Raw genomic sequence first — 56,576 nt, 5'->3', positions numbered from 1 at the left:
GAAGCGATCGTGCAGAAGGCACAGCGCTCGCGCATCGTCATCGTCTCGCCGTCGCTACTGATGCTGTCGATCCAGGTCATCCAGGCAGTGCTGAAGGACCAGCGTATGCGCGAGCAGGCGCATGTGATCCAGGGGGAAGTCGCGCATCTGATGGACGATCTCTCCCGCCTCGACGAACGGGTGCGAAAGCTGCAGGGGCATTTCGCCATGGCGCAGAAGGATGTCGATATGATCGTCACCTCCGCCGACAAGCTGGCGCGGCGTGGCGAGCGGATAGAGGCGCTGGAATTCGAGACCGTCGTCGAGCCGGCAAAGCCCGCCGCCGAGGACCGGCCGAAACCTATCGACAATCGCACCGGTCAACTCAAGCTAAGGGTGGTTGACGAGGACTGACCGCTTCGGGCAGTGTCGCGCCAAATCAGCGCATGATCCGCAAAACAGGCATAGTTGCCGTGACGGGATCATGATCGACCAGCAAGCAGGGCAGGACATCCCATGATCACCATTTTCGGCTCCATCAACATGGACCTCATCGCCACCACCGACCGCCTGCCGAAGCCGGGCGAGACGGTGGCCGGCAACGGCTTTTCCACCGCCGCCGGCGGCAAAGGCGCCAACCAGGCGCTGGCCGCGCGCCGCGCCGGTTCGACCGTGCGCCTGACCGGTGCCGTCGGCAATGATGGTTTCGCCGAGCCCGCCCTTGCCCTCCTCGACGCTGCCGGCACCGATCTTTCCACGGTGGCTCATGTTTCCGAACCGACCGGCACGGCGCTGATCCTGGTCGGCGGTGACGGCGAGAACATGATTGCTGTCGTCCCCGGCGCCAACGGCACGAAGACGGCCGAAGACGCAACCGCCGTCGTCGATGCGCTGAGTGCTAGCGATACGCTGATGCTGCAATTCGAAATCCCGGTTGCGGCCGTCGAAACGGCGCTGACTGCCGCCAAGGCCAAGGGCGTGCGCACGGTTCTCAACCTTGCGCCGCTCATTCCCGAAGCAGCGCGCCTCGGGCGTCTCGCCGACATCGTCATCGCCAACGAAACCGAATTCGAGCTGCTCGCCGGCCAGGACAATATGTCGGCCAGCGATCGCGAGGCGGCGCTTATCCGCCTGCATGCCGAGACTGGGCAGACGCTGATCGTCACGCTTGGCGGCGACGGCGTCATCGCCATCCGCAATGGCGAGCTTTCGCGCGCCAAGGGCCTCGTCATCGAGCCGGTCGATACCGTCGGCGCCGGCGACACCTTCTGCGGCTATTTCGCCGCCAGCCTCGACCAGGGTCTGGATTTCCACGCGAGCTTGCGCCGCGCCGCCGTCGCCGGTTCGCTTGCCTGCCTGAAGCCCGGCGCCCAGCCTGCCATTCCGGTTGCAAGCGACGTCGTCGCGCGTCTTTGAGACCCACCGTGCTCGAGTATCCCGTTTGCAGGCGAAATCGCCTGCAAACGGGATATTTCAGCAAAGCAAGTTAATTAAATTTTTCCGCTTCGCCATCATCCTCCTCTCGTCTGCCGTGTATCAACGTCTCGCGGCGGCAGGCATTTTCCCGGCGGCCCCATGACAGGGCCATCCTGTGCCGACCTTGCATTCGGATAATGTGCATCCGACGCATCGCTCTCGAGGAAATGATGTCCATCTTTCGTATGAAGTCGCTTGCGGCCAAGCTCATCCTGGTCACCGGGCTGGCGATTGCGCTTGTCCTGTTCGTCTCGAATTTCCTGCTGATTTCCCAGACACGCGATCGCGTCCAGACGCTGACGATGGACCAGGCCAATAGCGAGGCCAAATCCATCTCCAACGAGATCGCCGCCAATGTCGGCGAACTCGCCAGCGCCGCCCGCTCGATGGCCGCCGTGATCGGCCGTGGTCACGAGGGCCATACCTTCGACCGCAAAGGCATCATCAATATCCTCAAGGCCAATGTCGAACAGAACGCCTTCGCCTTCGGCAGCTGGTTCTGCGAGCAGCTCGGCACGTTCGACGGCAAGACGACGGAGCTTGCCGGCAACAAGGATCAAGGCGTCAACGACAAGGGCGCGTTTACACCCTATTGGTCAAAGACCAAGGATGGCGGCATCCAGTACTCCACCTTCGACAACGACTACACCGCCGCATGGTGGAAGCTCGCCGCCGACAGCGGCAAGGGCGCGATCACCCCGCCCTATATGGCCGAGGGCACCGAGGTTCCCACAACCATGAGCTCGATCGCCTATCCGGTCATGTCCGGCGGCAAGATGATCGGCGTTTCCGGTGTCGATATCTCGCTCGCCTCGCTGTCCACCAAGCTGCAGAACCTGCATCCCTTCGGTTCCGGCCGCGTGCTGCTGGTTTCGCAGGATAACAAATGGCTGGTGGCGCCGAGCAAAGAACTGCTGATGAAGGACTACAAGGGCGACGGCGCCGACGTCATCAAGGCCGCGCTGACATCCTCGACGGCAGGCCTGTTGAAAAACCTCGCCGATGGCAGTGGAGAGGCATTCGACCGCGTGGTCTATCCTTTCGCTGTGCCCGGCCTCAACGCCACCTGGGTCGTTCTTGTCGATGTGCCGCATAGCGCGATCGAAGCACCCGTGCGTGATCAGACCTACATGATGATCATTGGCGGCATCCTGGTGCTCGCCGCCGTCATGCTGGCCCTCTATGCCGCCGTCCGCCGCTTCGTGCAGAAGCCGCTCAGCGGATTGGTTGCCAGCGTCAACAGCCTCAGCGCCGGTAACTATGGCGAACCTGTCACGGGCCAGACCGGAACCGACGAGATCGGCTCGGTCGCCAAGGCGCTTGAAGGCTTTCGCTTTGGGCTTGCCGATGCGAAGCGATTGGAAACAGAGGCCGACGACCAGCGCCGCGCCGCGGAAGGCGAGCGTTATCGCTCGGAGACGGAACGCGGCGAAACCGTCGCGCTGCAGCGGCGCATCGTCACCATTCTCGGCCAGAGCCTGGCAGAGCTTTCCAAGGGCAATCTCGGCCATCGCATCGCCGAGGAATTCCCCGGCGAATATGCCAGCCTGAAGCAGGATTTCAACGAGGCCCTCGCAAGCCTCGAAGAGACCGTGCACACCATGAACCTCAGCGTCGGCAATATTGGTAACGGCACCGGTGAAATCAGCAACAGCGCCTCCGATCTTGCCCGCCGCACGGAGCAGCAGGCGGCGAGCCTGGAACAGACCGCGGCCGCGCTCAACCAGCTGACCGCCCAGGTCAACTCCAGCGCCGAGAACGCACGCACGGCGGCAAGCAGCGTCAACGCAGCATCGGAGGATGCAGGACGCTCCGGCGAGATCGTGCAGAAGGCGATCGCCTCCATGCAGGGCATTGAGCAGTCGTCGCAGGAGGTCTCCCGCATCATCAGCGTCATCGACGAGATCGCCTTCCAGACCAATCTGCTGGCTCTCAACGCCGGCGTCGAAGCCGCTCGCGCCGGCGAGGCAGGCAGGGGCTTTGCTGTCGTGGCGCAGGAGGTGCGTGAGCTGGCGCAGAGATCCGCCAACGCCGCCAAGGAAATCAAGACCCTGATCAACACCTCGGCCGGTCAGGTGAAGGAAGGTGTCGATCTTGTCGGCCATACCGGCAATGCGCTGCACAAGATTGCCGAGCAGGTGATGGAGATCAACAGCCTTATCCGGCAGATCTCGGCTTCGGCCAGCGAGCAGGCAATCGGGTTGAAGGAAATCAACGCCGCGGTCAACCAGATGGACCAGGTGACGCAGCAGAACGCGGCGATGGTGGAGGAAACCACGGCCGCCAGCGTGGCGCTGAACGACGAAGCCCAGACGCTGAGAGCGCTTGTCGCCCGCTTCCGCACGTCGCATGGCGGCCAGGACAATGCCTCGGCGCTGCGTGCCGCCGCCCAGCAGATGCGTACGCCCGCGCAAGCTCACCGGACCTCGCCTGCCGCTGCTCCAACTCGCAAAGCGCGACCGCAGACCCAAGGTGCCAACGCATTGGCACGGGACGATTGGGAAGAGTTCTGAGCCGGCTCATGAGAAATGCAAAAGGCCGCCGATTCATCCCGGCGGCCTTTTGCATTTAATTGGTTCGCGCAAATGATCAGATGCGCGCGAAACGTTCCGTCAGCAGCGCGAAGAAGCCGTCGGCATCGACATCCCGCATGACCTTGGCATTATGCTTGCGGTCGGTCACATGCCACCAATCGACAACGGTCATGCCGACGGTCAGTTCCGAGGTGATTTCGATCTCGACATTGCAGTCGCGACCCTTGAATAGCTCCGGCTTCAACAGATAGGCAACAACGGTTGGATCGTGCAGTGGGCCGCCGTCGGAACCGTATTTCTCGATGTCGAAGCGCTCGAAGAATTCCAGCATCTCGACCATGGCCTTAGCCGGCGCCGAACCGATCGCGGCGATGCGCGCGACGCGATCCTTGCGGGTGAGCAGCTGATGGGTCACATCGAGCGGCATCATGACGATCGGCACGCCGGAGCGGAAGACGACATCGGCGGCTTCCGGATCGACATAGATGTTGAATTCGGCGGCCGGCGTGATGTTGCCGCCCTCGAAGAAGCCGCCGCCCATCATCACCAGTTCGCGAACGCGACCGACGATATCCGGAGCCTTTTGGAAGGCGAGCGCGATATTGGTGAGCGGACCGAGCGTGCAGAGTGTGACGGCGCCCTGCGGTTCGCTGCGCAGCGTCTCGATGATGAAGTCGACGGCATGGCCCGGCTGCAACGCCATGGTCGGTTCGGGCAGTTCAGGACCGTCGAGGCCGGTCTTGCCGTGCACATGCTCGGCGGTGACCAGCTTACGCTTGATCGGCGCATCGGCACCGGCAAAGACCTTGACGTCGCGGCGATTGCAGAGCTCGCAAACGATGCGGGCATTGCGGCTCGTCAGCGCCAGCGGCACGTTGCCGGCAACTGTCGTGATGCCGAGCACCTCGAGTTCCTCGCGGCTTCCGAAGGCAAGCAAGATCGCCGCGGCATCGTCCTGGCCGGGATCGGTATCGATGATGATTTTTCTGGGCTCGGTCATATCTGTGGCTTCCCTCCGGTGCAGATCGGCATGACTTGATGCGAGCCCGCCGGAGCTTTGTCAAGCAGCCACAAGGGCGAGAAGACGACGAACGTTTCTCCAGCGAAACTGATTTCGCAGCTGCGAAGCCGGACCGTCTTGCACTCCCCTCCCCATGCCCCCATATTAGCGACTGCCGGGTGCTGACGATCAGGTCCGGAAAGGTCGCTTGCTACCCAAGGACTTGACGATGAGCCGGACGACGCCTTTTGCCAGCCCTCTTCTTCTGGGCTTCGATACCATGGAAAAGACGCTGGAGCGGATTTCCAAGGCCAGCGATGGTTACCCCCCCTACAATATCGAACGCATGCGCCCCGATCGTATTTCGGGCGAGCCCGAACGCCTGCGTATCACGCTTGCGGTTGCCGGCTTCTCCGAAGACGAGCTCGACATCACCACGGAAGAAAATCAGCTTCTCATCCGCGGTCGGCAGGTGGAGCAGGAAGAACGCGATTATCTCTATCGCGGTATTGCGGCCCGCCAATTCCAGCGCGTCTTCGTTTTGGCCGACGGCATGCAGGTGCTTGGCGCCGTTTTGAAGAACGGACTGCTCTCCGTCGACCTCATTCGGCCGGAGCCGGCGCGTATGGTAAAGAAAATTAACATTTCGGTCTCACAGTAGGACAACGGCTGATTGCCGTTGGTCCCTCATACTGGAGGTACGAACATGCTTATGAGAGAAGCCACTGCCCGCCTGACCCAATCCGAACTTGCCCATCTGGGCAGCGGTGAGGTTGCCTATATCCGGAAAATTCGCTCCGAAGAAGTATCCCGCTGCTTCCCGGAAGCGCCTTCCGATATCGATCCCGATGTCGACCTCTGGGCGCTCTTCGGCGCCGACGGCACGCCGATTCTTCTGACCGACAACCGGTCCAGCACCTTTTACAAGGCAGCCGAGGACGAGTTGAAGACGGTCAGCCTACATTAAGTGCCGGCAAGACGAGGCGGCGAAACCTAAATCGCCGCAACTTTCGCAGCTTCGATGCGCGCAGCCCGGCAGGGCTGCGGCAGGCCCGATGCGATACGGGAAGCCTTAGCCTGCATGTCTGGGGCCTGAATGTCTGGAGATCAATCTCCGGCGACCCCGAAACGGCCGCTCAAACCTTCTTGAATGTCAGATAGGCGGAAGACCGCCCCTCGCGCCGGGCTTTCGCCTCATAGCGTGTGCTCGGCCAGCCCTCATAGGGTGTCAGCCAGTCGGCGGCATTCTGCGCCGTCCACTCAAAGCCGCCATGGGCGTGGCAATGCTGCAGCGTCCAATTGACATAGGTATCGATGTCAGAAGCGAAGCAGAAGCGCGCACCGGGCTTCAGAACGCGGTGGAAGCGTTCGAGGTTGACCTGCGAGACGAAGCGGCGCTTCCAGTGTTTCTTCTTCGGCCAGGGATCAGGATAGAGCAGATCGATCTGGTCGAGGCAGGCGTCCGGCAGCCAGTCCAGCAGTTGCGTCGCGTCGTCGTTATAGACGCGGATATTGCGCGCACCGGTCTCATCGATGCTGGCAAGCAGCTTCTGCATGGAATTGACGAAAGGCTCGACGCCGATGAAGCCGGTCGTCGACTGCTCGAGCGCCCTGTGGATCAGGTGCTCACCGCCACCGAAACCGATTTCCAGGCGCAAACGCTCGGTCGGCACCGGAAACAGGTCATTCAGCGGCAGAGGCGCCGGCGTGGAAAGATCAACGAGATACCGCGGCAGCAGCGTTTCAAGCTTTTCGGCTTGCTGGCCGCGCAAGGCTTTACCCTTGCGCCGGCCAAAGAATGCTTCCGTCGCCCGCGACCGGCGCTCCGTATCGATCATGCAGCTTCCTGGATCTTCACGGATTCCTTCAGCGCCTTGACGAGGTCCGTGCGCTCCCAGGAGAACGAGCCGTCACGGCCCGCCTTGCGGCCAAAATGGCCGTAGGCCGAGGTCTTGGCGTAGATCGGCTTGTTGAGGTCGAGGTGGCGGCGAATACCGGTCGGCGAAAGATCCATGTTCTTGCGGATCGCTTCTTCGACCTGATCCTCGGTAACGCCGTTGCCGGTGCCGTGCAGATCGACATAGATCGACAGCGGCTGGGCAACGCCGATGGCGTAGGAAAGCTGGATCGTGCAACGATCGGCAAGGCTGGCGGCAACGACGTTCTTAGCGAGGTAGCGCGCGGCATAGGCGGCGGAACGGTCGACCTTGGTCGTGTCCTTGCCGGAGAAGGCACCGCCGCCATGCGGAGCTGCGCCGCCGTAGGTGTCGACGATGATCTTGCGGCCGGTCAGGCCGGCATCACCGTCCGGACCACCGATGACGAACTTGCCGGTCGGGTTGATGTACCACTTGCAATCATGCGCGATCTTCAGCTCGCCGAGCGCTTCGCGGATATAGGGTTCGACGACGGCGCGAACCTTCTTCGAATCCCAGCTTTCGTCGAGATGCTGGGTGGACAGCACGATCGAAGTTGCCTCGAACGGCTTGCCGTCGACGTAGCGGACGGTCACCTGGCTCTTGGCGTCCGGGCCGAGCTTGGCAACGTCGCCGTCGCCCTTCTTGCGGGCGGTCGCGAGCAGTTGCAGGATCTTGTGCGAATAATAGATCGGCGCCGGCATGAGATCAGGCGTTTCGCGGCAGGCATAACCGAACATAATGCCCTGGTCGCCGGCACCCTCGTCGCCCTGCTGGTCGGAAGCGCTGTCAACGCCCTGGGCGATGTCGGCGGACTGCGAATGCAGGAGCACGTCGATGCGTGCCTTCTTCCAGTGGAAGCCGTCCTGCTCGTAGCCGATATCCTTGATGGCGCGGCGAGCGGCGGCCTTGAACTTCGAGGGATTGATGACGTCGTTGCCGTCCTTGTCCTTCTTCATCAGGCTCGGCGGCAGGCGAACTTCGCCAGCGATGACGACACGGTTGGTGGTGGCAAGGGTCTCGCAGGCAATGCGTACACCCCAGGGGTTGATGCCGGTCTTTGCAGCTTCGCGGTAGACCAGATCGACGATTTCATCGGAGATACGGTCACAAACTTTATCCGGGTGACCTTCGGCAACTGACTCGCTGGTAAACAGATAATTCGCGCGCATGCGGGATTCCCCTCAAAGAACAAATCTCCTCTTTTGATATTCGTGTCGCGGCCGAAAAACAAGCCACAGAAGGACATAAATATATCTTTATATCCCGGTGGACGTGATAAATTTTTGCGCCAAACACGCAAAAGGCGGCCAAAATGGCCGCCTTTCGACATTGCTACCATGGCGCTGCGTCGAAACGACTACTCCGCGTCGGCCTCGGCCGCGAGAGCTTTAACGAGTTCGACGACCTTGCGGCGAACCTTGCCGTCGGAAATCTTCACGAAGGCGCGGTTCAGCTGCAAGCCTTCGGAGGACGACAGGAAATCAACAACATAGTTGGAGCTGGAGGCCTCGGCCAAACCGCCGGCGGTCGTCGTGTGATCGCCCGGAGCATCCTCGAAGAAGAAGGAAACAGGAACGTTAAGAATGCTGGAAATATTCTGAAGGCGGCTGGCGCCAACGCGGTTGGTGCCCTTCTCGTATTTCTGGATCTGCTGGAATGTAATTCCGAGGCTCTCGCCGAGCTTTTCCTGGCTCATGCCCAGCATCGTGCGGCGGAGGCGAATGCGGCTACCGACATGAATGTCGATCGGGTTAGGCTTCTTTTTATTCTCAATCATCTCATTACCCTAACATAGGTTGAATACAGGTCCTGTCACCCGGTGCCCTTAACCGCCCCTATTAACGCCACGTTGCAGCCGACGCCCACCCGGCTTCTGATCTACGTGCAAAACGGCGTTCGGCAAGCACTATGCAATTTTAGGGTTTTTTGGTCAATTCACCCTTGAAATAAAACCCATGCGTGAAATCACAGCGATCATACCGACTATCCCGATGATCAACCAGAAATAGGTTTTCCTTACGCTATCGTCGATGCGCGATACGGTTGCACCACTCAAAGTGGAGTCGACGAACCCTTGCTCATTAAAATCAATTCCAGAAATCAAACGTCCGTGAGCGTCGACATAGGCTGAAACACCGGTGTTCGCGCTCCGAATCAGCGGCAGCCCCTGCTCGACCGCCCTCACCCGCGCCTGTAGGAAGTGCTGGTAAGGACCGGGCGTATCCCCGAACCAGGCATCGTTCGTGACGTTGAGAATGGCATCCGCCTGCCGGATTTCCGGCGTCATCTCATTCGGAAAAATGATCTCATAGCAGATCAGCGGGTAGAGTTTGATGCCATCGGGCAGCGTCAGCAACTGCCGGCTCGCGGCCGCCGAAAAACCGCCGGGCAACTCGACGACATTCTCGATGCCGAGATAGCCGAGGATATTTTCGAAGGGCACATATTCGCCGAAAGGAACGAGATGGGTCTTGTCGGAGGCACCGATGATCTGGCCGCGCCCGTCGATGACATAGACGGAATTGTAATAGCGCGGCTCGACGCCCGGTCCCATATCCTCGACCCGAACCGCGCCGGTGATCAGGATCTGATCGTCGTCCAGCTGGTCGGCAATGCGGGTGAGCGCATCCTGATTATCGGTCAGAATGAAAGGGATGGCAGTTTCCGGCCAGACGATGATATCGGGCCGCTTGCCGCCATTCACAGGCGGCTGAACCGAGAGCGAAAGATGCTTGTCGAAGATGGCGTTGCGGTCGGCGGCCGTATCCATCTTGGCTTCCTGGTCGATCGCCGGTTGCACGATACGCACTACCGGAGCCGCCTTGCCGGCCGCCGGCGGCAGCGCCGGCAGGTTGAGCGCATAATAGCCGTAAGCGAAATGCGCGGCGGCGATGAGCACCGCTAACCCGATCCCCGGCACTCGGCCCTGGCGTGTTCCCAGCAAGGCCGGGGCGGCGAAAACGAAGACGGCAAGCACGGTGACGCCGAGCACACCGATCACATGCGCCGATTGCATCATCAGCGGTATGGGCATGGCGCCATAACCGATGGCATTCCAGGGAAAGCCGGTAAAAAGGAAGCTGCGCAGCCATTCCAGCAGGCCAAAACCGAAGGCGAGTGCGGCAATACGCCCCATGCCGTCGGACCAGAGCAGGCGGGCAAGCACCGCCGCTACACCGTAAAAAATCGCCAGAAAAGCAGGCAGGCCGAGGATCGCCAACGGCAATGCCCAGGCGAATTGATCGGCATCGATCAGCAGCGCGTGGCCGAGCCACCAGAGACCGGCGACGAAATAGCCGAAGCCGAACAGCCAGCCGGTGGTAAAAGCCGGCCAAAGACGGCCAAGAAAACCGCTGTCAGGGCCAGCCGCGGCACCGTCCAACAACCAGACGAGCAATGTGAAGGACACGAACATCGCCGCGAAGAAGCCGAAGGGCGGCAGCGCCAGAACACCGATGGCTCCGGCGAGAATGGCAAGCAGCGCGCGTTTGAAACCCCAGACGAGGATCACCTTGCCCGAAAGCCGTTCCATGCGCGCGCTCCGTCAAACTGCGAATCAATTGGCCGCAGTCTTTCAAAAAAGCAGCGATTTGTCCTGTTGAAGCACTGTTCTATTGGCTGGCAGCGTTCCGTTCGGCCGAAGATCCCTCGGAAATCGTATCCGGCGACGGCAGATCGCGGTCGAGCCCGCCTCCCTCACCATCCGCCTTGGTCGGACGACGACGCGCGGCATGACGCTTGCGGGTGATGCGAACCTTTTTGATGCGGCGCGGATCGGCATCGAGAATATGGAACTCGAAGCCCGGCAGCGCCTGGACGACCTCGCCACGCACCGGGATGCGGCCAAGCGCAGAGAAGATCAATCCGCCCAGCGTATCCACCTCGTCTACCTGCTCGCTGATATCGAAATCGGAGCCGATCGCCGCGGCGATCTCCTCCAGCTCGACACGGGCATCGGCGACGAAGACGTCTTCGGAGACACGCTTGAACATCACCTCGTCGTCGTCATGTTCATCGTCGATGTCGCCGACAACCATTTCGACGATGTCTTCATGCGATGCGAGACCGTCGGTGCCGCCATATTCGTCGATGACCAGCGCCATCTGCGTGCGGTTGACCTGCATGCGGCGGAGAAGATCCGAGGCAAGCATCGAGGGCGGCACGAACAGGATCTTCCTGATGATGCCGGCTTCGGCCAACGTCTTCTGGAGATCGACGCGAGAAAGGTCGAAATTCGGCTTGGCCGAGCGCGCCGGCTTTTCGGCCGGGGTCGCTGCCGATGCGGCCGCCGCCTTGCCATTGCCGGCGCGGCGCTTGTTGCGCGCCTGCTTGGCGACATAGGAGAGCAGATCGCGGATATGCACCATGCCACGCGGGTCATCCAGCGTTTCGGCATAGACCGGCATGCGCGAGCGGCCGCTCTCCTCGAAGAGGATCATCAGCTCGCCGATGGTGATGTTCTGGTCGACCGCCTCGATATCGGCGCGTGGCACCATGACGTCCTCGACCCGCACTTCGCGGAAGCGGAGGATGTTGTGCAGCATCGCCCGCTCGTCCGGCGAAAAGGCGTCGTCATCGGTGGCCCCGGCGATCAACGCGTCAGCGAGATCCTCGCGCAGTCGTGCTGACCCTTGAGCCGGACGTAGAATGCGCGCTGCGCGTGCCCAGAAGGAAGATTGCGATCGCTTGCCGTTGCTACTACTGCCTGCCTCATCGGAGGAGGCGGTGTCGGCGCCGTCTTTGGCCTCAGAGGCCGGTCTTGTCGTAAAGTCGCTCATTGTTCCTGATCAGACAGGGTTCAAGTCAAATGGGGTCCTGCCCCGCATAGGGATCAGATAGGCCAAGACCAGCCAAAATGCGAGTCTCCAGCCCCTCCATTCTTTCGGCTTCGCTATTATTCATATGGTCGTAGCCGAAGAGATGCAAGAAACCATGCACCATCAAATGGGTGAGATGGTCGTCAAAACTCTTTTCCAGCTCGACCGCCTCGCGCTCCACCGTCTCCCTGGCGATGATGATATCGCCGAGCATCGGGCCGGGCTTGCCGCCGGGGACCAGCGGAAAAGCGGGGAAAGACAAGACGTTGGTCGCCTTGTCCTGTTCCCGCCATTCCGCATTGATCTCGCGGATCGCGGCATCGTCGGTGAAGACGAGTGACACTTCCAGCGCCGTTTTCGGAAAAGGCTGCTTCTCATTTTTTTTGAGATAGGCGGCGGCCACGCCAAGAACGCGCTCAGCCAAAGCCTGCAAAACGTCTTCGGAGGGCCAATCGCCCTCCTCGACGCTGATCTGTATATCGAGTTCGGCCATCAGATCTGCGGATCGGCCTCACCGCCACCGCCCACAGCAGGAACGGCATAAGTCGCATCATAGGCCCGGACGATGCGCGCCACCAGCGGATGACGGACGACGTCGACGTCCTTGAAGCGGACGATGGTGATGCCCTCGACGCCGGTCAGCAGATCCAGGGCCTCCACCAGGCCGGACTTGATGCCGCGCGGCAAGTCGACCTGGCTCGGGTCGCCGGTGATGATCATGCGCCCGTTGTCGCCTAGACGGGTCAGAAACATCTTCATCTGCATCGCCGTAGTGTTCTGCGCCTCGTCGAGGATGACGACAGCATTGGCGAGCGTGCGGCCGCGCATGAAGGCGAGCGGCGCGATTTCGATGACGCCGGCGGTAATGGCACGTTCGACCTTGTCGGCCGGCATCATGTCATAGAGCGCGTCATAGAGCGGACGGAGATAGGGGTCGACCTTTTCCTTCATGTCGCCGGGCAAGAAGCCGAGGCGCTCACCAGCTTCGACGGCCGGGCGGGACAGGATGATCTTCTCGACGGCACCGCGCTCCAGAAGCTGGCAGGCGTGGGCGACGGCGAGATAGGTCTTGCCGGTGCCGGCCGGGCCGACGCCGAAGACCATCTCGGAACGCTCCAGCGCCCGCATATAGGCATCCTGTGTCGGCGTGCGCGCGATGATCGTCTTCTTGCGCGTCGAAATCTGCGCCATCGTCAACTTGGCTTTTTTCTCCATGGTCGGCAACGTCAGTTGGTCGTCGGCGGCAACCGCCATACGGATTGCCCCTTCCACGTCGGAGCGCTCCACATTCCCACCTTTCTGCAGCTTGTCATAGAGATAATCGAGGGTGCGGCGCGCCTGGTTGGTGGCCGAGACATCGCCGGTAATGACGACGGAGTTGCCGCGGGCGCGGGCATCGATGCCGAGACGCTCCTCGAGCAGCTTCAGATTCTGATCGAACTGTCCGAAAAGTTCGCTGGCGAACCGATTATTCTCGAACGTCAGGATGAAGTGATTGGCGTCGCTCGCGATGCGGGGCTGGCGCGATGATGAAGAAACCAATTCCTGTCCGTTCAAGCGGTGTGGCTCCTTGTGCCGTCCGAAACCTAGAGCAACTCAGCAAAAAGGCTGTTGGTGCTGGTCCCGGTGATTCGTACGTTTATAATGTCACCGATTTGCGATGCTTTTGCATCAATATTCACAGACTGAAGCCAGGGAGAGCGACCTATCAACTGTCCCGGCATGCGGCCAGGCTTTTCCAGGAGCACATCGACCACTTTGCCGACACAGGCATCGGCGAAAGCGTGTTGCTGCTTCAATAGCAACGCCTGCAACCGTTCAAGCCGTTCCGCCTTGATCTCTTCCGGCACCTGGTCCTTCAGCTCCGCACCGGGCGTGCCCGGGCGCGTCGAATATTTGAACGAGAAGGCTTGCGCATAGTTCACCTCCTCCACCAGACGGAGTGTATCCGCAAAATCCTGTTCTGTCTCCCCCGGGAAACCGACGATGAAATCACCGGAAAGGGCTATATCCGGCCGTGCAGCGCGGATTTTCTCGATGAGAGCAAAGTATTCGGCTGCCGTATGCCGACGGTTCATCGCCTTCAGAATACGGTTAGATCCAGACTGGACCGGCAGGTGCAGATAGGGCATCAGCGTACGCAGGTCACGATGCGCCGATATCAGCCGGTCGTCCATATCGCGGGGGTGGCTGGTGGTGTAGCGCAGCCGGGCAAGACCCGGAATTTCCGACAGCCGGTAAAGCAGATCGCCGAGGCTCCAGGCCTCGCCCTTCGGTCCTGCGCCATGCCAGGCATTGACATTCTGGCCGAGCAGCGTGATTTCGCGCACTCCGCCATCCACAAGTTTTTCAGCCTCTTCGACGATCTGGGCGACAGAACGGGAGACTTCGGAGCCGCGCGTATAGGGCACAACGCAAAAAGTACAGAATTTGTCGCAGCCTTCCTGCACAGTCAGGAACGCGGTAACGCCGCGAGCGCGGATTTTCGACCGCTCCGGCGTCGGCAGATGTTCGAACTTATCCTCGAGCGCATATTCCGTGTCGACGACGCGCTGGCCTTCCTTGGCGCGGCGCAACGCGTCCGGCAGGCGGTGATAGGTCTGCGGGCCGATGACGACATCGACGGCGGGCGCACGACGGAGGATTTCCTCGCCTTCGGCCTGGGCGACGCAACCGGTGACGCCGATCATCATCTCGCGGCCATCGGCAGCCTTGCGCTTCTTCATATCGCGCAGGCGACCGAGTGCGGAATAGACCTTCTCGGCGGCCTTCTCGCGGATATGACAGGTGTTCAGCAGGACCAGATCGGCCTCTTCCATGTCCTCGGTCGGCTCATAGCCATCGCGGGCGAGCGCATCGCTCATCCGCGTCGAGTCATAGACGTTCATCTGACAGCCGTAGGTCTTGATGAAAACCTTGCGGCTGTTGGAGCCATCGCGGATGCCGAGCTGCAGGGCGGTCGGCTCCGGGGCGTCGAGAGTTAAGCTGTCCTTGGTCATGGCCGCTATGTAGTGGCTTTTGCTCGCCGAGAAAATCAAAAAGTTGGAATCGCCCGGATATCAGGCAATCTCGCGGCCAAGCAGCCGGCTTGCGAGCATATTGCGGATGCGCCGCGCGACGGTAGCGCTGACATCCTTGCGCTTCGTGTCGGCGCGATACTCCACGGCCTCGCCGAAGCAGACATCGACATCGATGGCGCCGCAGGCGACGATGTCCTTCAGGTGCGGCACCAGCTCGATGTCACCTGGCCAGGCAGCGATCGGACGATAGTAGCGGCCCATGGCGATGCCGTGAATGCGGGTATAGGCGACCGCCACCGGCTGGACATGCACGACCGCATCCGGCGTTTTCGGCAGGGCGGCGGCGGCCGCGCCAAACAGCGAGGATTTGACCTCCAGCAGACGGTTGCCATCCGATGTCGTGCCTTCGGGAAACAGCACCATGATCTCGCCATTGGCCATGCGCTCGGCGATCTCGTTGACCTGATCGCCGGTCTTGCGCTTCTGCTCGCGCTCGATGAAGACGCTCTTCTGCCATTGCGCGAACTGACCGAAGATCGGCCAGTCCCGCACTTCCGACTTGGCGATGAAGGCGACGTCGGCAACGGAGGACAGCACGAGGATATCCAGCCAGGACGAATGGTTGGCGGCCAGCATCAGGGGTCGGCGGCTTTCCGGCTGTCCGACGACATGGATGCGAACGCCGAGCCAATAGCAGACGATGCGGTGCCAGTAGCGCGGCAGATATCGCCTGAGCTTCCAGTCAAAGCGCAGGCAGAGGATCTGCAGCGGCAGCATGACGAGACTGACGGCAAAGATGACGATGACGGCACAGCCGACGCGCAGCCAGGTCACCAAATCATTCGCTCCGGCACGACAGTCATCACCTCAGCGTTCGTCCTTCTTCAGCGGGATACCATAGAGCTCCAGCCGATGGTCGACGAGCTTGAAACCATGTTCGCGGGCAATGCGCTCCTGCAGCGCCTCGATCTCCGGCGAGTGGAATTCGATCACCTCGCCGCTCTTCAGATCGATCAGGTGATCATGATGCTCTTCCGGCACGGTCTCGTAACGCGAGCGGCCGTCGCGGAAATCATGACGGGCCAGAAGGCCGGCATCCTCGAAAAGCTTCACCGTGCGATAAACCGTCGAAATCGAGATCTTCGCATCCACCTTGACGGAGCGGCGATACAGCTCCTCGACATCGGGATGATCCTCGGAACTTTCGATGATGCGGGCGATGACCTTGCGCTGCTCCGTCATACGCATGCCGCGCTCGGCGCAAAGCTCCTCCAGAGATTTTACGGGATCGATCATCAAATACGGTCTTCGGTCACTTCGTCTATGACAACGGACTAGCGAAGAACGCGCCGCATGACAAGCGCCGTCGATTTCGCACCGTTTTCATCGACATAATAGGCCTTGCGCTCTCCGACCGTCTCGAAACCGAGCTTACGGTAGAGCCCGATGGCCGGCTGATTGACGCCATCGACCTCGAGAAACATGGTTTCGCCGCCGCGATTGCGCGCCTCGCGCAGCGCCGCCTGCATCAGCCGCCAGCCAAGGCCGGTGCGGCCAAGCTTGGCGCTGACGGCAATCGTCAGGATTTCGGCCTCGCCCGCGACATGCCGCGCCAGCACGAAGCCCGGAAGCGGCTTTTTCAGAATGGCGTTGGTCTGCCGGGCAACGAAGCCGAAGGTCGTGTCCTGCGACAGCAGATCCTCGAACTCGGTATCGCCCCAAACCCGCGCGAAGCGCTCGCCATGCAGGGCGGCGACTTCAATGCAATCCCGCAGCTGCATTGGGACGATTTCATATTCGGCTTTCAAGGTCAGATAGGATTCGAGCATGTCTATAGCCTGGCGACAGCGTATCCGGCCTGCGGTCTGGCATCGGGTCCGCGAAGATAAAGCGGTTTCGGCTTGTCGCTGACGAGTTTGGCAGCGCCCAGCCGGGCAACGACGGCAATCGGAAATGCGTCGGGCCGCTCTGCGGGCGGCGCATCGCTGAGCCGGGCGACGGCCGTGCCGGTGACGATGCCGTCGAAGGCGCCGGCGATTGCCCGCGCTTCATCGATCGTCACGGCACGGGCTTCGTCCAGCGGGCAGCCATCGGCGCCAAAGGACTGGAGATAAATCTCCTCGCGCTTGGCATCGATGGCGGCCAGAACCGATTGACCCGGACTCTGCTCCCGCGCGCTAGCGGCCATGACCTCAAGGGTCGTGATGCCGATGGCGGGAATGTTGAGGGAGAGTGCGAAACCGCGAGCGGCGGCGACGCCGATGCGGATGCCGGTGAAAGAGCCGGGGCCGACGGTCACGACGATGCGTTCGACCCCTGAGAGCGCTATCTCGGCTTTCGCCAGCGCCGCGTCGACAACATTCATCAAATGCTCAGCATGCCCCCGCCCGATCGTCTCCGTGACCTCCCCCATCACAGAATCACTGCCGCTATCATACACCGCGGCAGCGCAATCTACACCTGCCGTGTCGAGCGCCAGTACAATCATGTTTATTTTTCCGAAATGCGAAGATTTAGACGGCTTCGACTTCCTGAACTTCCGGAACGAAATGGCGCAGCAGATTCTGGATGCCATGCTTCAACGTCGCCGTGGACGACGGGCAACCGGCGCAAGATCCCTTCATGTTGAGGTAGACCTTGCCGTCGCGGAAACCGCGGAAGGTGATGTCGCCGCCATCCTGGGCAACCGCCGGACGAACGCGGGTCTCCAGCAATTCCTTGATGGTCAGCACGATCGTCGCGTCGCCCTCATCGAAGAACTCGCCGCTGGCGTCCTGCGCTTCGGAGAGAACCGATGCTGCGCCCATGACCGGCTTGCCGGACATGAAATGCTCCATGATCGAGCCGAGGATGGCGGGCTTCAGATGCTGCCATTCCTGATCGTCCTTGGAAACGGAGATGAAATCGTAGCCGAAATAGACACCGCTGACGCCGGGGATATCGAACAGGCGAGCGGCAAGCGGCGAGACTTCCGCTTCGTCGGCGCTGCGGAATTCGGCCGTGCCGCTTTCCATCACCACCTTGCCCGGCAGGAACTTCAGGGTCGCGGGGTTCGGCGTCGCTTCGGTCTGAATGAACATCTTGATCTCCATGCGGCGGGCTGAAAGCCCTGCGCCGACTTTAGAATATTTCAAAAGAAGATAGGCTTTTTGGCCGCTCTAATCAAGAGACCAGGCCTCAAGAATTAGCCCTTGCCAACTCAGCTTAGAGCGTCGATTTCCTCATTCGTCAACGTATCCGGCAGCACCGTCACGGGGATCGGAAAGGCAGCGGCACGCCCTGCGATCGAAGATACCAGCGGCCCCGGCCCCTCCTTGGCCGAACCTGCGGCCAGAACAAGAAGTGCGATATCCCGATCTTCCTCGATCATCGCATTGATCTGCTCGGCGGCCGACCCTTCGCGAATGACGATCTCCGGGTCGATGCCGATATTCTCGCGCACGATCTGCGCCGCCTTCGCCGTCGTCGCCTCGGCCTCCTCGCGCGCCTCCGCCCGCATGATCTCCTCGACACCCAGCCATTGCTGGAAATCGCCCTCGGGGATCACATAGAGAAGCACAAGGCCGCCATTGGAATTCTTGGCCCGCCGGCCGGCATAATGGACGGCGCGCTGGCATTCAGGCGTGCCGTCGATGACCGCCATGAACTTGCGGCGGTGACCTTCGAGCCGTGAGAGACGTTTTGATACCATGCGACGACTCTGCCACCTGAAGGCGGCGTTTTGCAAGCCCCCGTTTTGCACGGGGGCTGCCTTCATGGAATGGTTAGTAGATGAAGCCGACGATGTCGCGGACCTGGTTCATCGTCACCTCGGCGCGGGCGCGGGCGCGGGCACCGCCGTCGCGCAGGACGGCATCGATGTGACCGGGATCAGCCATCAGGCGGCGCATCTCGCCGGTGATCGGCGAGAGCACTTGCACGGCGAGATCAACCAGAGCCGGCTTGAAGACGGAGAACTGCTGGCCGCCGAATTCCGAGAGCACATCCGCCTTCGACGTGTCAGCGAGAGCGGCATAGATGCCGACGAGATTGTCGGCTTCCGGACGTCCGGCAAGACCGGCGATCTCGCTCGGCAAACCGTCCGGATCGGTCTTGGCCTTGCGGATCTTCTTCGAGATGTTTTCCTCGTCGTCGAGCAGGTTGATGCGCGACAGGTCAGAGGCATCCGACTTCGACATCTTCTTGGTGCCGTCGCGCAAGGACATGACGCGCGGCGCCGGGCCGTCGATCAGCGGCTCGACCATCGGGAAATAGGCATGCACCGGCTCGTCGCCGACCGTGATGTCGATGCCGTAGCCCGAGCGGCGGATATGTTCCATGAAGTCCAGATTGAACTTCATGGCGATATCGCGGGTCAATTCCAGATGCTGCTTCTGGTCGTCACCAACCGGCACATGCGTGGCCCGATAAAGCAGAATATCGGCGGCCATTAGGCTCGGATAGGCGTAGAGGCCAAGGGAGGCCTGCTCGCGGTCCTTGCCGGCCTTGTCCTTGAACTGCGTCATGCGGTTCATCCAGCCGATGCGGGCGACGCAATTGAAGATCCAGGCGAGTTCGGCATGCTGCGGCACAGTCGACTGATTGAAGACGATATGCTTTTCCGGATCAATGCCGGCGGCAAGGAAGGCGGCGGTAATCGACCGCGTCTGACTCCGCATGTCCTCATGCACGAGCTGGGCGGTGAGCGCATGCATGTCGACGACGCAATACATGCAGTCGTTGTTTTCCTGCAGCGCCACGAACTTGCGGATCGCGCCGAGATAATTGCCAAGATGGAGATTGCCGGTCGGCTGGACGCCGGAGAATACGAGCGGCTTGAATTCGGTCATGTCGTCCTCGAAAGGCTTGTGGAGGGCCTGGGCGAGCGGCGCTCGACCCTTGGTGTTCGGCGGGCTTATGCACGGCGGACAGGCGGGGATCAAGAGGATATGTGGCGGGAGTTCAGGAAGAATGCTGGATCAGATCCCAGGTGTTGCCGTAGGGATCGGCAAAGACCGCGACGGTGCCGTAGACCTCATGGCGCGGCTCCTCCAGAAAACGGACGCCTTTTGCGACCATCGCCGCGTGATCGCGGGCAAAATCATCGGTCTTGAGGAAGAAGCCGACACGGCCGCCGGCCTGATTACCGATAGCGGCCCTCTGCCCGTCGTCAGCGGCTTGTGCGAGCAACAACGCCGCACCCTCACCGCCCTTTGGCTTCACCACGATCCAACGCTTGCCTTCGGGCTGCGGTTCGTCCTGTAGGCAGTCGAAGCCGAGGCAATCGCAGTAAAAGGTTTTGGCACGATCGTAGTCATCGACGACGAGGGTAATCAGGAAGAGGGATTGGGGCATGCATGAGCTCCGCGTTTGGCAAATCGTCCCCTCCTCCCGCGTGGAGGGAGAGGGCTAGGAAGAGGAGTTATCAAAAAGGAGGATTATGTGGCAAATGCCCGCCCACGGCGCTTCATAAGTCTAAGCGGGCATACCCGCAATAGAAGGCCTTACTAATAGAAGTCCGACCTGATTACCCAGCCGCTTGGTGTTTGAAATAGATATATCGACCCTGAATCCCCCACATAGAAGCGCCCTTTGTCGGTACTGTCTATTTGAAGGTAGAACTCTGCATCCTCAGGCCAGTTTTCACCTTGAATCCAGGTTGGCCAGCCACCAAGCTTCACAGGGCATGTTCTCTGGTATTTGTTGGTTTCTGTTGCATATTGGCTTTCGAAGAACCATTCCGATTGATTGGATCGCGCGACGCCGTCCGGAATTTTGAAGGCGATATCGTCCCAGCTTGGCTGCTCCAGTGCGGTTGCACGCCACAGAACCGGAAACGTCGGAAGATCGGCGCTTTCCCGGTAACCAGGACCGATAGGCACCAAGCCCGCAGTGCTAGGATAGGTTCGAACGGCAAAGCCTTTACCGTTCTCGGCGTCATCCAATGGGATATCCTCCAAGTCCATCCATATAGTCAGGAGAGCCAGCTTCGACAAAGCAGGCGGTATTTCCGGAAGTTCATCCACCCTGATTTGAACAAGGGGATGCATCAGCCGCCCCGACTTTTCACAGACAGGTACCACCTCGCCCTCTTTGCCGAGAAAGTTCCCTCCCCACCAACTTGCAGCACGATTGTCCTTTTGAGGCTTCTCACCGCCGATTTCACCAAAAACAGCAAGCCTGACCATCTGTTGCAGTGTGTGAAGTGCGGATTGCATCTCCAGATCAGTTGGCGAACCTTCCACCGACGGAACATACGTTTCGTCTCGACGCCCACGAATGCCGACAACTGACCTCAGCCATCCCAGTACACCCATGCTGCCCCTCCATCCTGCGGTGAACTGATCAAAGCGGGGATTTTTGCCGTTGTCGCAATCTCACTCCATTCGATCGCTCCAACCCACCTTCTCCCCGCCCCTTCGGCAAGCTCAGGAGCGGGGCGAAGAGGCCTGATTACTCCCCGTTCACCACTTCCGCATCCGGTGCTGGCGCCCGCGGCTTACGTTTCACATTGCGGCGGATCATGCCGATGTCGGCGCCGCCGATCAGGAAGGCGACGGCAAAGTAGACCAGCATGGAGATGCCGATCAACAGGCCGAGCGTGCCGACCTTGGTCAACAGCGACGCGCCGGTGGCAAGATAAGGCTCCCACCGATGCTGGAGATAGACGACCATGGCCGTCATGACGCCGGCGGAGACGAGCAGCAGCGCGGCACGGCGGGCGAGCGCCCATTCCCAGGTCAGATGTCCCCGACGCAACAGTGTCGTGAAGAGCAGCACCGTGCTGATCCAGCCGGCCGTCGCTTCGGCCACGGCGATGCCGGGCGCACCCATGTAAGGGAAGAGGCTGAGCGCGATCGCGCAGTTGGTGGCAACCGCAACACCAGAGAAGCGCATCGGGGTCTTGGTATCCTCGCGCGCATAGAAGCCGGGCTGCAACGCTTTGATCAGGACGAAGGCCGGCAAGCCCAGGCCGTAGATTGCCAGGATCGAGCCAACGATCAGGGTGTTTTCCTGATGGAAGGCACGGCGTTCGTAGAGAACGCGAATGATGTCATCCGAGAGCACCCAGAGCGCCATGGCGGCCGGCAAGGTCAGGAACAGCACGAACTCGATCGAGCGGTTCTGCAGATTGCCGGCCTCTTTCAGATGGCCTGACTTCAAAGAACGCGCCAGCTCCGGCAACAGCACGACACCGACGGCGACGCCGACAACGCCGAGCGGCAACTGATAGATGCGGTCGGCATATTGCAGGGCGGCAATCGCACCTTCGCGGCTGGAGGCGATCGCCTGGCCGATCATCTGGTTGATCTGGGTGATGCCGCCGGTGACGGCAGCGGGAATAGCGAGGATCAGCAGCCGCTTCACATTCGGCGTGAAGTGCGGCCAGCGGAAGCCGATGTTGATGCCGGCATAGCGCACGCCGATATAGACGACGAGCAATTGCAGGATACCGGCGGCGAGCACGCCCCAGGACAGATACCAGGCCGTCTCCAGCGGCACGGCGCCGAAATAGAGCGAATAGAACAGCGCTCCGATCATCACCACATTGAGGAAGATGGGCGCCACAGCGGCGGCGAAGAAATGATGCAGCGAATTCAGCATGCCGCTCATCATCGCCGTCAGCGACATGCACATGAGATAGGGGAACATCACCGCCGCCAGGCGCACCGTGATCGAGAACTTCTCCGGATCGTCGGCAAAGCCCGGCGCGATGATCCAGCGCACGATCAGCGGCATGCACAGTTCCATGACGACGGTGATCAGGAACAGCACGGAGAAGAGGACGCCGAAGACCTCCTCGGAAAAGCGCTTGGCGCCTTCGATACCGTTCGCCTCGATCTCCTTGGCAAACAGCGGCACGAAGGCGGCGTTGAAGGCGCCCTCGGCGAAAAGACGGCGGAACAGGTTCGGAAAGCGGAAGGCGGCGTAGAACACGTCGGCCATCGGCCCCGTACCGAGGGCGGCGGCCATCAGCGTTTCGCGGGCGAAACCGAAGATGCGGCTGCCGAGCGTCGCGCCACCGACGGTGATGAATTTCTTGACGAGGCTCATACGGCAGAACCGGCTTTCTTTTCGGTATTGGGCTTTTCGCTATTGAGCGATCGCGTGGAGGCAGGCGCGATCATGCCGGACGGCATGCGCTCGCGCATCTCATCCTCCTCACCCGCCATCACCGGCTTCAGGCGCGCAGTGATATTGGCTCGCTTGTTTTCGTTGGAGATCTTCTGTCCGACCAGATCGGTCACGTAGAAACTATCGATGACCTTCTCGCCGAAGGTGGTGATCCGCGCCGAGTGGATGTCGAGCGACAGATCCGAAAGAACTGAAGTGATTTCCGACAGAAGACCGGTGCGGTCGAGGCATTCGACCTCGATGACGGTGAACTTGTTGGACAGGCTGTTGGAGATCGTCACCGATGGCGGGATGACGAAAGCCTTGTTCTTGCGGCGGTTTTTGGTGCGGGTGGCGATGACTTCCGGCAGGCGCTTGCGGCCGGCGAGCACGTCCTCGATCATCCTGCCGATGGTGCCGGCCCGGCGCAACTCGTCCGCATCGTCGGTGAATTCACGGCTGACATGGATGGTATCGAGCGCGCGGCCGTCCGCCGTCGTGAAGATCTGCGCGTCGACGATGTTGGCGCCAGCAGCGGCGCAGGCGCCGGCGATGACGGTCAGCAGGCGCGGATGGTCGGGCGACAGCACGGTGATTTCGGTGATGGCGTGGAAACTGTCGGTTCGCACCATCGTCGCCAGCACCTGGCCCGATTTATCGGTCTGGCGGATGAACCGCGTGTGGCGGATCTGGTCTTCCAGCGGCACGGACAGGAGATAGGGCTGGTAGTGCAGCTTGACATAGGCCTTGCGGGCCTTCTGACCCCAATCATCCAACGCCGCTTCGAGCGCCTTGGCGGCGGCTTCCGCCCGCTCCTTGCGCGATACTTCCGAGAAACCGCCGGCCAGCAGCAGCTCGGTCTCGTAATAGAGCGTGCGCAGCAACTGCCCCTTCCAGCCGTTCCAGACGCCGGGGCCGACGGCACGGATGTCGCAGACCGTCAGGATCAGCAGCATCTTCAACCGGTCGAGCGACTGCACCCGGTCAGCGAAATCGATGATGGTCTTGCGGTCGGTCAGGTCGCGGGTCTGCGCGACCATCGACATGGTCAGATGTTCCGCGATCAGCCAGACGACCAGCTCGGTCTGCTTCGGCGACAGGCCGAAGCGCGGGCAGAGCTTGCGCGCCACCTTGGCGCCAGCTTCGGAGTGATCCTCCTCGCGGCCCTTGGCAATGTCATGCAGCAGCACGGCGACATAGAGCGCGTCGCGGTCCTCGATGCCAGGCATCAGCTTGTTGACGAGCGGATGAATGTCCTCGGCCTTGCCCTTGTCGATCTCCGACAGCACCTCGACGGCGCGGATCAGATGCTCATCGACCGTATAGTGATGATACATATTGAACTGCATCATCGAGACGATCTTGCCGAATTCCAGAATGAAGCGGCCAAGCACGCCGGCCTCGTTCATGCGGCGCAGGATCAGCGCCGGATCGCGCTTCGAGGTCAGGATCGCAAGGAACAGGCGGTTCGCTTCCTCGTTCTCGCGCAGATCATTGTCGATCAGACCCAGCGAGCGGGTGACGCGCTTCAGCGCGTCGGGATGGAATTCCAGCCCGTTGATATCAGCGACAAAGAACAGGCGGATGAGGCTCACCGGATCGCGCTTGAAGACATCGGGATTGGCAAGCGCGATGCGGCCGCGATCCTCGACAAACTCGATCGTGCCGGGGATCTTGCGCGAGCGATGGGCAAAGCGGCTGATGACGCCGGTAAGGCCCGGCGTCGCCTTGGCCTGCTGGTCCTCGAGCGCCGCGCAGAGAATGCGGGTGAGATCGCCGACATCCTTGGCGACAAGGAAATAGTGCTTCATGAAGCGTTCGACGGCGGAAAGGCCGGGGCGGGCATGATAGCCAAGCGCCTCGGCAATCTCGCGCTGAATGTCGAAGGACAGCCGCTCTTCCGCTTTGCCGGTGAGGAAATGCATATGGCAGCGCACGGCCCAGAGAAAATCCTCGGCCTTTTCGAAGAGGCGATATTCCTGCTTCGAGAGCACGCCGAGCTTCACCAGCTCGACCGGATCGCGGACATGGTAATAATATTTGGAGATCCAGAACAGCGTGTGCAGGTCGCGCAGGCCGCCCTTGCCTTCCTTGACATTGGGCTCGACCAGATAGCGGGTGTCGCCGGCCTTGCGGTGGCGCTCGTCGCGCTCGGCAAGCTTGGCGGCGATGAATTCCGGACCGGTATTGGTGACGATTTCCTTGTCGAACCGCGTCTCCAGCTCGTGCGCCAGGGGCTCGTTGCCGCAGATATAGCGCGTCTCGAGGATGGCGGTGCGTACCGTCATGTCGGATTTCGCCTCGCGCATGCACTCCTCGACGGTGCGCGTGGCGTGGCCGACCTTGAAGCCCATGTCCCAGAGCATATAGAGGATGAACTCGACCGCCTTGTGCGTCTCCTCCGCCGGCTTCGGCTGGAAGAGGAAGAGAAGGTCGATATCCGAGCCTGGCGCCAGCGTGTCGCGGCCATAGCCGCCGACGGCGGTAACGGTGAAGCTGCCCTTCTGCTTCGGATAGACGTGGCTGACCGTAAAGTCATAGAGAACGGTGATGATCTGATCCTGCAGCCAGGAGATCCGGTGCGCGCAGTCGAGCCCGCCGCCATCCTGCGAGAGCAGGCGGCGTGCGTTTTCGCGGCCTTCCTGGCTCGCCTTCTTCAACAGAGCGAGAAGGGCCGAACGCTCGTCCTTCTTGTCTTCATGGCGCTTGGCGAGGGTCTCGCATTCCGCCCTCAGCGCGGGGACGTCGAGAATGACGGAGAAATCGATGTCATGCTTAACCATGCTCGGCCGACCGGAATCCTGTTCACTGACCGCGGCCAATTGCCGGCGCGCCTGTCTTTTCGTCTGCATGCGCTATAGCCTCTTTGCCCGGCGATTGACACAGGCATTCTACGCCCGAATCCCGTAATCCGGCTTGGAGCCGAATTTCCCGAACCAGCGCTTTCGGGAGTTCTATCGGGTCAAGGTTGACGAAGAGTGACGGCTGTCGACGCAGAAATCGGCGGTTTTAGGGCTGCGGCACCACAAGCGACCGTCTCAGCTCGTTTATGCTATGCAATATGTTTCGCGATTGGGCACCGATCTGCGTCACCATTTCCCGCTCGCATTCCCAATAGCCGGCCTTGGCGATTGCCGCGGTGATATCGGAAATCCGGCTGCAGGAGAGGGCGATGTTGAGAAGCCCACGGTCGGACTCGCAGTCGGGCGCTTCCCCCTCGCCGCAGATCTTGCCGCGCGCCGCTATCGGCGAAAAGCGGTCGGCGAGAACGCGGACCTCGGCAAGAAGATTTTCGATATGCATCCGATTATCCTTGGGAATCGCCTGTTATCAGCCGGCCTTGTTCAGGGTCTTTTTCAGTTCGTATAGCGCATCGAGGGCGGCACGTGGCGTCAAATCGTCAAGATCGAGCGCCTTCAGCGCCTCCTCGACCTTGGACGGACCGCGCCGGCCACCCGCCTCCTCGCGGCGGACCGCGACCTGGAAGAGCGGCAGATCATCGATGAGCTGGCTTGCCGGATTCTTGCGGTCCGCATCCTCCAGACGCGTCAGAACGTCGCGGGCGCGTGCCACTACGGAAACCGGCAGACCGGCGAGCCGCGCCACCTGAATGCCATAGGAACGGTCGGCGGCGCCCGGCCCGACCTCATGCAGGAAGATGACGTCGCCGTCCCATTCCTTGACGCGCATGGTGGCGTTGGAGAGCCGCTCAAGCTTTTCCGACAGCACGGTCAGCTCATGGAAATGCGTGGCGAACAGTCCCCGGCAGCGATTGGCCTCATGCAGATGCTCCACCGACGCCCAGGCAATCGAGAGACCATCGAACGTGGCGGTGCCGCGGCCGATCTCGTCCAGGATGACGAGCGAGCGGTCGGTTGCCTGGTTAAGGATCGCCGCTGTCTCGACCATCTCGACCATGAAGGTGGAGCGGCCGCGCGCCAGATCGTCGGACGCGCCGACGCGCGAGAACAGCCGATCGACAATGCCAATATAGGCGGAAGTGGCGGGCACAAAGGAACCCATCTGGGCGAGAATGGCGATCAGCGCATTCTGGCGCAGGAAGGTCGATTTACCGCCCATATTCGGGCCGGTCAGCAGCCAGATCGCTCCGTCCTTGCCATCTGATGTCGGCGACAGGTCGCAATTATTGGCGACGAAGGGACCGCCCGCCTGCCGGCGCAATGCCTGCTCTACCACCGGATGGCGCCCGCCTTCGATGGCGAACATCCGGCTCGCATCGACCACAGGCCGACAGTAGGCCTGCTCTTCGGCCAGCAGCGCCAGCCCGGCGGCGACATCGATCACCGATAGCGCGCGGGCGCCGGCCTTGATTGCCTCTGCCTCAGCAACGACGGCCGCGACCATGCGGTCGAAGGCGGCCAGTTCGATCGTCAGCGCCTTGTCAGCGGCATTGGCGATGCGGCTTTCGAGATCGGCAAGTTCGGTCGTAGTGAAGCGCATGGCGTTGGCCATGGTCTGTCGATGAATGAAGCGCGCCTTGGCTTCGGCACTATCGGTCATCGGCCCGGCATTGCCGGCGGTGACCTCGATGAAATAACCAAGCACGTTATTGTGCTTGATCTTCAGCGACTTGATGCCGGTTTCCTCGGCATATTGTAGTTGCAGTCCGGCAATGACGCGGCGCGACTGATCGCGGAGCGCCCGCACCTCGTCCAGCTCGGCATTCGCCCCTTCCCGCAGGAAGCCGCCGTCGCGCTTCAAAAGCGGCAGTTCATCCGCAAGCATTTCGGCAAGCAGAGCTTCGAGATCAGCGGGCAGAGAGCGGAGCCCGGCAAGGGCCGCTTCCAGCTCTTCCGGCAGAAGTGCTGAACCCAGCATACGGGCGATATCGGCGGCAGCACCCAGACCCTGGCGGATCGCCCAGAGATCGCGCGGGCCGCCACGGTCGAGCGCCAGACGCGACAGTGCCCGCGGCATGTCGGGCACATGTTTCAGCGCCGTGCGCAAATCGCTGCAGAGCGAAGGCTCCTCAGTGAGAAAGCCGATCGAATCCAGCCGTTCGTTGACGCGAATGGGGTCGGTCAGCGGCGACATCAGCCGCTCGGCCAGCAGGCGGGCGCCGCCGCCGGTCACCGTGCGGTCGATCGCCTTCAGGAGCGAACCGTTGCGGTCGCCCGAAAGCGTGCGCACCAGTTCCAGATTGGCACGGGTGGCGGGATCGATGAACAGAGTCGAGGCGCCGCTTTCGCGCTCGGGCATCCCAAGCGGCGGCCGTTCGGCGATCTGGGTCTTTTCGACATAGGCAACCGCTGCCGAAGCGGCGGCAAGCTCGGCGCGGGTGAACGTGCCGAAGCCATCGAGCGTCGAAACACCGAAATAACGGGTAATGCGACCTTCCGCACTGGCGCTGTCGAATAGGACGCCCGGCTGCGGCACTGCCGTGCGACCAAGCACGTCGAAAACCGGCTTCAAATCCGGATCGTGGAACATCGTGTCCGGCAGGATCAGCTCGCGCGGATCGATGCGCAGGATATCGGCGAGCAGCCGTGACGCTTCCGTCTCGGCCAGCCGGAAGACACCGGTCGAAATATCGATCCAGGCGAGCGCCAGCTGCGGCTCCGTGCCGCCGCGAATGCGGGTGAGCGCCATCAGATAGTTGGATTCCGAGGGCGAGAGCAGTTTTTCCTCGGTGATCGTGCCCGGCGTCACAAGACGGACGACGTCACGCCGGACCACCGACTTGCCACCGCGCTTCTTCGCCTCTGCCGGATCCTCGATCTGCTCGCAGACGGCAACGCGGAAACCCAGCGATATCAGCTTCTGCAGATAGTCGTCGGCGGCATGCACCGGTACGCCGCACATCGGGATATCCTGGCCCATGTGCTGGCCGCGCTTGGTGAGCGTGATGCCAAGTGCCCGCGAGGCGTCGACGGCGTCCTCGAAGAACAGCTCGTAGAAGTCGCCCATGCGATAAAACAACAGCGAACCGGGATTGTTCGCCTTGATCTCGATATATTGCTCCATCATCGGAGTCGCGGAGGCACGACTTTCCTCCGAGGCAAGCTCGGCGGCCGAGAAAGCATCGACGCTGGTCATTATTCGTTCATTCACGGATGTGCAGTTTTTCCCAAAAATGAGGTGCCACCCTATCCGCGTGCCGCTATAGAAGACAACAGCTATCGGGCACGAGGGACCGGTCGCCCACAGGAGGTTTGGAGGAAATATGCCTGACACCAGCAGCACGTCGCGTCCAGGAGCGGGGATCACCGATCAGGAAGCACTCGACTTCCACAAGCAGGGCCGACCCGGCAAGCTTGAGATCAACCCGACGAAACCGATGGCGACTCAGCGCGATCTTTCGCTCGCCTATTCGCCCGGCGTCGCCGTTCCCGTGAAGGCGATCGCCGCCGATCCGGCGACTGCCTACGACTATACGGCGCGCGGCAACATGGTGGCCGTCATCTCCAACGGCACCGCCATTCTCGGCCTCGGAAACCTGGGTGCGCTTGCCTCCAAGCCGGTGATGGAAGGCAAGGCCGTTCTCTTCAAGCGCTTCGCCGACGTCGATTCGATCGATCTCGAAATCGACACCGAAAATGTCGACGAGTTCATCAACTGCGTGCGCTATCTCGGCCCCTCCTTCGGCGGCATCAACCTCGAAGACATCAAGGCGCCCGACTGCTTCATCATCGAACAGCGCCTGCGCGAGCTGATGGACATCCCCGTCTTCCACGACGACCAGCACGGCACCGCCATCATCGCCGCCGCCGGCCTGATCAATGCGCTGGAACTGACCGGCCGCGACCTCAAGACCACCAAGCTCGTCTGCAACGGCGCGGGTGCTGCCGCGATCGCCTGCGTCGAGCTGATCAAGGCGATGGGCTTCAATCCGGAAAACGTCGTGCTCTGCGACACCAAGGGCGTGATCTACCAGGGCCGCAGCGAAGGCATGAACCAGTGGAAATCGGCGCATGCGGTGAAAACCGACAAGCGGACGCTGGAAGAGGCAATGAAGGGCGCCGACGTCGTTTTCGGCCTGTCGCAGAAGGGTGCCTTCTCCGCCGAGATGATCCGCTCCATGGCCGACAGGCCGATCATCTTCGCCATGGCCAATCCCGATCCGGAAATCACGCCGGAGGAAGTCGCCCGCATCCGCGACGACGCCATCATGGCGACCGGGCGCTCCGACTATCCGAACCAGGTCAACAACGTCCTCGGTTTCCCCTATATCTTCCGCGGCGCGCTCGACGTTCGTGCATCGACGATCAACGATGAAATGAAGATCGCCGCCGTCAAGGCTTTGGCCAGCCTGGCGCGCGAAGACGTGCCGGACGACGTGGTCGCCGCCTACCAGGGCGCAAGACCGCGTTTCGGGGCGCAATACATCATCCCCGTGCCCTTCGATCCGCGCCTGATCTCGGCAATCCCGGTTGCGGTTGCGCAAGCGGCGATCGAAAGCGGCGTCGCCCGCCGCGCCATTCCCGACATGGCCGCCTATGCCCGCGAGCTCTCGGCCCGGCGCGACCCGATCGCCTCGACGCTGTCGCAGCTTTACGAGCGCGTTCGCCAGCGTCCCAAACGCATCGTCTTTGCCGAGGCGGAAGAAGAGCAGGTCATGCGCGCCGCGCTATCCTACGCCAACCAGGAGCTGGGCACGGCCATCCTGCTCGGCCGCGAGGACCTGATCCACGCCACCGCCGAGCGTGCCGGCATCGACCTCAACCGTCCCGGCCTCGAAATCGTCAATGCCCGCATTTCCAAGCGGGTCGACGCCTATATCGACTATCTCTATGCCCGGCTGCAGCGCAAAGGCTATCTGCACCGCGACGTAACCCGCCTGATCCACAACGACCGCAATCACTTCGCCGCCTGCATGGTGGCGCTCGGCGATGCCGACGGCATGGTGACGGGCGTGACGCGCAACTATTCGACCGCACTCGAAGACGTACGCCGTTGCATCGACGCCAAGCCGGGGCACCGGGTCGTCGGCGTGTCGCTGGTGCTTGCCCGCGGCCGCACCGTCTTCGTCGCCGACACCGCCGTGCACGACATGCCGACGGCGCAAGAACTGGCCGATATCGCCGAGGAAGCGGCGGGCTTTGCCCGGCGCATGGGCTACGAGCCGCGCGTCGCCATGCTCGCCTACTCCACCTTCGGCCATCCCTCGGGCGAGCGTTCCGAGCGCGTGCGCGAAGCCGTCAGCATCCTCGACAAGCGCTATGTTCATTTCGAATTCGATGGCGAAATGGCAGCCGACGTGGCGCTGAACCGCAAGATCATGGAGAGCCAGTATCCGTTCTCCCGCCTCTCCGGTCCCGCCAACGTGCTGGTGATGCCGGCCTTCCACTCCGCCGCGATCTCCACCAAAATGCTGCAGGAACTCGGTGGCTCCACCGTCATCGGCCCGCTGCTCGTCGGCCTCGACAAGCCGGTGCAGATCACATCGATGGGGGCGAAGGATTCGGACATCGTCAACATGGCGGCGATTGCCGCCTATGGCGCTGGATAATAACCCAAAACCCGTATCTTGAAATCGGCGGCCAAAGAAAGACGATGGCCGCTGCCTCAATTGGGTGTAGAATGTGGGGATGAGTGAGGCTCGGTCCCTGTTCGGAGTGCTGCGCCATTCAGCGCGGCCAGATATTGTCGACGCTATCGAGCGGCTCGTCCTTGAGGCACCTGACCGCAAGCTCAACCGTGTGAACGCCCTTGCCTTCGCAGTCGAGCATGGCTTCGATGAAGAGCAGGTTATCAACGCGTTCCTGCATGCATCCCGGCTCGGCCTGTTCGAGATATCGTGGAATGTTCTCTGCCCCGGTTGCGGTGGAGTGCTGGATGCCAATACGTCGCTGAAGACGGTACAGAGCGAAACTTACAACTGCTCGCTTTGCGCGGCCGGCTACGAGCCGACCCTCGACGAGATGGTCGAGGTCACCTTCACCGTCAGCCCGCGCGTGCGCCACATCGAAGCCCATAATCCGCACGAGCTGTCGCCCCTCGAATATTTTCGCCAGATCTATTGGGGTTCCGGTGTCGATCTTCCCGACGAGGGTTATGAGGCGAAGGTCGAGCAATTCGTTCTTGAGTCGCTGGAGCTGCCCGCCGGGGAGAAAGCGGTCGTATCACTGCAATTACCGGCGGAGTTCGTCATCATCTTCGAGCCGGTCACTCATGCGGCGCAATTCCTTGATGTCAAAGGCGAGCCGTCGAAAGAGCGGCAGACCGTTTCGCTCGTCTTCGACCGCCTGCATCGGCACAGCGATCCCATCACCTTGCGCCCAGGACCCCTGCGCATCCTGATCGAGAACCACACGGAGGTCCGCGCGCTGCCATCAATCTGTGTGGCCAACGACGCGCTTCATGCCCTGCTCAGCCGTCGCCGCCCATTCCTGACCGCCAAGCAACTGCTCTCCAACCAAACCTTCCGCGATATCCACCGCACGGATACGATCGACGTGGATCAGCGGCTGAAGATCACCAGCCTCACCTTTCTCTTCACCGACCTGCGCGGCTCGACGGAGCTGTACGAAAGGGTCGGCGACCTCGCCGCGTTCGATCTGGTCAGAACCCATTTCGGCATTCTGCATGAGATCGTGGCTGCCGAGGCAGGCGCGGTGGTCAAAACCATTGGCGACGCGGTCATGGCCACCTTCCCCACTCCGGACCGGGCATTGATCGCGGCCATGCGGATGCGAGAGGCCATGATCAGCCTCAATAGCGAACGCGGCAACGACGATCTGCTTCTAAAAATCGGAATCCATGAAGGGCCGTGCATCGCGGTCAGCCTGAACGAGCGGCAGGATTATTTTGGACAGACGGTCAACATCGCTTCTCGAGTGCAGCATCTGGCTACATCACGCGAAATATTTGCGACAGGTTCTGTCCTCGATAATCCCCGCGCCGCCGCGTTCCTGACGATGCACGACCTGAAGCCGGAATCCCATCACGTCTCGCTCCGCGGCATTACGGATGAAATCGATATTTTCGCGATTCCCTGAAGCTCGGCAGTTGCCGAGCGGGTGAGGCTTGTGTCGATCAGCTCGCGAACCGGCCGGTCGCTGCACCGTAATAGTTGACGTAGCGATCCGAAATGCTGGCGATCGGCAGGACGATCAGCACGTCCGTCGTATTGAAGGCATGGTCGACGACGGCGTCGGAGCCGACCATGGCGCCGAGGCGCAGGTAGCCCTTGATCAGTGGCGGCAGCGCCATCAGCGCCTTCTTGGAATTGATAGCCTCGACCGGCATCAGGTCCATGGTGCGCGCAAGCGACGGCAATGCGCCGACGCTCCACTCGTCCTTGGCGACGACGTTGTGATAGAGGAACGACAGTGCCAGCGCATGCTGCTCCGGACGAACGCCGGGGAAGGAGGCGCAACCGAACATGGCGCCCATGCCATGCTTCACCGCATAGGCCCAGTTGCCCTGCCACAGCAGTTCGACGGTGCGCTTGTTGCGATAGGCCGGCAGCACGCAGGAGCGGCCGAGCTCCATGAACTGCTTGTCGGGATGACGGGCCATAAGCGCGCCGATGTCGAATTCCGAAGAGGAATAAAAGCCGCCATTTGCCATGGCCACTTCCTGGCGCAGCAGACGGTAGGTGCCGACGATCTGGTCTTCCGTATCGCCTTCCAGCGACTGGTCGAGCACCAGCAGGTGGTCGCAGATCGAATCATAGCTATCGACATCGCGCTGGCGACGCATGGCGTCGGCCGGCAACTGCGCGTTCATCTCCTCGACGAAGACGCGATAGCGAACAGCCTGAGCGGCGTCGATTTCCCGCGCCGTGCGAGCAAGGCGGGTTTCTAGATTTCCGATGCGCCCGAACACATCGCTTGCAACCGGTGCGATCGTCGCCTTTGAAGACTGAACCATTTCGCCCTGAGCTTCGCGATTCAAAATTTCGATGGACATGGCGCCTCCCCCCTCAGCGGTTGATATAGCGCCATAAAGCAAATTCTTGCGACAGGAAAGTGACATGGTGCTTTGCGAAAAGCAAGAAGCGTGCCTGTTGCAAATATCTAATAAGCTGGAAGTCCCCAACTTCCAGGGGCGTTCATCGCATAGCTCTACGCGGCTTCAGGGTAAGATTTCGCTTAAATAAGAAGACGAAGCGAAACACTGCTTCAAAATCGGATTATTCGTTCCGGGCGCGTTCGAAAGCGAGCTTCGAAAGGCTTTGCACCGTGGTGATCAGGCACCGCGGATCGACCGGCTTGACGATAACGGCGTCGGCTCCGGCAAGCAGCACCTGGCGACGGATGGCGTCGCGGCTGTCTGCGGTCAGCACGATCACCGGCAGAGGCGAAAGACCAGCCTTGCGCTCTTGCGCCCGCAATTGCGCGAGAACCGTCACGCCGTCGCCACCGGGCATGGTGAGATCGGTGACGATGATATCAGGTCGGCTCTCGCCCTTTTCCACGCGGGCAAGCAGACCGGTGAAATCCTCGACGAGGCGAACCTTGTGACCGGCCTTGGTGAGCATGGCGCGGACCAGCATGGCGTTGACCGGATCATCCTCGCCGAGCAGGACATTGAAGGCGATGTCCGTCGCCTCCGGCACCATCAGGCCGAAACCGGGCGGATTGTCGATCAGGACATCCCGCTTCTCCATGCCGCGCATGCGGCCGCTCAGCACGTCGATCAGCGATTGCTCGCGCAGCGGCCGGATCAGCCAGGCATCGAAAAGATCAAGCGGATGCGTGTTGCGTTCCTCCGGATTGACGAGAAAGATCTTGCGCAGGCCGGATGCGGCCAGTTCGTTGCCCTCGCGGAAATACCATGGCGCCATGCGATGATCGACGATCAGATCCGTCAATGGGCCGCCTTCGCCCTCGGGCGCGCATAGAGAAAGGTTTTCGATGTCGTCCGGGCCGATCAGGCGGCAGCGGCCGCCGAGCGTGCGGATGGTTTCGGCGATCGCCGTGCTTGCCGCCCCTTCCGGCGCCAGCAGCAGGATGCGGGAGCCCTTGAGCAGATCGTCCCGCCGGCCGGGCGCATCCTCGCCGGCGACGAGGGAAACGGGGAAACGGATAGTGAATTCGCTGCCGTTACCCCGCTCGCTGGCAACACTCAGCGCGCCGCCGAATTCGCGCAGGATGCGGGCGGAGATCGCAAGCCCCAGACCCGTGCCGGCGCTTTTGTCCAGCACATTGCCGGCCTGTTCGAACTCGCCGAATATCCGCGCCTGCTCTTCCTCGGTCATGCCCGGTCCGCTATCCCTGACCGATATCAACAGATTGCCGCCATCAAGGCCGGCGCGAATAAGCACGCCGCCCGTCTGGGTGAACTTCACGGCATTGCCGATGACGTTGAACAGGACCTGACGCAGCCGGGCCGGATCGAATTCCATGGTCTCGGGAACATCGGCCGCGACGGTCGCTGCGATCTCGATGCCCTTCTCGTGGGCGCGATGGGCGAGCATCTCGACGACGCCTTCGAGCAGCGGCCGCAGCATCTCGGCACGCGGGCGAAGCTGGAAGCGGTTGACTTCGATCGTCGAGAAATCCAGGAGGTCCTCCACCAGTTGCACCAGCGCATTGCCGGACTGGCGGATGCCGGTCAGGTAATTGGCCTGCTCCAGCGTCAGCGGCGTCTGGGCTAGCAGATGGTTCATGCCGAGAATGCCGGAGAGCGGCGTGCGGATCTCGTGGCTGACGGTGGCAAGCAGGCGCGACTTGGCGGCACTGTTATATTCGGCCTTCAGCCGCGCATCCTCGCGCAGGCGGGCGGCCTGGCGCTCCTCGGTCACGTCGCGGGCGACGCTCTGGATGCTCAGCCGGCCCGAGACCGGATCGCGGAACATGACATCGTGCCAGGCAAAGATGCGCGGACCTTCCGGCGTGGAAATTTCGGCGTCCTGGCGCTGCGATTCCGTGACGGCGCGAAAGACGAGCCCGGCTTCTTCCAGCGTCAGGCCTTCCGGATTTGCCTTGCCGGTCAGCCTGCGGAACGTCGCGTTGGCATGAATGATGCGGCGCTCGATACAGCGCGTGACCGTGATATCGCCGAGCGCATCATGGATGGTGGCGAACAGGCTGGTGCTCTCGTTGCTCTCCCACAAGCGGTCATGCTCGTGCTCGCTGAGCGGCGGCGCGTCGGCTATGATCTTGCGACCGGTCTTCTGCTTCGCAGCGACGCCAGCAATCACGATTGCCAGGGCTATCAGGCCGAGCAGGCCCGCAAGCGCCGGCAGCCCGCCGGCATAGCCGACCAATAGCAGCAGCACTCCGGCGATCAGGCCACCGCCGTTCAGCCAATGGCGCTGCAGCCACTGAGAAAAAACCGGGGGATTGGATGTGACCTGCTCGACTGGCGGCAAAATCCCGATCGGATCGGCGTCCAGGCGAGGCGCATCTATGACCGGCCGTTCACGCGGCCCGGTTTGGTCGTCGGCGATGGCGGCGACAAGCTTTTCCTGCAGGTTTGCCAGAGTGCTCATGCCCGTTTGCTAACACGCGCACTCTTCCCGATGCCTTCAGGGATTCGCTAGAATTTTAGGTGTTTGCCTTTTTTGGCGAGAGAAGCTCGTCCAGAATGACGCAGCCGGCCCCGATGGTGATGAAGCTGTCGGCGAGATTGAAGACGGCGAAGGACCATGTTTCCGTGTGGAAGAGAACGTAGTCGATCACATGGCCGTAGAGAAACCGGTCGATCAGGTTGCCGAGCGCGCCGGCGATGATCAGGGCGAAGCCGAGATGGGCAATCCAGCGATGGTCGGGCGTGCGCCGCCACAGCCAGATCACGAAGGCGACGATGACGAGCCGCATGCCGACGATGAACCAGCCATCCATGCCCGACAGCATCGAGAAGGCGACACCGAGATTGTAGGTGCGGTAGAGCGCCAACATCGGAATGACCGGCACCATTTCCTGCAGCGGTAGCCAGTGATCGACCATGATCTTCACGGCCTGGTCGAGGATGACGGCGATGATGATGAAAATCAGGATCGGCAAGGGCCGAGAAAACAATGCGGGCTTGGCGGCGGCCTGGTCGTTAATGTCGCTGTCGGTCATCGTGTCTCGCTGAGAGTGAGAAGATGGCGGCGGGCTTCGAACAGCATCACCGCCGTCGCCACTGCCAGATTGAGACTGTCGGCGCGGCCGGCCTGCGGAATGCGGGCAAGCGCATCGGCCTCCTTCGCCAGGGCATCCGGCAGACCGGACTGCTCGTTGCCCATCAGGAGCACGACGGGCTTCTTCTTGTAATCGATGGTGCGGTAGTCGACCGCGCCGGCCAGATGCGTGGCGACGACCGAAACGCCGGCCGTCTTCTTCCAAGCCAGAAACTCTTCCGGCGTCGCCTTGACGACGGGAACGGCGAAGACCGAGCCCATGGTCGCGCGCACGGTTTCCAGCGAGAAGGGATCGGTCGTCTCACCAACGAGGATCACGCCCGAGGCACCGGCCGCATCCGCCGTGCGGATGATGGTACCGAGATTGCCGGGATCACGCACGCGGTCGAGCGCCACCCAGGTCTCGCCGGCTTTCGGCCTAACGTCCCTAAGCGGCCGCCAGCGCTGGTCGAAGATGCCAACCACCATCTGCGGATTGTCGCGCCGAGTGATCGAGGCGATGACCTTTTCGCTGACTTCCAAAACCAGCCCGCCGGCGGCGACCGTCTTGGCGGCCACCTGCTCGACCAACGGCTTGCCCTTGGCGGCCTTGGCGTAAACCAGCGTGCGGATCGTCCAGCCAAGCTCCAGAGCATCGATGACCAGCTTCAGGCCCTCCGCCAGGAAAGCGCCGCTCTCCTCGCGCGACTTCTTGTTGGTCAGCGCCTTGATGTCCTTGATGATCGGATTGGCAAGCGAAGTGACCTCCTTGACCTGTCCGACCTTGCGAGGGCCATCGTTTCTGTAGTCCTGGTTCATTTCGGCACCCAGCGGCTGAAGAGAGATGTGGAAAGCGCCCTGCCCGGCGTCTTGCCGTCGAGGCCGGCCTCGCGGATCACCAGCTCGCCGGATTCGACGACGCCGCCGGCGCCGCGCATGGTTTCGCGCATCAGCTCATGGATCGAATAGAAGCTGGCGCGGATGGAATAGGCCGTCAGCACCAGGCCAAGCGCCTTGGGCGACAGGATCTCGCGGCAGATATCAAGCATCGACGGCAAATGTTCGAAGAGATGCCAGACCTCGCCATTGGGACCACGGCCGAATTTCGGCGGGTCGGTGAGGATGATGTCGTATTTATTGCCGCGCCGTTCCTCGCGCAGGATGAATTTCATCGCGTCTTCGCAGATCCAGCGAATCGGCAGCTTTTCCATGCGACCGAGCGCCTGGTTCTCGCGTGCCCAGCCGATCGCCTTCTTCGAGGCGTCGACATGGGTCACCTCCGCGCCGGCGGCGGCTGCGACCAGCGAGGCAACGCCGGTATAGCCGAAAAGATTCAGCACCTTCAGCGGTCGGTTCGCGGCTTCGACCTGTTGTTTCATCCAGGCCCAATGCACGATCTGCTCGGGAAAGACGCCGACGTGGCGAAAGGCGGTGAAGCGGCCGAGAAAATCGACGCCGAGCAATTTTAACGGCCAGGTCTCGCCAAGCGCCTCGCGCGGAAACCGCCAGCGACCCATTCCGTCCTCATCGGTATCGCCGGTGAAAATCGAATCGGCATTGTCCCACACATGAGGGGCAAGCGACGGCTGCCACAGCGCCTGCGCTTCCGGCCGCACGATGCGGTAGGGACCATATTGCTCGAGCTTCAGCCCGTTGCCGGTGTCGATCAGGTGGAAATCGCCGGCGCCCAACGATTCGAGAATGACAGGAACGCGCTCGACCGGACGCTCGCCGGAGCGCACGATCATCGGGCGTTCCGGCGCCGCCGGAACAGGTGCCGCATCGCGTGGTTCCACCGTTCGCTCGCCACGGTCGCGCGCAACCGCCGCCGGCCTCGGGCCGGCATCGCGCGCGGGCTTTGCCGGTGGCTTGCCGGCCTTGACGGGCGCCTCTCGCCTTGCATCCCTTGGGGATTTTGCGCTCGCGCCGCCCGCGGCTCTCTGGCCGGGCCGGCTTTCCCTGTGTTTCGCCATGCTTGTCTCGAAATTGATATGTGCGTGCAAATAGCATCTGGCCGCCACTTGGCAAAGCGCTTTCCGATCTGCGATGATCCCCGGACAAAATGCCAGATCGGGAGGATTGCGCATGGACATGACCGGCGAAGAACGGATTGCCGCGCCGCGGGATGCGGTGTGGGCCGCACTGAACGACCCTGACATTCTCAAGCAATGCATTCCCGGCTGCCAGAGCTTGGAGAGAATTTCGCCAACCCAGCTGACGGCGACGGTGAAATTGAAGATCGGCCCGGTCTCCGCCTCCTTCAACGGCGAAGTGACGCTCTCCAACATCAACGCGCCGGAGAGCTATACGATCTCCGGAGAAGGAAAAGGCGGTATTGCCGGCTTCGCCAAGGGCGGGGCGGATGTGGTTCTCAAGGAGGATGGCGACGAGACGATCCTGCAATATGAGGCAAAAGCCCAGGTTGGCGGCAAGATCGCCCAGCTCGGCTCGCGGCTGGTCGATTCCAGCGCCAAGAAACTGGCGCAGCAGTTTTTCGCTGACTTCACAGCCGCCATCAATGGCCAGGCCAGCACCTGATTGCCTCCTGAAGATCGCTCATGACGTCTGAGGCAAACCAATGGACCATCCGACCGGCACGCGAGCAGGACACGGATAGTCTCGCCGAGATCTATCTCGGCGTGCGCCGCCAGACTTTCATCTGGGTCGATCCCGTCCGATTCCACAGGGAGGATTTCGCCGCGCATACGCAGGGCGAGCATATCTTCGTCTGCGAGGACAGCAGCGGCACGATTGCCGGCTTCCTGACGCTATGGGAACCGGATGATTTCATCCATATGCTCTATATCCTGCCGGCATTTCAGGGCAGCGGCGCCGGCAAGGCGTTGCTCGCCGCCCTGCCGGATTGGCCCAGGCGGCGCTACAGGCTGAAGTGCCTGGTGAGAAACACGCGCGCCATCGCCTTCTACCGTGCCATCGGCTTCAAGATCGTTGGCGACGGTGCATCGCCGGAGGGCGACTACAAGGACATGCAGCTCAGCGGCGATTAGATACACGCATCAGCCTGCCAATCGACGAAACGGCCAATCGCCGTTCTTCGATATTGCGGCAGGGCCTTGTGTTGCCGATGATGATGCCACACGCGCTTCGAGTGTGAACAGTTTCAACAGCTCGAAGAGCTCGTCGGCTTCGGCGGACAGGCTGCGCGCCGCGACGGCGGATTCCTGAACCAGAGCCGTATTCTGCTGCGTGCCCCTATCCAGGATCGTGACCGCACCATTGACTTCTCGGAGCGTTACCGCCTGTTCTTTCGCGACCTCAACGATGGCGGAGACATTTTTGTTTGCCTGCTCAACCTGCGATTCGATCGTCTGCAAGGTTGTGCCGGTCTCCGCCACCAGCGCTACACCGCTTTTTACGTGGCCCTGCGACAACGCAATCAAGCCGCCGATTTCCTTCGCTGCCTTTGCCGAGCGCTGCGCCAGTTCGCGCACTTCCTGGGCAACAACGGCGAAGCCCTTGCCGGCATCACCGGCACGCGCGGCCTCGATACCGGCATTCAGCGCCAGCAGGTTGGTCTGAAAGGCAATCTCGTCGATGACACCAATGATATTGGATATTTCCTCGGATGAGGACTTGATCCTAGCCATGGCATCGATGGCGGACCGTACGACCATTCCGGAACGGATTGCGGTATCGCGCGTGTCGCGAACGAGTTGCCCGGCATCCTCGGCATTATGGCTGGAATCGGCGATGGTCGTGGTGATTTCCTCGAGTGCCGCGGCGGTTTCCTCGACGGACATCGCCTGCTGTTCCGATCGCATCGAGATGTCGTCAGTCGCCACATGAATCTTTTGCGCGCCGGCGGAGATTGCCCCGGCGGCTTCTGCCACCGACCGCATGGCATCCCGAAGCTTTCCAACCGCACCGTTGAAGTCCAGGCGGAGTTTGTCCAGGGTCGGAATGAAGGGTATGTCGAGGTGTTGTGTCAGATCGCCGTCCGACATGCGCTTGAGCGCCCCACCGAGCTGTTCGACATTGTTGACGCGGCCGGTCACATCGGTCGCGAATTTGACGACTTTGAAGACCCTGTTGTCCATGTCGAAAATCGGATTGTACGACGCCTGGATGAAGATCCTCCGGCCACCCTTGCCGATACGCATGAACTCGTCGGCGATAAATTCGCCCTTGGCCAGCCGCTGCCAGAATTGACGATAGCTCTCACTGGCAGCGTAGGTGCCATCGCAGAACAACGAATGATGCTTGCCGTCTATCTCCGACAGCTCGTAGCCCATCGTCGCCAGAAAGTTTGCATTCGCGGCGAGGACGCGGCCATCCGGCGTGAACTCGATAACGGCCTGCGAGCGCGACAGGGCATTCAGCTTGCCGGCATCCTCGATGCTCTTGAGCTTTTCGGCCGTTATGTCGGTCGCGACTTTGACGACCTTGTAAGGTTTTCCATACTTGAAAATCGGATTGTAGGAGGCCTCGATCCAGATCTCCCTGCCGCCCTTGCCGATGCGTTTGTATTGCCTTCTGTCGAATTCACCCCGTCCGAGCTTAGCCCAGAATTCGGAATAGTCAGGCGAACTGACTTCAGCCGGCGCGACGAACATGCGATGCTGTTGTCCAACGATTTCCGGGAGCTCATAGCCAATCGTGCGGCAGAAATTCGCGTTTGCTGTCAAGATCTTCCCGGTCACATCGAATTCGATGATGGCCAAGGATTTGTCCATCGCGGCGAGCACTCCCGCCGAGTCGGAACCAAAATTCAATGATATTGCTTTCATCGGATTGTCTCCTGATGCCGCTGCACGTTCATCGTGCGCCCGAGGCAATGTGAAATTGAAAAGACGGCTTGCCGGCAATCGTCATTCTTGCCGCGACATCTTTGGAATTTACCGCCCCAGCTGATTGGGTCACGAAGATTAATCGCTCCCTAAGCTTGGCTCTCTTCAGGAAATTGCCTGCATGAAATGGATAGCGCTACGCAAAGTGTATAGCGTGCTCTTGCACTCTGGCTGGTCCAGAGCGCGCTATGCCGCCAATCGTTGACGCGATACCTTGCTATACCCTCGACAGGGCAAAGAGCATGGAAACGGCGGTGGTCACTTCGAGGGAAGCTGGCCGGTGATCTGTTCGGCGCGGCTGCGATGTTTGTCGGCTTCGGCATGCCAGTGCACGGCTTCGCGCGACTGATTGCGGGCGCGCTTGCGGTGTTTACCCTGGTTGACCCAGGTAACCGCCGCGCCAACTATCATGCCCAGGATCAGTGCGACGAATAGCAGCACGAACAGCGGTGCATGCAGCGAAAGCACCTGGTCCTCGGGCCTGAACGGATTGAGCGCAAGCGTGGCGGATTGCCGGTTGGCGACGCAGAAGACGATCAGGATGATGCCGAGCGGCAGCAATATCAGCAGATTGATGATCTTCTTGGTCATTGCGCACGCTCCTGTATCCCAGCGCCTTCGTGCACTGCACTCATCTCGCCTCTAGCCGCAGAATTAATAAAGACTGGGCCGAGTTCAAGTGCCACCAGGTTGCGGCACGATGATGTCCACCGGGGATATCCACGAGGGACATCGTTCAAAACGACGCTTAATTGTCGTCGTCGTCTTCGTCGCCGGCACCGGGATTGAGGCGTTCGCGCAGTTCCTTGCCCGTCTTGAAGAAGGGAACCCATTTTTCCTCGACGAACACGGTGTCGCCGGTGCGTGGGTTGCGGCCGGAGCGCGAGGGACGGTTCTTGACGGAAAACGCGCCGAAGCCGCGTAGCTCTACCCGGTTACCGGCGGCGAGCGCATCAGTGATCTCGTCGAGGACGGCATTGACGATATTTTCGACGTCGCGGTGATAGAGATGTGGGTTACGCGCCGCAACAATCTGCACCAATTCCGACTTGATCACGGTTTGCCCCCTTAAATCATTGATTTATCAATTGGCTGCACCCTGCCAAACAGAAAGCAGGCCGTCAAGAAACAACTTCTCTGTCATCATTTTCTGGAAGCCCTCTCCCTTCACAAAATCATCATAACCGAAGAGATTTAGCAACCAGGAAGCCGCGCCCGGCCAAAAGAAAGACGAGGTTTTGTTCTCGGCCTTCCAATCGACGATCGGCAGGTCCTTGTTGACCTTGCGTGTATCGAGATAGGCACGAATTTCGTCTTCGCCACCGAGCGTATCGATCAGCTTGTTCTGCAACGCCTGGCGGCCGGTGAAAATGCTGCCGTCCGCAAGCTTCAGCACCTCTTCACGCGGCAGCTTGCGGCGATCGGCGACAAGATCAACGAACCAGCCGTAGCTGTCCATCACCATGTTGCGGATCATGTTTTTGGCGTCCTCGCTCGGCGGATGGAACGGCGACGGCTCGGCCTTCATCGGCGACGACTTTATATCCTCCAGCGAGACGCCGAGCTTGTCGAGCAGGTCTTTCGCCTGCGGATACTGGAAGATGACGCCGATCGAGCCGGTGATCGAAGTGTCGCCTGCGACGATATCATCGCCGGCCGTGGCGATCATATAGCCGGCGGAGGCAGCCACGGTGCGGATATCGGAAACAACGGGCTTCTTGGCGGCGACGGCGCGGATGGCTTTGAATATCCGCTCTCCACCATAGGTCGTGCCGCCGGTCGACGAGATCGACACGATCAGCGCCTTGACCTGATCATTGTCCTTGATCTTCTTCAGCCGCTCCAGAAGCTCGCTATCATCCTGGATGAGACCGGAAATAGCGACACGGGCGATCTGCGGCCCGCGCGTATCCGGCAGGTCGGCCGCAAAGAAACGGTATAGAGCAAAACCAAGCCCCACCAGGAGAAGAACGGCGATGATGCGCCAAAAGCCAAGTTTGCGGCGCAATTGCCGCCGGTCTGCGATTGCAGAACTGTCCATGACGCCTTATCTCTCCCCTTGTCGTAAACTGGGCATGCTACAACCGGATATATAATACCTTGAAACCGGCACAATCCTTCGCGAATATGCTGGCTGTCTTTGTTGAGATTATATATCGGGACTTTTGTCCAGTGCTTCGTCAGATAGGGCGTCACCCGATCCGATGAAACAGGCACCCATTATGTTTTTCTGCTAAATTTCCTCAGGCGCGGAAAAAAATCCATATTGGCAAGCCAATGCAATAATGCGAAACGATCCGGCGGGCTTGTTGGCACAGTCTGTGCATAACCCAATGCAGTTTTCCGGATCTAGAGAACACGGACCTGTTGCATGCTCAATACTATCGAGACCACCGGCCAAGCGATCGGCTCCGAGCTGGAAAGGAACGCGTATAAGGACGCGATCTTTCATTCCACGCGCGTGCGCAAGCTGAAGCTATTCCTCCCGCTGGCCGCTCTGATCGTTTCGTTGATCTTCATTGCCGTCTCGCTGGTCCGCGCCTATTTGCCGGAAAACATCCAGATCGAAGGGGCGAGAATCGAAGACGGCAAGGTCGTGATGGAACGTCCCGCCATCGCCGGCCGTAACAAGGACGGCATCAATTATTCCATGCTCGCCGAGAAGGCGCTGCAGGATATCAAAAATCCGAACATGATCACGCTCAAGTCCATCAAGGCCTCCATGCCGGTCAACAGCGACGTAATCGCACATGTGACGGCCGAGAGTGCGGATTTCGACCGCCAGGCCGACACGCTGAAGCTCACCGATCCCTTTACCATTCTGATGGACAATGGTTTGCGCGCCGAATTCCGGACTGCCTTCCTCGACGTCAAGAAGGGCGACCTCTCCAGCCAGGATCAGGTTGCAATCTACAGAGGCGGCATGTCGGTTGTTGCGCAGTCGCTCAAGATGACGGATAAGGGGAGCGTAATCGAATTCGACGGACAGGTTCGGATGAATATTGATCCGACCACACTCCACAATAAAGCTAGCGAACAACGGCCGGGCGGTTCATGATAAACGATTGGCAACACTCCCTTTTTAACTCCAACCTGCGCAAGGCGGGTCTTCTCTGTGCTTTCGGTGCGCTGGCATTTTTAGCCGCGCCCGGCGCTGACGCCCAGACGACGACGAGCAAGATGCCTGGCCTCGCCCTTTCCAGCGACCAGCCGATCCAGATCGAAAGCGACAAGCTGGAAATCCACGACGCCGAAAGTCAGGCGGTCTTTACCGGCAACGTCAAGGTTGTCCAGGGCACGACGACGATGCAGGCCGGTAAGATGACGGTCTTCTACAAGAAGAAGCAGCCCGCCGCCGATGCCGCCGCCAAGCCGGCGACCGACAATCCGGTCGCAAAGGCCGCCAAGGAACAGAACCAGTCGCTGGTCTCCGGCGATGCCAATATCGACCACATTCTGGTCACCAACAAGGTCTACCTCGTCTCCGGCACACAGACGGCGACGGCGGATGACGGCTCCTTCGACATGGCAAACCAGCTTGCAGTCCTCAAGGGTCAGAAGGTCGTGTTGACCGATGGGCCGAATGTTTTCACCGGCTGCCAGCTGACCGTGCACATGGCGACGGGCGAAGCGCAACTGGATGCCTGCGGTGGCCGCGTCCAGATTCAGCTCGACCCGAAGTCGCAGCAAGTGCAGCAGCAACAGCAAAAAAAGAATTGATTCTGGCCAGCTCGTGACGACATCGACAACCTCCCCCTTGCCCGGCGCGACCGGGTTGCCCAGCGCGGCATCCGGTTCACCGACCGCCGATAAGGCGCGTTATCAGGGTACCCTGATCGCGCGCGGCCTCACCAAGACCTACCGCACCCGGCGCGTCGTCAACGGCGTCTCGCTGGTGGTACGGCGTGGCGAGGCTGTCGGCCTGCTTGGGCCGAACGGCGCCGGCAAGACGACCTGTTTCTACATGATCACCGGGCTGGTGCCCGTCGATGAGGGCACCATCGAGATCGACGGCAACAATGTCACCTCGATGCCGATGTATCGTCGCGCCCGTCTTGGCGTCGGCTATCTGCCGCAGGAAGCCTCGATTTTCCGTGGTCTGACGGTGGAGGAGAACATCCGCGCCGTGCTCGAAGTCCACGAAAAGGACAAGCAGAAGCGCGAGCATAAGATCGACGAGCTGCTTGAGGAATTCCACATCCGCAATCTGCGCACGGTGCCGGCGATCGCGCTGTCCGGCGGCGAGCGGCGGCGTCTGGAAATCGCTCGCGCACTGGCGACCGACCCGACCTTCATGCTGCTCGACGAACCCTTTGCCGGCGTCGACCCGATCTCGGTCGCCGACATCCAGAACCTCGTGCATCATTTGACGGCGCGCGGCATCGGCGTCTTGATCACCGACCACAATGTCCGCGAGACGCTTGGCCTCATCGACCGCGCCTATATCATCCATGCCGGCGAAGTGCTGACCCATGGCAGGGCCAACGATATCGTCAGCAATCCGGAAGTACGAAAACTCTATCTTGGCGACAATTTCAGCCTTTGATAGTCTAGGATTTGACCGGAGCGTGTTCTCGCGTTGCCAAACAGCGTAGCGCTCCGGAAATTCATCTTCCCGCTACAGTTCCGCTTGACCAAACCCGATAAAAAAGCAATTTTTGGGCCAGTTGGAACTCTGCGGCTTTTTTTCTAAAAAAACGCGGACTTTCGAAAAGATCAAGGGGAGTCCCGCGTCCGCCATGGCATTATCGGCCAATCTTTTCCTGCGCCAAAGCCAAAGCCTGGTGATGACACCGCAACTGATGCAATCCATCCAGTTGCTGCAGATGACGCATTTTGAGCTCACCCAGTTCATCGCCCAGGAAGTCGAAAAGAATCCGCTGCTCGAATTTACGTCAAATGACGAGGATATAGGCAATGGCAGCGAGCGCGAGGCGAAGGACGAACGATACGATGCAGCGGAGGAAAGCCGTGGCGACGATGGCGCCGACCACAATAGCGGCGACCTGAAAAGCGACTGGTACGAGAGCGAAAACACCGGCCATGCCGACCGGCTGAACGACGAACTCGACACCAATTTCAGCAATGTCTATCCCGACGACAGCACCGCGCAGCGCGCCGATGCGCCCGAGCTTTTGAGCCAATGGAAATCCATGCCCGGCGGCGAGGCCGGCGAAAGCTACGATCTTGACGATTTCGTCGCCGGCCAGATCTCGCTGCGCGACCACCTCAACGAACAGATCCCCTTCTCCTTGCCGGCGATGGCCGATCGGCTGATCGCCCAGCATTTCGTCGACCAGCTCGACGACTGCGGCTATCTGCAGGTTGACTTGCGCGAGACGGCGGATCGCCTCGGCACGACGCTTGGCGATGTCGAACGGGTGCTTGACGTATTGCAGCAGCTCGACCCTCCCGGCGTCTTTGCCCGCTCCCTCAGCGAGTGCCTGGCAATCCAGCTCCGGCAGAAGGATCGTTTCGATCCGGCCATGGAGCGGCTGATCCAGAACCTCGAGCTTCTCGCCCGCCGCGATTTCGCGACGCTGAAGCGTCTCTGCGGCGTCGACGAGGAAGATCTGCTCGACATGATGGGCGAGATCCGCCAGTTGAACCCGAAGCCCGGCAGCGGCTTTGAGACCGGCATATCCGAGGCGATCACGCCCGATATCGTCGTGCGCCCCGCCTCCGACGGCAGCTGGCTGGTGGAGCTCAATCCCGACACGCTGCCGCGCGTTCTCGTCAATCAGTCCTATTTCGCCTCCGTCACCAAGACGAGCCAGGACCATGCCTTCCTGTCAGAATGTCTGCAGAACGCCAATTGGCTGACGCGCAGTCTGGATCAGCGCGCCAAGACCATCATGAAGGTGGCGAGCGAGATCGTCCGGCAGCAGGACGCCTTCCTGATCCACGGCGTCGACCATCTGCGACCGCTCAATCTGAAGACCGTGGCGGACGCCATCAAGATGCATGAGTCCACCGTCAGTCGCGTGACCTCGAATAAATACATGCTGACGCCGCGCGGACTGTTCGAGCTCAAATATTTCTTTACCGTCTCAATCAGCGCCGTCGAGGGCGGCGACAGCCATTCCGCCGAGGCGGTACGGCACAAGATCCGCCTGCTGATCTCGCACGAAAGCCCGGATACTGTCCTTTCCGACGACGATATCGTCGATACGCTGAAGAAGGGCGGCATAGAGCTTGCTCGCCGAACGGTTGCAAAATACCGCGAGGCGATGAACATCCCTTCCTCCGTGCAGCGCCGACGGGAGAAGCGGGCGATTGCAAAGGTTGCCAGCTTTTAGCCGCCGCTCAAGCTCAATCTGAAATTGCAGATTTCCTAACGGACCGTTAAGACGCAGTTGACTTTCCAATGTGGCGGGGCTAGAAGCCCGCCGCAATCGGTGCAGGACGACGGCACGACCATGAACTTATCCCCATCATCCCAAAGGCCCCGCATAAACGCAATTTGTCTTTGAGCGCGTGAAGTGCTTGGATGAGCTTGAGGCTTGGCGTAAACTGGTACGCGCAATAACCACGACAAGAAGGGAAACTCCATGAGTGTGCGTGTCTCCGGTAAACATATGGAAATTGGTGACTCCTTCCGTCAGCGGATTGAGGACCAGATCGGTATGGCCGTGACAAAATACTTCGACGGGGGGTATTCAGGCCAAGTGACGGTACAGAAATCCAGTTCCCGCTTCACAGCCGATTGCAAGCTTCATCTCGACAGTGGCGTCGTTCTGCATGCCGCCGGCGAGGCGATGGACCCGCAATTGGCGTTTGACGCCGCGTCCGCACGCATCGAAAAGCGCCTGCGCCGCTACAAGCGCAAACTGAAAGATCATCAGGCCGCGAGCCACGCGAACGGCCATATCGAAGTCGCCTATACCGTCATGGACGGCATGTCAGACGACGACGAGGAAATCGCAGCCGATTTCGCGCCGGCAATCGTTGCCGAAAGCACGAAACAGCTAAAGACCATGTCGGTCGCGACCGCCGTGATGGCGCTCGACATGACCGACGAGCCGTTGCTGCTCTTCCGCAGCCCCGGCAAGGACCATCTGAACATCGTTTACCGTCGTCAGGACGGCAACATTGGCTGGATAGACGCAGCCAATATCAAAAGCTGAGAAAAGAAGATGAGTGGCGGCCCTGCACCATGTCAGTCGGCCGCCGCTCCTCCGTCATTGGATCTCGGCGACACGAAGGATAAAGAGAATGGCATTGGCAGATTTGCTGCACCAAGATGCGATCATCCCCGCCTTGAGGGCAAATTCCAAGAAACAACTGCTTCAGGAACTGGCAGCCAAGGCCTCCAAGTTGACCGGACTGCCCGAACGCGAAATCTTCGACGTCGTGCTGCAGCGCGAACGCCTGGGCTCCACCGGCGTCGGCAATGGCATCGCCATCCCGCATGGCAAGCTCAATAGCATCAAGTCCATCATCGGTATTTTCGCGCGCCTGGAAGCGTCCGTCGATTTTGAGGCGCTGGACGACCAGCCGGTCGATCTCGTCTTCCTGCTGCTTGCGCCTGAGGGCGCCGGCGCCGATCATCTCAAGGCGCTGTCGCGCATAGCGCGCGTGCTGCGCGACCAGGATCTCGTCGCCAAGCTGCGCGCCACGGATTCCGCCTCGGCGATCTACGCCTTCCTCAATGAGGAACAGGCATCCAACGCCGCGTGAGCGCGCGTGAACTGAATTTGGAACACAAAAAAGCAAGGGCCGGATGATCTTCCATCATCCGGCCCTTGCTTTTGGGTATGTCTTTTGGGCTCAGGCGTCTTTTTCGTCGAACGGGCTGTTGGAGCCCAGCTCGGAGACTTCCGCAAGCTTAGGGCCGCCCTTGGCGACGCCGACCATGGCCGGGCGCAGAACGCGCTCGCCGATGACGAAGCCGGCCTGCACCACCTGAACGACGGTGTTGTTCGGGACTTCCGAGTTCGGCACTTCGAACATCGCCTGATGGAAGTTGGGATCGAACTTCTGGCCGACCGGCTCGATCTGGCGCACGCCATGGCGTTCCAGCGCCGACAGCATGGAACGTTCGGTCATCTCCACGCCTTCGATCAGCGTCTTCAGGCCGGCATCGTCGCGGAGTTCCGCCGGAATGGCGTCCAGCGTGCGGCGCAGATTGTCCGATACGGCAAGCATGTCGCGGGCAAAGCCGGCGACGGAATAGGACTTGGCGTCCTTGATTTCGCGCTCGGTGCGGCGACGCAGATTGTCCATGTCGGCGGCAAGGCGCAGGTAGCGGTCGCGCAGATCGCTATTTTCGGCCTTCAGCAGCTCGACCGGATCCGGCTCTTGAGTTTCAGCCGTCGTCTCCACGGTGTCCGCGACATCTTGCGCGAGGTCGGCCGCCGTGGCGTCAGGTCCGGTTTTCGTTGTTTCGTCGGTCATGACGGTCTCCGAATTGTTTGTCTTTTGAATGTGCCCGATATCGAGGTTTGGCCGGAAAAAATCAAGGCTTTGTCGCGAAGAACAGCCGATTCCGGGCATTCCGGCCGTTTTTGTACGAATACCAATCGGGTGAGAACGCCTCCTCCGTTGAGGCCTCTACTATCTGCGACCTTTTCCCGGTATAGTTAACACCGTTTCAATACGGCGCGAGGTGTGATCCATGTCCAACGGCAAATCTCATTCGGGCAAATGTTTCTGCGGCGCGGTGGAAATCGCAGTCAGTGGCGAGCCGGCGGCAATGGGCTATTGCCATTGCGACTCCTGCCGGGAATGGTCGGCCGGGCCGGTCAACGCCTTCTCGCTCTGGCCGCCGCAAGCCGTCCACGTCACCAAGGGCGCCGATCATGTCAGCAGTTACCAGAGAAGTGCAACGAGTGTGCGCAAATGGTGCGAGATTTGCGGCGGCCATCTGCTGACCGAGCATCCTTTGTGGGGCGTAACCGACGTCTACGCTGCCATCATTCCCACACTCGACTTTCAGCCGGCGCTTCATGTCAACTACGAAAACACCGTGTTGCACCTGAGGGACGGCCTGCCGAAGCAAAAGGACATGCCGGCGGAAATGGGTGGATCCGGAACCTTGCTTCCGGACTAGGGCATCCCGCTTTCGGCGAAATGACCTGAAAGCGGATGGGATATTCCAGATTCGAACGATCAGAGCGTCTTTCGTCAAAGCCCGGGCCGCGACATCCGGGAAAACAGCTGGGCCGTATAGTCCACCATCGGCACGATGCGGGCATAGTTCAGCCGTGTCGGGCCGATGACGCCGACGGCGCCGATGATGCGGTCGTCGTCATCGCGATAGGGCGCGACGATCAACGACGAGCCGGAGAGCGAGAAAAGCTTGTTTTCCGAGCCGATGAAGATGCGTACGCCCGGGCCGCTTTCGGCCAGGTTCAGGATCTCGATCAGACTGTCCTTCTTTTCAAGATCGTCGAACAGTAGGCGCAGCCGGTCGAGATCCTCGGCGCCGCCGACTTCAGTCAGCAGATTGGCGTGGCCGCGCACGATCAGCTGCGTCGGCTTGCCCTCGTCCTCGCCACCGGACCAGACGGCGATCCCGCGCTCGACCAGCTCATGCGACAGCGTATCCAGTTCGTGGCGTACGCTCTCCTTCAACGTCAGCAACTGACGGCGCAGGTCCGGCAAGGTCTGGCCGGTCATGTGGGCGTTGAGGAAATTCGCGGCTTCCGTCAATTGCGAAGAGGTGATGCCGGCCGGCAGCTCGATGATGCGGTTTTCCACCTGGTCATGATCACCGACGAGCACCGCGAGCGCCTTGGTCGGCTCCAGGCGGATGAATTCGACATGCTTCAGCACCGGATCGTTCTTCGAGGTGATCACCAGCCCGGCGCCGCGCGAAATGCCCGAGAGCATGCGGCTCGCCTCGGTCATGACCGATTCCATCGGCTGGTCGCGATTGCTGCCGCGCACCTGCCGGTCGATGGTGGCCCGGTCCTCGGCCGAGAGATCGCCAACCTGCATGAAGGCATCGACGAAAAAGCGCAGACCAATCTGCGTCGGCAGGCGGCCAGCGCTGATATGCGGCGAATAGATCAGCCCGAGCTCTTCCAGATCGCTCATGACGTTGCGCACCGAGGCCGGCGACAGCGACATCGGCAGCAGGCGCGAGAGATTGCGCGAGCCAAGCGGCTCGCCATTTTCTAGATAGCCTTCGACGATGCGACGGAAGATTTCTTTCGAGCGTTCGTCCAGCGCTGCAATGGCATCCGTAACCGACGATGTCGTGAACCCCATTTCGCTGTCAGACCCCTTCTGTTGAACCTCAGTTAAAATATAATCATTCAGTTAGCATTGGCAAAAGGGAAAAATGCCAACACCGCCATATCCGGGCCTTTCAGCCTGCTTTTCCTTTGCAAAAGCTGCCGGTGGATCGTAGAAGCGGTCGATAAACGTTCAGGAGAGTAGAATGCGGCCTTCAGGCAGAAAAACCGACCAGATGCGCAAGGTCTCGTTCGAGCGCAATTTTTCCAAGCATGCGGAAGGCTCGTGCCTGGTGAAGTTCGGCGATACGCATGTGCTCTGCACGGCAAGCCTGGAAGAAAAAACCCCGCCATGGCTGCGCAACAGCGGCAAGGGCTGGGTCACGGCCGAATACGGCATGCTGCCGCGCGCCACCGGCGAACGCATGAAGCGCGAAGCCGCTTCCGGCAAGCAGGGTGGCCGCACACAGGAAATCCAGCGCCTTATCGGCCGGTCGCTGCGCGCCGTCGTTGACCTGAAGGAGCTCGGTGAGCGCCAGATCACCATCGACTGCGACGTCATCCAGGCCGATGGCGGCACGCGCACGGCCTCGATTACCGGCGCCTGGATCGCGCTTTACGACTGCCTGAAGTGGATGGAAAGCCGCAACATGATCAAGGTCGAGCGCGTGCTCAAGGATCATATCGCCGCCATTTCCTGCGGCATCTTCGCCAGCCAGCCGGTGATCGACCTCGACTATCTCGAGGATTCATCCGCCGAGACCGACGCCAACTTCGTCATGACCGGCAAGGGGGGCATCGTCGAGATCCAGGGTACAGCCGAAGGCACGCCCTTCAGCGAAGAGGAATTCACCACCCTGATGCATCTCGCCAAGAACGGCATTGCCGAGCTGGTGGAGCTGCAGAAGCAGGCGATCGCCTGACCAAAGAAACGATCAGCCGATGAACCCGTCGTTGGAAGGCATTCTCGAAACCGCTGTCTATGCCGATGATCTCGATGCCGCCGAAGCTTTTTATGGCGGCATACTCGGGCTCGAGAAGATCGCGCGCGGCGGTAACCGTCATGTCTTCTATCGCTGCGGGCCGGGTGTGCTGTTGATCTTCAATTCGGCCGAGACGGTGAAGCCGCCGGAACCGGGCGCCCTGCCTGTGCCCCCGCATGGCACGACGGGCCATGGTCACGTCTGCTTCCGGGTTAGCGGCAACAATATCGAGGCGACGGCGGAGAGACTGAAAGCCGCCGGCGTCGTTATTGAAGCCGATTTTCACTGGCCGAATGGCGGCCGCTCGATCTATTTCCGCGACCCGGCCGGCAACAGCCTGGAATGCGCCGAACCCCGGATCTGGGGCATCTGACAGGACAGGATATGCGCAAGCTCGAAACAAAGACCATCGTCGTCGCCAGCCACAATGCGGGCAAGATCCGTGAAATCGAGGATCTGATCGGCCCGTTCGGCTTTACCGCCAAATCAGCCGCCGATCTCAATTTCATCGAGCCGGACGAGACCGGCACGACCTTCGAGGAAAATGCGACGATCAAGGCGCTCGCCTCGGCCAATGCCTCCGGCCTGCCGGCATTGTCGGACGATTCCGGTCTGGTGATCGACGCACTCGGTGGCGATCCCGGCGTCTATACCGCCAACTGGGCGGAAACGGCTGACGGCACCCGCGATTTCGCCATGGCGATGCAGAAGGTCGAGACCGCATTGGAAAAGGCCGGCGCCACCACGCCGGAAAGCCGCACCGCACGTTTCGTCAGTGTGCTTTGCCTGGCCTGGCCGGATGGACATACCGAACTTTTCCGCGGCGAAGTCGAGGGCACCGTTGCCTGGCCGCCGCGCGGCACACAGGGCTTCGGCTATGACCCGATCTTCCAGCCCAAGGGCTATGAGACGACCTTTGGCGAGATGAGTGCCGAAGAGAAGCATGGCTGGAAGCCGGGCGACGCGCAGGCGCTCTCGCACCGCGCCCGGGCTTTCAAGCTCTTTGTCGAAACCTGTCTGGAGGCGTAAGCTCAAGCCTGTGGACATCATGGAACCGCAAGACATGACGCATGAGGCGCAATTGCTGCCCGACACCGGTGAACCCGGCTTCGGCGTCTATGTGCATTGGCCCTTCTGCGCGGCCAAATGTCCCTATTGCGATTTCAACAGCCACGTCCGCCATCAGCCCGTCGATCAGGAGCGCTTCACAGCCGCCTTCCTGAAGGAGATGGCGTCGATGCGGGCGATCGGCGGCCCGAAGACCGTGACCAGCATTTTTCTCGGCGGCGGCACGCCTTCGCTGATGAAGCCGGAGACGGTCGGTGCGGTTCTCGACGGCATCGCCAAGCACTGGCATGTGCCAGATGGTATCGAGATCACCATGGAGGCCAATCCTTCCAGCGTCGAGGCCGAGCGTTTCCGCGGCTATCGCGCCGCCGGCGTCAATCGCGTATCGATGGGCGTGCAGGCACTGAACGACCGCGATCTGAAATTCCTCGGTCGCCTGCACAATGTCGCCGACGCGCTGAAAGCGATCAAGCTGGCGCGCGATATCTTTCCGCGCATGTCCTTCGACCTCATCTATGCCCGCCCGAACCAGACCGTCGAGGAATGGGAGCGCGAGCTGAAGGAGGCGATCTCCTATGCCGTCGACCATCTCTCGCTCTACCAGCTCACCATCGAGGAAGGCACGCCATTCTACGGCCTGCATAAGGCGGGCAAGTTGATCGTACCGGACGGCGACCAGTCGGCGCTGCTCTACGAGGCAACACAAGAGATCACCGAGCGCGAGGGCATGCCGGCCTATGAAGTGTCCAACCATGCCCGTCCGGGCGCAGAGAGCCGCCATAACCTCACCTATTGGCGCTATGGCGACTATGCCGGCATCGGTCCGGGCGCCCATGGCCGCCTGACCCTCGGCCCGAAGAAACTGGCGACCGCCACCGAGCGCAAGCCGGAGGCGTGGCTGGAACTGGTCGAACGCGACGGCCACGGCATCGCCGATCAGGAAATGCTCGGCGACGACGAACAGGCCGACGAATTGCTGCTGATGGGCCTGCGCCTGAAAGAAGGTATCGATCTCGTCCGCTGGCAGCAGCTTTCCGGCCGTGAGCCCGATCAGGCGCGCGAGGAATTCCTGCTGGAACACGGCTTCATCGAGCGTCTCGGCAATTCTCGCCTGCGCTGTACCCCGGCGGGGATGCTCATCCTCGATTCCGTGGTTGCGGATCTGGCGCGTTAATCACCTCCCCCTTGAGGGAGGAGGTCGCCGCAAAGCGGCGGGTGGGGGTGATCCCTGGGGACAAAATTATGCCTCAGTGCGTGCTGCAATCACCCCACCCCGGCACTACGTGCCGACCCTCCCCCTCGAGGAGAGGGTAAACAACCGCCCGTCGATCGCCGCAAGGCCGACGGCGATCATTGCCATGCCGATAAAGTGCTTCAGCTGCAATTGCTCCCCGAGAAACAGTGCGCCGAGCAGGATGGCGCTGACCGGAATGAGGAAAGTGACCAGCATCAGGTTGGTGGCGCCCGCCGTCGCCAGGATGCGGAAGAACAGGACATAGGCGATCGCGGTCGAGAGGATCGCCAGGCCGGCCAGCGCCAGCCAGATTTCAGTCGAAGGCAGCGCCAGCGTCCACGGATGATCGACGAAGAGGGCAACCGGCAGCAGCAGGATGGTCGAGGCCGTCACCTGCCCGGCCGCGGGGATAATCGGCGCCAGGCCCATGCGGCGGAAGCGGCGGCCGAAGATGCCGGCGAGCGAATAGGTGAAGGCAGCGCCCAGCACGGCAAGCTGCGCCAGCACGTTCGAGCCGAGGCTGCTCAGCACCGACGGACCGATCATCAGCGCCACGCCGGCAAAGCCGACGATGACGCCGATCAGGCGATTGCCGGTCATTTTCTCGTCCGCCGTCAGGAAATGCGCCACCACGACCGCAAAGAGCGGTGTGGTCGCGTTGAGGATCGAGGCGAGACCGCTGGCGATATGCGTCTGTCCCCAGACGATCAGCAGGAAGGGAATGACATTGTTGAGGAACCCCATGCCGAAGAAGGCGGCCCAGGCCTGACGGTCGCGCGGCATTGCCTGCCCGGTCATCCGCACGATGACATGCAGGGCGACCGCCGCCAAGGCGACACGCGCGGTGACGATGGTAAAGGGTGGCAACTCATGCACCAGGATGCCGTTGAACAGAAACGAGCCGCCCCAGAGGACCGACAATCCCAGCAGCATGCCCCACTCCGCCGCGCCCATCGATTTCTGCGCCATCCTGATATCCTTCCCCGCTATTGAGTTATTCTCGATGAGTGCTGAAATGCAATTTCTTGCCAACCATCGAGTTTAATGGAATGATCTCGCGATCATAAGGCTCTGACAAGCGAATCTTTCTCACTCGATGGTTTAGTTATACTCAATCGTCATGGATCAACTTCCCTCCCTTTCGGCGTTGCGCGCCTTCGAAGCTTCGGCCCGGCATCTGAGCATGACGCTCGCCGCCAGGGAGCTGCATGTGACGCCCGGCGCGGTCAGCTTGCAAGTGCGCGATCTCGAAACAGCGCTTGGCGTCCGGCTTTTCGAGCGCCGTGCCCGCAGTCTGGCATTGACGGCCGAGGGTGCGGATTATTTCGCGACGCTGCGCACTGCTTTCCGCCTGATACGTGAAGCAACGACGGCGCTGACCATGCGGGCACGAGATACGGTGCTGACCGTCACCTGCACTGCCGGCTTCGCCACCCACTGGCTGGGGCC

General features: G+C 61.0%; 55 protein-coding genes (1 of these 55 running past the window's edge). 21 read left to right on the top strand and 34 right to left on the bottom strand.

Annotated features, from left to right (window positions below; translation table 11 throughout):
* The 3 genes from PMI03_RS16725 to PMI03_RS16715 all read left to right on the top strand — a co-directional run.
* Positions 1-393: the final stretch of a DNA recombination protein RmuC gene (locus PMI03_RS16725; RefSeq protein ID WP_007695419.1), read on the top strand. 804 nt of this gene lie to the left of the window's left edge; 393 of the gene's 1,197 nt are visible here — the last part of the coding sequence; its start codon lies beyond the left edge, outside the window; its stop codon occupies positions 391-393.
* Between the two features lie 102 nt (positions 394-495).
* Entirely contained in the window at positions 496-1,395 is a 900-nt protein-coding gene (locus PMI03_RS16720) for a ribokinase (RefSeq protein ID WP_007695417.1), read from the top strand.
* Positions 1,396-1,625: 230 nt separating this feature from the next.
* Positions 1,626-3,968, top strand: a complete 2,343-nt coding sequence (locus PMI03_RS16715; protein ID WP_007695416.1) for a methyl-accepting chemotaxis protein — start codon at positions 1,626-1,628, stop codon at positions 3,966-3,968.
* 76 nt (positions 3,969-4,044) lie between these two features.
* Here the strand turns inward: PMI03_RS16715 and PMI03_RS16710 are convergent, their stop codons facing one another.
* Positions 4,045-4,989 carry a nucleoside hydrolase gene (locus PMI03_RS16710; RefSeq protein ID WP_007695415.1) on the bottom strand — a complete coding sequence of 315 codons (945 nt, stop codon included), beginning with the start codon at positions 4,987-4,989 and terminating at the stop codon, positions 4,045-4,047.
* 229 nt (positions 4,990-5,218) lie between these two features.
* On the opposite strand from PMI03_RS16710, the gene PMI03_RS16705 reads away from it, so the two are divergent.
* Both PMI03_RS16705 and PMI03_RS16700 read left to right on the top strand, forming a co-directional pair.
* The gene (locus tag PMI03_RS16705; RefSeq protein ID WP_007695414.1) at positions 5,219-5,650 is read left to right on the top strand and encodes an Hsp20 family protein; all 432 of its coding nucleotides are present in this window, start codon (positions 5,219-5,221) and stop codon (positions 5,648-5,650) included.
* A 45-nt stretch (positions 5,651-5,695) separates the two neighbouring features.
* Positions 5,696-5,956 (top strand): DUF1150 family protein, encoded by a 261-nt coding sequence (locus tag PMI03_RS16700; protein WP_007695413.1) that lies wholly within the window; start codon positions 5,696-5,698, stop codon positions 5,954-5,956.
* Between the two features lie 169 nt (positions 5,957-6,125).
* Here PMI03_RS16700 and PMI03_RS16695 read toward each other — a convergent pair whose 3' ends face one another.
* From PMI03_RS16695 to mutS, 21 genes are all read right to left on the bottom strand, one after another.
* Positions 6,126-6,827 carry a tRNA (guanosine(46)-N(7))-methyltransferase TrmB gene (locus PMI03_RS16695; RefSeq protein WP_007695412.1) on the bottom strand — a complete coding sequence of 234 codons (702 nt, stop codon included), beginning with the start codon at positions 6,825-6,827 and terminating at the stop codon, positions 6,126-6,128.
* Complete coding sequence (metK, locus tag PMI03_RS16690; protein ID WP_007695411.1) at positions 6,824-8,077, bottom strand: methionine adenosyltransferase; 1,254 nt, start codon at positions 8,075-8,077, stop codon at positions 6,824-6,826. The genes PMI03_RS16695 and metK overlap by 4 nt, the downstream gene beginning before the upstream one ends.
* A gap of 188 nt (positions 8,078-8,265) precedes the next feature.
* Positions 8,266-8,685 (bottom strand): helix-turn-helix domain-containing protein, encoded by a 420-nt coding sequence (locus PMI03_RS16685; RefSeq protein WP_007695410.1) that lies wholly within the window; start codon positions 8,683-8,685, stop codon positions 8,266-8,268.
* Positions 8,686-8,838: 153 nt separating this feature from the next.
* The gene (lnt, locus tag PMI03_RS16680; protein ID WP_007695409.1) at positions 8,839-10,440 is read right to left on the bottom strand and encodes an apolipoprotein N-acyltransferase; all 1,602 of its coding nucleotides are present in this window, start codon (positions 10,438-10,440) and stop codon (positions 8,839-8,841) included.
* A gap of 79 nt (positions 10,441-10,519) precedes the next feature.
* The gene (locus PMI03_RS16675) at positions 10,520-11,686 is read right to left on the bottom strand and encodes a hemolysin family protein (RefSeq protein WP_007695408.1); all 1,167 of its coding nucleotides are present in this window, start codon (positions 11,684-11,686) and stop codon (positions 10,520-10,522) included.
* Between the two features lie 25 nt (positions 11,687-11,711).
* The gene (ybeY, locus tag PMI03_RS16670; protein ID WP_007695407.1) at positions 11,712-12,218 is read right to left on the bottom strand and encodes an rRNA maturation RNase YbeY; all 507 of its coding nucleotides are present in this window, start codon (positions 12,216-12,218) and stop codon (positions 11,712-11,714) included.
* Complete coding sequence (locus PMI03_RS16665) at positions 12,218-13,282, bottom strand: PhoH family protein (protein WP_007695406.1); 1,065 nt, start codon at positions 13,280-13,282, stop codon at positions 12,218-12,220. Before PMI03_RS16665 ends, ybeY begins: the two co-directional genes overlap by 1 nt.
* Before the next feature lie 29 nt (positions 13,283-13,311).
* Positions 13,312-14,724, bottom strand: coding sequence for a tRNA (N6-isopentenyl adenosine(37)-C2)-methylthiotransferase MiaB (gene miaB, locus PMI03_RS16660; protein ID WP_007695405.1), 1,413 nt, complete (start codon positions 14,722-14,724; stop codon positions 13,312-13,314).
* 60 nt (positions 14,725-14,784) lie between these two features.
* Complete coding sequence (locus PMI03_RS16655; protein WP_007695403.1) at positions 14,785-15,582, bottom strand: 1-acyl-sn-glycerol-3-phosphate acyltransferase; 798 nt, start codon at positions 15,580-15,582, stop codon at positions 14,785-14,787.
* A 30-nt stretch (positions 15,583-15,612) separates the two neighbouring features.
* Positions 15,613-16,041, bottom strand: a complete 429-nt coding sequence (locus tag PMI03_RS16650; protein WP_007695400.1) for a Fur family transcriptional regulator — start codon at positions 16,039-16,041, stop codon at positions 15,613-15,615.
* A gap of 38 nt (positions 16,042-16,079) precedes the next feature.
* On the bottom strand, positions 16,080-16,574 hold the full coding sequence (locus tag PMI03_RS16645; protein WP_007695395.1) for a GNAT family N-acetyltransferase: 495 nt from the start codon (positions 16,572-16,574) through the stop codon (positions 16,080-16,082).
* A gap of 2 nt (positions 16,575-16,576) precedes the next feature.
* Entirely contained in the window at positions 16,577-17,233 is a 657-nt protein-coding gene (gene tsaB, locus PMI03_RS16640) for a tRNA (adenosine(37)-N6)-threonylcarbamoyltransferase complex dimerization subunit type 1 TsaB (protein ID WP_007695393.1), read from the bottom strand.
* 25 nt (positions 17,234-17,258) lie between these two features.
* Entirely contained in the window at positions 17,259-17,825 is a 567-nt protein-coding gene (locus PMI03_RS16635; RefSeq protein ID WP_007695391.1) for a NifU family protein, read from the bottom strand.
* Positions 17,826-17,944: 119 nt separating this feature from the next.
* Positions 17,945-18,436 (bottom strand): universal stress protein, encoded by a 492-nt coding sequence (locus tag PMI03_RS16630; protein WP_007695389.1) that lies wholly within the window; start codon positions 18,434-18,436, stop codon positions 17,945-17,947.
* Between the two features lie 73 nt (positions 18,437-18,509).
* Positions 18,510-19,574 (bottom strand): tryptophan--tRNA ligase, encoded by a 1,065-nt coding sequence (gene trpS / locus PMI03_RS16625; RefSeq protein ID WP_007695387.1) that lies wholly within the window; start codon positions 19,572-19,574, stop codon positions 18,510-18,512.
* A gap of 112 nt (positions 19,575-19,686) precedes the next feature.
* The gene (locus tag PMI03_RS16620; RefSeq protein ID WP_007695386.1) at positions 19,687-20,079 is read right to left on the bottom strand and encodes a VOC family protein; all 393 of its coding nucleotides are present in this window, start codon (positions 20,077-20,079) and stop codon (positions 19,687-19,689) included.
* 152 nt (positions 20,080-20,231) lie between these two features.
* Positions 20,232-21,041 carry a DUF1963 domain-containing protein gene (locus PMI03_RS16615; protein WP_007695384.1) on the bottom strand — a complete coding sequence of 270 codons (810 nt, stop codon included), beginning with the start codon at positions 21,039-21,041 and terminating at the stop codon, positions 20,232-20,234.
* A 136-nt stretch (positions 21,042-21,177) separates the two neighbouring features.
* The gene (gene murJ / locus PMI03_RS16610; RefSeq protein WP_007695383.1) at positions 21,178-22,779 is read right to left on the bottom strand and encodes a murein biosynthesis integral membrane protein MurJ; all 1,602 of its coding nucleotides are present in this window, start codon (positions 22,777-22,779) and stop codon (positions 21,178-21,180) included.
* A complete protein-coding gene (locus PMI03_RS16605) occupies positions 22,776-25,691 on the bottom strand; it encodes a [protein-PII] uridylyltransferase (protein ID WP_007695380.1) in 2,916 nt (971 codons plus the stop codon). Before PMI03_RS16605 ends, murJ begins: the two co-directional genes overlap by 4 nt.
* A 157-nt stretch (positions 25,692-25,848) precedes the next feature.
* Complete coding sequence (locus PMI03_RS16600; protein WP_007695379.1) at positions 25,849-26,142, bottom strand: hypothetical protein; 294 nt, start codon at positions 26,140-26,142, stop codon at positions 25,849-25,851.
* 27 nt (positions 26,143-26,169) lie between these two features.
* Positions 26,170-28,911 carry a DNA mismatch repair protein MutS gene (gene mutS, locus PMI03_RS16595; protein ID WP_039974235.1) on the bottom strand — a complete coding sequence of 914 codons (2,742 nt, stop codon included), beginning with the start codon at positions 28,909-28,911 and terminating at the stop codon, positions 26,170-26,172.
* 112 nt (positions 28,912-29,023) lie between these two features.
* Between mutS and PMI03_RS16590 the strand changes: the two genes are divergently transcribed.
* A complete protein-coding gene (locus PMI03_RS16590) occupies positions 29,024-31,309 on the top strand; it encodes an NADP-dependent malic enzyme (protein WP_007695375.1) in 2,286 nt (761 codons plus the stop codon).
* Positions 31,310-31,388: 79 nt separating this feature from the next.
* The gene (locus PMI03_RS16585) at positions 31,389-32,798 is read left to right on the top strand and encodes an adenylate/guanylate cyclase domain-containing protein (RefSeq protein ID WP_007695373.1); all 1,410 of its coding nucleotides are present in this window, start codon (positions 31,389-31,391) and stop codon (positions 32,796-32,798) included.
* Between the two features lie 37 nt (positions 32,799-32,835).
* Here the strand turns inward: PMI03_RS16585 and PMI03_RS16580 are convergent, their stop codons facing one another.
* The 5 genes from PMI03_RS16580 to PMI03_RS16560 form a co-directional block, all read right to left on the bottom strand.
* On the bottom strand, positions 32,836-33,714 hold the full coding sequence (locus PMI03_RS16580) for a GNAT family N-acetyltransferase (RefSeq protein ID WP_007695370.1): 879 nt from the start codon (positions 33,712-33,714) through the stop codon (positions 32,836-32,838).
* Between the two features lie 223 nt (positions 33,715-33,937).
* A complete protein-coding gene (locus PMI03_RS16575; protein ID WP_007695368.1) occupies positions 33,938-36,241 on the bottom strand; it encodes an ATP-binding protein in 2,304 nt (767 codons plus the stop codon).
* A 55-nt stretch (positions 36,242-36,296) separates the two neighbouring features.
* A complete protein-coding gene (lspA, locus tag PMI03_RS16570; protein ID WP_007695363.1) occupies positions 36,297-36,815 on the bottom strand; it encodes a signal peptidase II in 519 nt (172 codons plus the stop codon).
* A complete protein-coding gene (locus PMI03_RS16565) occupies positions 36,812-37,672 on the bottom strand; it encodes an RNA methyltransferase (RefSeq protein ID WP_007695362.1) in 861 nt (286 codons plus the stop codon). The genes lspA and PMI03_RS16565 overlap by 4 nt, the downstream gene beginning before the upstream one ends.
* On the bottom strand, positions 37,669-38,826 hold the full coding sequence (locus tag PMI03_RS16560; protein ID WP_012650869.1) for a class I SAM-dependent methyltransferase: 1,158 nt from the start codon (positions 38,824-38,826) through the stop codon (positions 37,669-37,671). The genes PMI03_RS16565 and PMI03_RS16560 overlap by 4 nt, the downstream gene beginning before the upstream one ends.
* A 112-nt stretch (positions 38,827-38,938) precedes the next feature.
* Between PMI03_RS16560 and PMI03_RS16555 the strand changes: the two genes are divergently transcribed.
* Entirely contained in the window at positions 38,939-39,391 is a 453-nt protein-coding gene (locus tag PMI03_RS16555; RefSeq protein ID WP_007695358.1) for a carbon monoxide dehydrogenase subunit G, read from the top strand.
* A 20-nt stretch (positions 39,392-39,411) separates the two neighbouring features.
* Positions 39,412-39,861 carry a GNAT family N-acetyltransferase gene (locus PMI03_RS16550; protein WP_007695356.1) on the top strand — a complete coding sequence of 150 codons (450 nt, stop codon included), beginning with the start codon at positions 39,412-39,414 and terminating at the stop codon, positions 39,859-39,861.
* A 9-nt stretch (positions 39,862-39,870) separates the two neighbouring features.
* Here the strand turns inward: PMI03_RS16550 and PMI03_RS16545 are convergent, their stop codons facing one another.
* From PMI03_RS16545 to sppA, 4 genes are all read right to left on the bottom strand, one after another.
* Entirely contained in the window at positions 39,871-41,601 is a 1,731-nt protein-coding gene (locus PMI03_RS16545) for a PAS domain-containing methyl-accepting chemotaxis protein (protein ID WP_007695354.1), read from the bottom strand.
* Positions 41,602-41,919: 318 nt separating this feature from the next.
* Positions 41,920-42,252 (bottom strand): LapA family protein, encoded by a 333-nt coding sequence (locus tag PMI03_RS16540; protein ID WP_007695352.1) that lies wholly within the window; start codon positions 42,250-42,252, stop codon positions 41,920-41,922.
* Positions 42,253-42,409: 157 nt separating this feature from the next.
* The gene (locus PMI03_RS16535; RefSeq protein WP_007695350.1) at positions 42,410-42,718 is read right to left on the bottom strand and encodes an integration host factor subunit beta; all 309 of its coding nucleotides are present in this window, start codon (positions 42,716-42,718) and stop codon (positions 42,410-42,412) included.
* A 27-nt stretch (positions 42,719-42,745) separates the two neighbouring features.
* Positions 42,746-43,702 (bottom strand): signal peptide peptidase SppA, encoded by a 957-nt coding sequence (gene sppA / locus PMI03_RS16530; protein WP_007695348.1) that lies wholly within the window; start codon positions 43,700-43,702, stop codon positions 42,746-42,748.
* Between the two features lie 330 nt (positions 43,703-44,032).
* Between sppA and lptC the strand changes: the two genes are divergently transcribed.
* From lptC to ptsN, 6 genes are all read left to right on the top strand, one after another.
* A complete protein-coding gene (lptC, locus tag PMI03_RS16525) occupies positions 44,033-44,719 on the top strand; it encodes an LPS export ABC transporter periplasmic protein LptC (protein WP_007695339.1) in 687 nt (228 codons plus the stop codon).
* Positions 44,716-45,381 (top strand): LptA/OstA family protein, encoded by a 666-nt coding sequence (locus PMI03_RS16520; protein WP_007695337.1) that lies wholly within the window; start codon positions 44,716-44,718, stop codon positions 45,379-45,381. The genes lptC and PMI03_RS16520 overlap by 4 nt, the downstream gene beginning before the upstream one ends.
* Before the next feature lie 55 nt (positions 45,382-45,436).
* The gene (gene lptB / locus PMI03_RS16515; protein WP_110924646.1) at positions 45,437-46,207 is read left to right on the top strand and encodes an LPS export ABC transporter ATP-binding protein; all 771 of its coding nucleotides are present in this window, start codon (positions 45,437-45,439) and stop codon (positions 46,205-46,207) included.
* A gap of 193 nt (positions 46,208-46,400) precedes the next feature.
* Positions 46,401-47,960 carry an RNA polymerase factor sigma-54 gene (rpoN, locus tag PMI03_RS16510; RefSeq protein ID WP_007695326.1) on the top strand — a complete coding sequence of 520 codons (1,560 nt, stop codon included), beginning with the start codon at positions 46,401-46,403 and terminating at the stop codon, positions 47,958-47,960.
* Between the two features lie 252 nt (positions 47,961-48,212).
* Entirely contained in the window at positions 48,213-48,788 is a 576-nt protein-coding gene (hpf, locus tag PMI03_RS16505; RefSeq protein ID WP_007695324.1) for a ribosome hibernation-promoting factor, HPF/YfiA family, read from the top strand.
* Between the two features lie 88 nt (positions 48,789-48,876).
* Positions 48,877-49,341 (top strand): PTS IIA-like nitrogen regulatory protein PtsN, encoded by a 465-nt coding sequence (gene ptsN / locus PMI03_RS16500; RefSeq protein ID WP_007695322.1) that lies wholly within the window; start codon positions 48,877-48,879, stop codon positions 49,339-49,341.
* A gap of 90 nt (positions 49,342-49,431) precedes the next feature.
* On the opposite strand, the gene grpE is transcribed toward ptsN, so the two are convergent.
* Positions 49,432-50,157, bottom strand: a complete 726-nt coding sequence (grpE, locus tag PMI03_RS16495; RefSeq protein WP_256367190.1) for a nucleotide exchange factor GrpE — start codon at positions 50,155-50,157, stop codon at positions 49,432-49,434.
* A gap of 121 nt (positions 50,158-50,278) precedes the next feature.
* On the opposite strand from grpE, the gene PMI03_RS16490 reads away from it, so the two are divergent.
* Positions 50,279-50,713 (top strand): GFA family protein, encoded by a 435-nt coding sequence (locus tag PMI03_RS16490; protein WP_007695318.1) that lies wholly within the window; start codon positions 50,279-50,281, stop codon positions 50,711-50,713.
* 74 nt (positions 50,714-50,787) lie between these two features.
* On the opposite strand, the gene hrcA is transcribed toward PMI03_RS16490, so the two are convergent.
* The gene (gene hrcA, locus PMI03_RS16485; RefSeq protein WP_007695316.1) at positions 50,788-51,876 is read right to left on the bottom strand and encodes a heat-inducible transcriptional repressor HrcA; all 1,089 of its coding nucleotides are present in this window, start codon (positions 51,874-51,876) and stop codon (positions 50,788-50,790) included.
* A gap of 172 nt (positions 51,877-52,048) precedes the next feature.
* Here hrcA and rph point away from each other — a divergent pair, with 172 nt between their 5' ends.
* From rph to hemW, 4 genes are read left to right on the top strand one after another with little or no spacing between them, the layout of a single operon-like run.
* Positions 52,049-52,765, top strand: coding sequence for a ribonuclease PH (gene rph, locus PMI03_RS16480; RefSeq protein ID WP_007695314.1), 717 nt, complete (start codon positions 52,049-52,051; stop codon positions 52,763-52,765).
* 19 nt (positions 52,766-52,784) lie between these two features.
* Positions 52,785-53,198 carry a VOC family protein gene (locus PMI03_RS16475; protein ID WP_007695312.1) on the top strand — a complete coding sequence of 138 codons (414 nt, stop codon included), beginning with the start codon at positions 52,785-52,787 and terminating at the stop codon, positions 53,196-53,198.
* 11 nt (positions 53,199-53,209) lie between these two features.
* Positions 53,210-53,854: an RdgB/HAM1 family non-canonical purine NTP pyrophosphatase gene (gene rdgB / locus PMI03_RS16470; protein WP_007695310.1), complete on the top strand. Its 645-nt coding sequence runs from the start codon at positions 53,210-53,212 to the stop codon at positions 53,852-53,854.
* A gap of 19 nt (positions 53,855-53,873) precedes the next feature.
* The gene (gene hemW, locus PMI03_RS16465) at positions 53,874-55,067 is read left to right on the top strand and encodes a radical SAM family heme chaperone HemW (protein WP_229202566.1); all 1,194 of its coding nucleotides are present in this window, start codon (positions 53,874-53,876) and stop codon (positions 55,065-55,067) included.
* A gap of 105 nt (positions 55,068-55,172) precedes the next feature.
* Here hemW and PMI03_RS16460 read toward each other — a convergent pair whose 3' ends face one another.
* Positions 55,173-56,096 (bottom strand): DMT family transporter, encoded by a 924-nt coding sequence (locus tag PMI03_RS16460; RefSeq protein ID WP_007695305.1) that lies wholly within the window; start codon positions 56,094-56,096, stop codon positions 55,173-55,175.
* 151 nt (positions 56,097-56,247) lie between these two features.
* Between PMI03_RS16460 and PMI03_RS16455 the strand changes: the two genes are divergently transcribed.
* Positions 56,248-56,576, top strand: a 329-nt coding sequence (locus PMI03_RS16455; protein WP_007695303.1) for a LysR family transcriptional regulator, incomplete at its 3' end; no start/stop codon positions are given.

The organism is Rhizobium sp. AP16 (assembly GCF_000281735.1).
GTDB lineage: Bacteria > Pseudomonadota > Alphaproteobacteria > Rhizobiales > Rhizobiaceae > Rhizobium > Rhizobium rhizogenes.
Note: the sequence above shows the minus strand (reverse complement) of the source record. Positions and strands in the feature narration are given on the sequence as shown.

Bases quoted from the DNA above. Each gene is read 5' to 3' on its own strand.
- PMI03_RS16685 (WP_007695410.1), bottom strand. From the start codon at position 8,685: ATGATTGAGAATAAAAAGAAGCCTAACCCGATCGACATTCATGTCGGT.
- PMI03_RS16520 (WP_007695337.1), top strand. From the start codon at position 44,716: ATGATAAACGATTGGCAACACTCCCTTTTTAACTCCAACCTGCGCAAG.
- trpS (WP_007695387.1), bottom strand. From the start codon at position 19,574: ATGACCGAATTCAAGCCGCTCGTATTCTCCGGCGTCCAGCCGACCGGC.
- PMI03_RS16475 (WP_007695312.1), top strand. From the start codon at position 52,785: ATGAACCCGTCGTTGGAAGGCATTCTCGAAACCGCTGTCTATGCCGAT.
- PMI03_RS16705 (WP_007695414.1), top strand. From the start codon at position 5,219: ATGAGCCGGACGACGCCTTTTGCCAGCCCTCTTCTTCTGGGCTTCGAT.
- tsaB (WP_007695393.1), bottom strand. From the start codon at position 17,233: ATGATTGTACTGGCGCTCGACACGGCAGGTGTAGATTGCGCTGCCGCG.
- PMI03_RS16695 (WP_007695412.1), bottom strand. From the start codon at position 6,827: ATGATCGATACGGAGCGCCGGTCGCGGGCGACGGAAGCATTCTTTGGC.
- PMI03_RS16540 (WP_007695352.1), bottom strand. From the start codon at position 42,252: ATGACCAAGAAGATCATCAATCTGCTGATATTGCTGCCGCTCGGCATC.
- metK (WP_007695411.1), bottom strand. From the start codon at position 8,077: ATGCGCGCGAATTATCTGTTTACCAGCGAGTCAGTTGCCGAAGGTCAC.
- PMI03_RS16460 (WP_007695305.1), bottom strand. From the start codon at position 56,096: ATGGCGCAGAAATCGATGGGCGCGGCGGAGTGGGGCATGCTGCTGGGA.
- PMI03_RS16590 (WP_007695375.1), top strand. From the start codon at position 29,024: ATGCCTGACACCAGCAGCACGTCGCGTCCAGGAGCGGGGATCACCGAT.
- murJ (WP_007695383.1), bottom strand. From the start codon at position 22,779: ATGAGCCTCGTCAAGAAATTCATCACCGTCGGTGGCGCGACGCTCGGC.
- PMI03_RS16675 (WP_007695408.1), bottom strand. From the start codon at position 11,686: ATGAGCGACTTTACGACAAGACCGGCCTCTGAGGCCAAAGACGGCGCC.
- grpE (WP_256367190.1), bottom strand. From the start codon at position 50,157: ATGCCCGGAATCGGCTGTTCTTCGCGACAAAGCCTTGATTTTTTCCGG.
- sppA (WP_007695348.1), bottom strand. From the start codon at position 43,702: ATGGACAGTTCTGCAATCGCAGACCGGCGGCAATTGCGCCGCAAACTT.
- PMI03_RS16565 (WP_007695362.1), bottom strand. From the start codon at position 37,672: ATGAACCAGGACTACAGAAACGATGGCCCTCGCAAGGTCGGACAGGTC.
- PMI03_RS16600 (WP_007695379.1), bottom strand. From the start codon at position 26,142: ATGCATATCGAAAATCTTCTTGCCGAGGTCCGCGTTCTCGCCGACCGC.
- PMI03_RS16580 (WP_007695370.1), bottom strand. From the start codon at position 33,714: ATGTCCATCGAAATTTTGAATCGCGAAGCTCAGGGCGAAATGGTTCAG.
- PMI03_RS16645 (WP_007695395.1), bottom strand. From the start codon at position 16,574: ATGCTCGAATCCTATCTGACCTTGAAAGCCGAATATGAAATCGTCCCA.
- PMI03_RS16635 (WP_007695391.1), bottom strand. From the start codon at position 17,825: ATGTTCATTCAGACCGAAGCGACGCCGAACCCCGCGACCCTGAAGTTC.
- PMI03_RS16545 (WP_007695354.1), bottom strand. From the start codon at position 41,601: ATGAAAGCAATATCATTGAATTTTGGTTCCGACTCGGCGGGAGTGCTC.
- rpoN (WP_007695326.1), top strand. From the start codon at position 46,401: ATGGCATTATCGGCCAATCTTTTCCTGCGCCAAAGCCAAAGCCTGGTG.
- rdgB (WP_007695310.1), top strand. From the start codon at position 53,210: ATGCGCAAGCTCGAAACAAAGACCATCGTCGTCGCCAGCCACAATGCG.
- PMI03_RS16585 (WP_007695373.1), top strand. From the start codon at position 31,389: ATGAGTGAGGCTCGGTCCCTGTTCGGAGTGCTGCGCCATTCAGCGCGG.
- ptsN (WP_007695322.1), top strand. From the start codon at position 48,877: ATGGCATTGGCAGATTTGCTGCACCAAGATGCGATCATCCCCGCCTTG.
- hrcA (WP_007695316.1), bottom strand. From the start codon at position 51,876: ATGGGGTTCACGACATCGTCGGTTACGGATGCCATTGCAGCGCTGGAC.
- PMI03_RS16700 (WP_007695413.1), top strand. From the start codon at position 5,696: ATGCTTATGAGAGAAGCCACTGCCCGCCTGACCCAATCCGAACTTGCC.
- PMI03_RS16630 (WP_007695389.1), bottom strand. From the start codon at position 18,436: ATGGTATCAAAACGTCTCTCACGGCTCGAAGGTCACCGCCGCAAGTTC.
- hemW (WP_229202566.1), top strand. From the start codon at position 53,874: ATGGAACCGCAAGACATGACGCATGAGGCGCAATTGCTGCCCGACACC.
- PMI03_RS16555 (WP_007695358.1), top strand. From the start codon at position 38,939: ATGGACATGACCGGCGAAGAACGGATTGCCGCGCCGCGGGATGCGGTG.
- miaB (WP_007695405.1), bottom strand. From the start codon at position 14,724: ATGACCAAGGACAGCTTAACTCTCGACGCCCCGGAGCCGACCGCCCTG.
- lspA (WP_007695363.1), bottom strand. From the start codon at position 36,815: ATGACCGACAGCGACATTAACGACCAGGCCGCCGCCAAGCCCGCATTG.
- PMI03_RS16490 (WP_007695318.1), top strand. From the start codon at position 50,279: ATGTCCAACGGCAAATCTCATTCGGGCAAATGTTTCTGCGGCGCGGTG.
- lptC (WP_007695339.1), top strand. From the start codon at position 44,033: ATGCTCAATACTATCGAGACCACCGGCCAAGCGATCGGCTCCGAGCTG.
- hpf (WP_007695324.1), top strand. From the start codon at position 48,213: ATGAGTGTGCGTGTCTCCGGTAAACATATGGAAATTGGTGACTCCTTC.
- PMI03_RS16720 (WP_007695417.1), top strand. From the start codon at position 496: ATGATCACCATTTTCGGCTCCATCAACATGGACCTCATCGCCACCACC.
- lnt (WP_007695409.1), bottom strand. From the start codon at position 10,440: ATGGAACGGCTTTCGGGCAAGGTGATCCTCGTCTGGGGTTTCAAACGC.
- ybeY (WP_007695407.1), bottom strand. From the start codon at position 12,218: ATGGCCGAACTCGATATACAGATCAGCGTCGAGGAGGGCGATTGGCCC.
- rph (WP_007695314.1), top strand. From the start codon at position 52,049: ATGCGGCCTTCAGGCAGAAAAACCGACCAGATGCGCAAGGTCTCGTTC.
- PMI03_RS16615 (WP_007695384.1), bottom strand. From the start codon at position 21,041: ATGGGTGTACTGGGATGGCTGAGGTCAGTTGTCGGCATTCGTGGGCGT.
- PMI03_RS16605 (WP_007695380.1), bottom strand. From the start codon at position 25,691: ATGCAGACGAAAAGACAGGCGCGCCGGCAATTGGCCGCGGTCAGTGAA.
- PMI03_RS16560 (WP_012650869.1), bottom strand. From the start codon at position 38,826: ATGGCGAAACACAGGGAAAGCCGGCCCGGCCAGAGAGCCGCGGGCGGC.
- PMI03_RS16550 (WP_007695356.1), top strand. From the start codon at position 39,412: ATGACGTCTGAGGCAAACCAATGGACCATCCGACCGGCACGCGAGCAG.
- PMI03_RS16575 (WP_007695368.1), bottom strand. From the start codon at position 36,241: ATGAGCACTCTGGCAAACCTGCAGGAAAAGCTTGTCGCCGCCATCGCC.
- PMI03_RS16620 (WP_007695386.1), bottom strand. From the start codon at position 20,079: ATGCCCCAATCCCTCTTCCTGATTACCCTCGTCGTCGATGACTACGAT.
- PMI03_RS16715 (WP_007695416.1), top strand. From the start codon at position 1,626: ATGTCCATCTTTCGTATGAAGTCGCTTGCGGCCAAGCTCATCCTGGTC.
- PMI03_RS16650 (WP_007695400.1), bottom strand. From the start codon at position 16,041: ATGATCGATCCCGTAAAATCTCTGGAGGAGCTTTGCGCCGAGCGCGGC.
- PMI03_RS16710 (WP_007695415.1), bottom strand. From the start codon at position 4,989: ATGACCGAGCCCAGAAAAATCATCATCGATACCGATCCCGGCCAGGAC.